Origin of the sequence: Vibrio sp. DW001 (genome assembly GCF_029016285.1) — a bacterium.
In the GTDB taxonomy this organism is placed as follows: Bacteria; Pseudomonadota; Gammaproteobacteria; order Enterobacterales; family Vibrionaceae; genus Vibrio.
Window position 1 is genome coordinate 1,441,789 of the sequence record NZ_CP091975.1, and the last position, 57,671, is coordinate 1,499,459.

Sequence of the window (57,671 nt, forward strand, 5' to 3'; positions counted from 1 at the left end):
GGGCAATGGAATAACAGGAAATAGATAACAGTAGATAATCGGGCGGTTTGTTTACTAAATAGGAAGTTAACGAGCAATTGTATAAAATAACAACATTTATTCGCGTAAATGGCAGTTTAATCCACAATTTACACCAGAGGGTCTTCCAATTCTACGCGCAAACTGTTTTACTTGCCACGCTTGATGCATTGATAGTCTATAGGTCTGACTGTTCAGATTTATTTACACAATTTCTCTGTATTTTTACAGTACTTAATTACATATTTGGTAAATACAATGGCAACGAATTCTAGAGCCCAATTTTCGTCTAAATTTGGCTTCATTATGGCCGCAGCGGGTTCTGCTGTCGGTTTAGGAAATATTTGGGGATTCCCAACACAGGCAGCGAGCAATGGTGGCGCTGTTTTTTTAATTGTCTATCTTTTGATGGTTTGCGTACTTGCATTCCCGATGTTAGTCGCAGAGTTAACCATTGGTCGGTATGGGCAATCGAACCCTGTTGGTTCAATCAAGGCGATTTGGCCAAATGGTAAAATAGGTGCTGCACTTCTAGGCCTAGCTGCAATGACGTGTGCGTCATTAATTCTTGCTTTTTACTCGATCGTTGCAGGCTGGTTGGTCGGTGGTTTTGCTGGTAGTGTGTTTGATTTGGTTGGATTGACAGCCGCGTCAGATTGGATAAATGGCTTTGGCTCAGCACGCAATCTATTACTGATGGTTGCCTTTATGGCATTAACTATGTATGTAGTAAGAAGCGGTGTGGCAGACGGTATTGAACGTTGGTCTACTCGCTTAATGCCGATGTTGTTTACTCTATTTACGGTTCTAATTATTTACATTTTGACTCAGGACGGTGCGTCTGAGGGCCTCAAAATGTACCTGATACCAGATATCTCACATTTCACACCCAAACTGCTCGTCAGCGCAATGGGTCAGGCATTCTTTTCTCTATCATTGGGAGTGGGTTCCATAATGGTTTATGGGTCATATCTTCAAAAAGATGTGAACATCCCTAAAACCGCAGCGCAAGTAGCGGCGATTGATACTGGCGTTGCCGTTGGTGCTGGTCTTCTTATTCTGCCAGCTATGTTTGTAGCAAAAGAGCACGGTGTGCAGATATTCTCTGAATCGGGTGCGTTATTAAGTTCGGATACGCTTGTATTTACTGTGCTACCCGCATTGTTCGATTCAATGGGTTCTGTTGGTCTATTGGTTAGCTTGGTGTTTTTCTTGCTGATGATTATTGCAGCGCTTACGTCGTCCATCTCTTTACTTGAGGTCCCGGTTGCCTGTGCAATTGAAGAACTAAAGCAGAAACGCTCTACTGCCGTACTTTGGATTGGTGGTTTGATCACGGCATTCTCGGCAGTTATTGTATTTAACTTCGGTGCAATGTTCGGAACGGTTATCGAAATATCGACCGTGTATGGTCAGCCAATATTGGGCCTTTGTTGGGCGTTATTAGTTGGTTGGGTTTGGAAGCGTGATAAAGTATTACAAGAGATCAAACAAGGCTTCCCAGAAGTAGAACAGGGATTGTTTTGGAAAATTTGGCCTTGGTATGTTCGTGTCGTTTGTCCCGTCTTTATGCTTTTGGTCTTCTTCGCATAAATCCGACAATCATCTAAGTTGTTCAAAGGCTCTGCAATTGCAGAGCTTTTTTGATCTAGCTACTCGCATTTTTCTATCAAAGCAGATAATCTGCGCCAACATATGGAGTAACGATTATGTTTGATATTCTTCGGCTACAAGATGATTTTATTGTAATTAACAAATTCCACAATGTTAGCGTTCATAAAGATGACGGTGACACTATGTTGCTACAGGAAGTCGCAAAGGTAACCAAAGACAACCAGTTATACCTCGTTCATCGGTTGGACAAAATGACCTCAGGTATCTTGTTGTTGGCCAGAAATAAGCAGGCGGCTCGAGAGTTGTCGGCTCTATTCGCGCAGCGAAGTATTGAAAAATATTACGTTGCGATAGGCAGTAAGAAACCAAAGAAAAAGCAAGGCTTGATTAGCGGTGATATGGAACGTTCACGTCGTTCAAGTTGGAAGCTCATCAATAACAAAAATAATCCAGCAGTAACCCAATTTTTTTCGTTGGCAGGTGAAGCGGGTGAGCGTATTTTTCTGTGTAAACCTTATACTGGCAAAACGCATCAGATACGGGTTGCCCTTAAATCAGTCGGTTCTTCTATTGTTGGTGATCGGATATATAACCCGTCTTGCATTAGTGATCGAGGTTATCTGCACGCATTTGCAATTCGGTTTAAGTTTCAAAATGAGATGGTTAGCCTAATTGCACCACCTTCTATGGGTGAGAAATGGCAGTCTACGGAAATGCTGACGGCATTGGAACAATGGGACACGCCTTGGGATCTACCATGGCCAACGATTAAATAGATTATGAATAAAGAAAATTTAGATCAGTTTTTTGCGCACATATCAGACGAAATTGTTACGGTACCGAATGAAGTTCGCCGCTTGTTTCATGGGCGGGGAAGGAAATGGCAAGGATTAGAACAACTCACTTGTGATTGGTTGCAGGGCCAACTGATCGTCAGTTTATTTAAAGAAGTCGACCAAGAGTTTTTGGATAGCTTGCGAACAGGTTTATTACTTTTTTCTCAGCAAAGTTTCTGGGAAGAAAAGAAGGGAACGGCAATTTTACTGCAACATCGATACCAAAATGGAGCCCCTGCTGAAGTGATTTTAGGTCATTTAGAGGTTCAACCCGTTGTGGTAGAAAGTGGTCTTAGCTTTAAACTCGATCTTGGTAGAAATCAAAACTCTGGCTTGTTTTTAGATATGCGATATGGTCGCAATTGGGTTCAACAACACGCGAATGAAAAACGCATCCTTAACCTCTTTGCGTACACCTGTGGCTTTTCTGTCGCAGCGATTGAAGGCGGTGCTGAAAAAGTGGTGAATGTTGATATGGCCAAAGCGTCTTTGAGTAAAGGGCGAGATAATCATAGGCTCAATAACCATGATTTGAGCAAGGTGAGTTTCATGGCTCACGATATATTCAAATCTTGGGGTAAGATCCGTAAAAATGGCCCTTATGACCTGATTGTCATTGACCCACCTTCGTTTCAAAAAGGAAGCTTTGCTCTCACCAAAGACTATAAAAAAATATTGAGAAGACTACCGGAATTGCTTGCTGATAACGGTGAAGTATTGGCTTGCGTGAACTCACCGTCTGTAACGCCGGAATTTTTGATAGAGAGCATGAATGAAGAGGCGTCTCAGTTTGAGTTTATAGAGCGCTTAGAAAACCCACCTGAATTTTCTGATGTGGATGAACTATCCAGTTTAAAAGCACTGCTATTCAAATAGAGAACAGAATCATATTGGGTTTATTAAGTTGAGAATTTTTAAAAAATAGAGAGTTAAAATGAATAAAGTACTAGATAGATTCTTGCATTATGTTGCATTTGATACCCAGTCCAATGGTGATAACAGTGCTTGTCCAAGTACCCCAGGACAATTGGTGCTAGCGGAACAGATCAAGCTAGAGATGGAGCAGATAGGTTTAGAGAGTGTCACCTTAGATAGCAACGGTTACTTAATGGCGTCATTGTCCTCTAATGTTAGCCATGATGTGGCCCCTATTGGGTTTATCGCACACATGGATACAGCGCCTGATGAATCAGGTAAAGATGTAAAACCACAACTAATTAAAAATTATCAAGGTGGTGATATAAAACTCGGAACCAGTGGTGAACAGCTTTCGCCGACACAATATCCAGACATGGAAAACCTTATTGGGCATGACTTTGTTACTACTGACGGAACGACGTTATTAGGTGCTGATAACAAAGCTGGCATAGCTGAAATTCTTACAGCGATGGAAGTATTGATAAACCATCCTGAGATCAAACATGGTGATATTAAAATTGGCTTCACCCCAGATGAAGAGATCGGTCGCGGTGCTAATCTCTTCGACGTAGAAAAATTTGGAGCCAAATGGGCTTATACCATTGACGGCGGATACATTGGCGAACTTGAGTATGAAAACTTTAACGCCAGCACTGCGAAGGTAATTTGTCACGGTGTGAGCGTTCACCCAGGGACAGCAAAAGACAAACTGGTTAACTCTATGAACATCGCGGCTCAGTTCCAAATGAGTATGCCGGCGGATGAGACACCGGAATGTACAGATGGATATGAAGGCTTCTATCATTTAGGTTCGATCAAATCTAGCATCGCATGTACCGAGTTAAAATACATCGTAAGAGATTTTGATCGAGCTGGTTTAGAGTCACGTAAAGCGTACATAAAATCTAAAGTAGAACAGATGAATGACGCCTTGCCGAAAGGTCGCATATCCCTAGAGCTAGTGGATAGTTACTTCAATATGAAGGAGATGGTAGAGCCTCATCCTCATATTATTAATATTGCCAAGCAGTCGATGATAGAGTGCGATGTTGTCCCTCATATATGCCCGATCAGAGGTGGTACCGATGGTGCTCGTCTCTCTTTTATGGGCCTGCCTTGTCCAAATGTCTTCACTGGTGGTTATAACTTCCACGGAATTCATGAATTTGTTACCGTGCAAGGCATGAACAAAGCAGTTGAAGTGATTGTTAAAATTGCAGAAAATACTGCAAAAAAATAGCGCTAAACACCTTGTAGATGTTCACGAGAGTGGAGATCTACAAGGTGGAAACAAAGGGTTGATCTAAAGTTCAGGACTCAAGACCTTCGTGTCTTTTCAGTGTGGTATATCCAGCCCAAATTCGGTTTATGGTGGTAATCCAACAGAGTGTGCCAAATACATACGCTATTTGAGCAAAGTAATCTGGGAATAGACAAAAAATCACAAAGCATGCAATGGTTTCAGTACCTTCTGTTAATCCGGCCATGTAATAAAGAGATTTATTTTTGTAAACTGGATTTTCTATATCCCTTTTTCCTGCCATTACTGCGAATGCGAGAAAACTCGACCCTGTCCCAATAAATGAAAAGATAAGAAATGCACCTGCGATTGCGTTTTGTTCTACATTAGCTAATACAAATCCAAAAGGGACAAGCGAGTAAAATAGGAAATCCAAGCTGATATCTAAGAAACCACCGGAATCACTAATGCCTTGTATTCGAGCAAGTGCACCATCTAACCCATCACAGAGCCGATTCAAAATCACGAAAACTAACGCAAGATCGTATTGCTGAAATATAAGACTAGGCAAGGTCAAACAACCTAACATAAATCCAAATAGAGTGGTTTGGTCTGCAGTAACGTTAAGCTTGTGTAGCCCTTTTGCGGTTAGCTCCAACGGCATTTTTAGAACCTTGATACTAAATCTATCTAACATGCTTATTGACTCCAGGGCCAGCGTAAACACTGACTATTTGATGGTACATCCGATTCGTCATGGGTAACGAGTAGGGCAGGTACCTTCGCACGGGCAAGCTGTTCAAACACCCAATCTCGAAACTGTTCTCTAAGTTCTTTATCCAATTTACTAAATGGTTCATCTAGTAAAACAAGCTTCGGTTTTGCAAGGAGCATGCGAACGAGACTTATCCTTGCTCTCTGCCCGCCAGATATCTGTTGTGGCATTGAGTTTGCTAGTGAAAACAATCCAACATTTTCGAGCGCGGCATAAGCTTGTTGGCGTCTATTTTCTGACTTAACTGAGTTTGGCAAAGCAAAAGCAAGGTTTTCCCAAACGGAAAGATGAGGGAATAGTAGGTCGTCTTGAAAGAGAATACCGACCTCTCTTTGGTGAGCAGGGAGGTCGCTGATACAAATGTTATTTAGCGTGAAGTTGCCATCGAAAGAAAACTCGTCGGTTAGGTGGCCAGCTATCATATTCAGTAGCGTCGACTTACCACATCCACTAGGACCCATAAGTGTTAATACTTCACCGGGTTTTACTTCTATGTTTAAGGGGGTAAATAGAGCCACCTTATTTCTGTTAGAGATGGTGAGGTTTTTTAGACAAAGGCTCATTAAATATACGTTTCCTAATTGGTGTTAGCCCTTTTCTTTGAAGGCGATTGAGGACGAATGCAAAAGTGAAAAATAGTAGTGGCAATATGGCTTGCCACAGCGCATAGATCGCCATGACTCGTCTATCTGACCCGCTTGACAAAGCAACAGCTTCCGTTGTTATCGTGATTACTCGTCCAGAACCGAGCATCAATGTCGGTAAATATTGGGCTAAACTGACACCAGCACCAACAGCCCACGCAAAACTTATTGCAGGAAATAATATGGGCATTTTAACCTTAAACCAAACCTGCCAAGGCGTCTTCCCGAGGCTCAATGCCGTTTGGCTATAGCCGTCATTATAGCTGCGCCACGGGCCATCCAATGCGAGATAAACATATGGAAAAGCGAAAAATATATGCGACCAGACCACCCACAACAGTGGCATACTCACGTTGATGTACAAGGTAGATACTTGGAGCCCAAATAGTAGCGATAGCTGAGGTACTAGCATAGGCGTTGCAATAATCAGATTGGGAATGCGTAATCGATATCTCTTTTTATATTCGTGCGCGATTAATGCAAATACCAACGCCAAAGAGGCCGATACCAACGCAATAAAAAGACTGGTATTTATTGTTGCAATCACAGTATCCCATTCTTGTTGCCAAAAACGGTGACTAAATTGAGACGGAAGTAGATCGGGAAAACGCCACCGTTGGGCAACAGACCATAGAAGCGTGATCGGTAGTATCAGAATGTTAATCAACGCCACTACTAAAAATAATGTCATACCACGCAATTGAAAACCAACCCGACCAGAAATTTGCCATGTTCGTTGTTTACGCACGATTAGATGCTCTAACCACTTAGTGAGTAGAATTAAGACGGTGCAAACAATAAACAAAATGACCGCACCTGCAGCGGCTCTAGGGAAAAGTGTCAAGTCGGGCTCTGAGAACCACTGCCAAACTAATACCGCGAACGTAGGGGGATTCGTTGGACCCAAAATTAAACTCATATCTACCACTGAGGCACTGTAGGCGATAATAGCCAGAAGAGAAAAACGAATTTTAGTTAACCATTGGGGTAATACACACTTCCACCAAAACTGGGCTTGAGAGTAGCCTAAACTGGTTGCAACCTTATAGGATTCTTCCAGCTTTAATTGCTGAGTAATTGGGATACTCATTAACAGTAAGAAAGGCAGTTCTTTTAATGCTAAAGCGAGAGTTAATCCTATACCATTCTGGTCATTAACGAGGTAAGAAAAATCGCTATCGCCCAGTATAGGTGACAGAATTCGAGCGGCTATCCCAGTTGGTGAGAATAAGAACGCAAAACCGATAGCAAAAGCAATATGAGGAACCGCAAGTAGAGGAGCCAAGCTACTCGTTACCCACTTCCAAGCGCGCGTATTCCAAGTTGTTTGCAATACGGCAAAGGTTATAAAGCAGGCTAGATAACTACTAGTTAAAGAGGTGAATACCGTGAGGTATAGGGACCGTGTTACGCCACTCCATGCGAATACGTCTGCAAACCCGTTCAATGAGACTTCAGAGAACCCGAGCGAAGGAATATAGCTAAGGGCAGACAGAACAACCCCCAACACTCCAGGTATGATGGGAGCAATACAGATAAGAATCACAAAGCTATAGAATAGGCGTAACATAATCAGTTACTGGTTTCCGTAACGCTTTAACCACTCTGTTTCAAGTGCCGCTTGCCAGCTAGGATGTGGTTCATCAATTGATTTAAAGAGCTTAGTATTTTTTGCAGAGCCTGTTAAATATTGATTGGACAGCACAGAAGGATCCCCCCAGATTTCCAAATCGCCTTTACGTGACTGAGCCTCTGGACTGAGCAAAAAGTTAATTGCAATCAGAGCTCCTTCCTTCGCGGTAGCATTCCACGGAATAGCTAGAAAGTGGATATTAGATAACGCACCAGCATCCAGTGCGTACGTTTTGGTCGTTTCGGCAAGTGTACCATTCGCTTGTGCAGAAAAAACGGCATTTGGGTTAAACGTTATCGCGAGATCTAATTGTCGATCATCGAGTAGCTGCATGGTTTCAGATGAGCCAGCAGGAAACTGTTTACCTTCCCGCCAAGCTGTTTTATGAAACTCATCAAGGTATTGCCATAGAGGTTGGGTAACGGTAGCAAAGTCGGTTTCGCTTACTGGTTGATAAAGTGATTTGTCCTTATTTGTCAGCTCGATAAGAAGTGCCTTCAGGAAGCTGGTTCCATGAAATGAAGGTGGTTTGGGATAGCTAACTCGATTAGGAAAAGCTTTGCTATAGCTAAGCAGTTCGGCAAACGAAGCGGGTGGATTGTTCAAGGTGGTACTGTCGTGAATAAAGACGAGCTGTCCGACACCCCAAGGTGCTTCTAGGCCATTGGTTGGTTCGGAGAAGTCAAAATCAATAGGTAAGGATTTATCAACGAACTCCCAACTCGGTAGTGTTTGAGTAAAGGGTCCATATAAAAGATCATTGTTCTTCATGGACTTAAAGTTTTCACCATTTATCCAAACCATATCAACACTGCCACCGCTATTCTTACCTGCGGTTTTTTCGGCTAACAAAAGAGAGGTCGTCTTTGATATATCGGTTACTTTTACGTGATTGAAATTAATACCGTAACGGCTTTTGAGTTCTTTGCCTGTCCATTTAAGATAAGCATTTATTTCTTGACTGCCACCCCAAGCATGAAAGTAGACATCTTGCCCTCTGGCTTTTGTTTCGATGTCTTGCCATGATGATGAAGCAGAATAAGCAGTTGAGCTTATTAAGGCAGTGGTAATAAAGAGAGCAGTAGTCTTCATTGGATTCCTTTCTTTGCGCGTCGGTCTAAACGTCTATTTTACTTAGTTTATTAAAATAGGCGCGTTACATTAACAATATAGCTGAGTAGACCGGAGGTTTATTACTTTTCATTCATTATGAAGTAAAAAGAATGATTTCGCTAAAGAAATAAGTGGTTAAACATGGGGTTAACTGATGGTGTTGCAAGAGGTTAAGGCAAAGCTACCCTCTCAAATTCCCTTTACATTGGGGGAGTTAGAGAGGGGTAGAAGCAAAGAGTTTGTATTACCCTTTTGTTTCTTCAGATAAGGCTGTACACGTATCGATTGAAACTATCTGCTCGATAAGAAGTTGCCCTCGTTCGCTGCGGATTTTGATATTATAAATTACGCCATGTACTAAGTTCGCTTTTACTTCACTATTTGAGCAGTAGTAGCTAACGCTCTTTTCTATAAGCTGCTGTGGTGGTATAGAGCCTTCACTGTTATAAATCATCATTAACTCAACGACGCTGCCTTTGGCTTTCGCTTGCATAACCGTGAGTGGCCCATGTTCAATTGGTAGATTGTTAGAAAGAATAGAGGCTCTATGGGCGGCAATGGCTTCCACTTGACGTTCTTTATCCGCAGTCGCACTACAGGCTGCAAGCGTCATGATAAATAAACCACTTATAACTAATTTAGAGAAATTATCTTTCATAATTAAAGTACTTTTTTGAATGGTTTGACGATGACTTTTTCATAGACACCTGCGTCGATATATGGGTCTGTATCAGCCCATTGTTGAGCGTCTTGCAATGACGGGAAGTCAGCGATAACGGTTGAACCAGTAAAACCCGCTTCTCCCGGGTTCTCAGAGTCAATGGCTGGCATTGGTCCTGCAGTTAACAAACGCCCTTCATCTCTAAGAGCTTGTAAGCGAGCCAAATGCATCTCCCTTGCTGACATACGTTTTTCTAACGAATTTTCAACATCTTGAGAAAAAATAACATACCACATATAAAACGTCTCCTTGTTGACATGAGTAAGGACCACTGTACTAAATCAATCGGGTCAGTGTGAAACTTAACGGAAAGAATGTGAATTAATATCTACTATTTGTCTATTTTCTTTACTGGTCTTGGACGGCCGTTGCTGTCGATAGCAACATAATTAAAGGTTGCTTCACAAACCTGATATCGATCACCGATACCATCGACATTGACAGGTTTTACCCAAACCTGCAGATTAATTGACATTGATGTACGGCCTATCTTAGTACACTCACCGTGGCAACAGACCACATCGCCAACCGCGACGGGGGCTTTAAATGTGATACTAGAAACAGAGACAGTAACGACACGACCAAACGAAATTTCTTTTGCTAATATGGCGCCGGCCAGATCAAGTTGGGACATAATCCAACCACCAAATATATCACCATTGGCGTTGGTATCTGCTGGCATCGCAAGGGTTCGAAGCAGCATCTGCCCTCGAGGGTTTTCATCAGTTTTGTTACTCATTTAGGACTTCCAATATAACGCCCTCGCATTTGAGATACGAGGGGATAATGATTTATTTCGACTCTTCTTTCGGAAGGTGCTTATAGATATAGATACCCGTTAAAAGGGTAAAGCCAAATGTGGCGGCAAGCAAACCAAATACTTTAAAATTCACCCAAACATCAAGGGGTAAACTGAAAGCCACATAGATATTTAACAGTGCACAAAGTGCGAAAAATACCATCCAAGCCCAGTTGATTTTTGCCCAAACGGCATCAGGTAATGATATCTCTTTGCCGAGCATTCCTTTGATTACTGGTTTTCCCATTAGGTGTGTTACGAACAATCCTAAAGAAAATAAAGAGTAAACAATGGTTACCTTCCACTTGATGAAGTTGTCGTCGTGGAAAAAGAGTGTCATACCGCCAAACACAGCCACTATTGCAAACGTAATTAATTGCATTTTTTCTACTTTTTTATAAAGAAAGTAGGTCAATACGATTTGAATCGCCGTAGCCACTATCAATGCACCTGTAGCGACATAGATGTCGTACATTTTATAGAGTGCGAAAAATATAATTAATGGAATAAAATCAATAAGTTGTTTCATTTAATACTAATATGTCACATAAAGATGACTCATAGTCTACCCAATTTATTGCCAATGCAAAATAGCAGCGTAAGATCTGGATACAAAAATGACCGCTAATGCGGCCATTTTACAGAACTAAATCAATATAACGAGCCTAACGCTTGGTAGGCATTACCGTTCATCGATCGCTTCTCATCTGAATATTTAGATGAAGGCTAACTTATTGTATTGTCGCTGCTTTCATCGGCGTAATAAACGCGGCCAGTTCAGCGAGCATTTTATCTGGGTTGTCTGCATTGGTTTCAATGATTTTCACAACAGCAGATCCAGAAATAGCACCAGCGGCACCGGCGGCAACCGCCTCTTTAACTTGCTCTGGTTGAGAGATACCAAAACCAAGTAGAGCAGGGGGGGCATCATATTGATTAAGACGTTCCATCAGATGAGAAACGGGCATGTTAGCTTTTGTTTCAGCACCTGTTACACCAGAACGAGACAGTAGATAGGTATATCCACCGCCAAGCTCTGCCACAGCTTGAAGTGTCTCGTCGCTTGCTGTCGGTGGCGCGATGAAGATAGGCTTCACGCCGTATTTTCTTGCCGCCTCGGTAAACTCGGCACTTTCATTAGTTGGCACGTCTGCAATGAGTACAGAGTCGATGCCCGCTTCCGAGCAATGCTTGTAAAAACTGTCTATACCTCGAGCGAAAACCAGGTTAGCGTACATCAGTAACCCGATAGGTAATTCAGGGTGTTTGGCGCGTATCTTGCCAATTAACTCAAAACAGATACTGGGTGTCACTCCAGATTCTAATGCGCGCATATTCGCACCCTGAATGGTTGGGCCATCCGCTAAAGGATCCGAAAAGGGAATGCCTAGTTCTAACGCATCAGCGCCTGCATCTACGAGGGTCTCCATTACCTGCAGAGACAGTTCAGGGTTTGGGTCGCCTACGGTGACGAATGGGACAAAAGCCCCCTCATTTTTATCGGCTAAACGCTGGAAAAGTAATTGATAGCGATCCATTACAGGGCTCCTTTTGATTCTAATATATCGTGAACAGTGAAGATGTCTTTGTCACCTCGACCGGACAAATTGACCACCAATAACTGTTCTTTATCTGGGTTGTTCCTCACCATTTTTAATGCGTGAGCAAGGGCGTGTGCCGATTCAAGCGCGGGGATAATACCTTCGCTTCTTGCCAGTTCTTGGAATGCTTCCAAAGCTTCGTCATCCGTAACGGAATCATATTCAGCGCGACCGGTCGCGTGGAGATGCGCGTGCTGTGGTCCTACTGATGGGAAGTCCAAGCCTGCTGAAACGGAGTAAGATTCTTCGATTTGGCCGTTTTCATCTTGCATTAATGGCGATTTCATACCGAAGTAGATACCGGTTTTTCCATGCCTCAGAGGGGCACCGTGTTGGTTTGTATCGATGCCTTTGCCTGCGGGTTCTACACCAATCAACCTTACATTCGGTTCTTCGATGAAATCTGCAAACATACCGATAGCGTTTGAGCCACCGCCAACGCATGCGATCAGAGCATCAGGTAATCGACCTTCACGGGCTAAAATTTGGTTCTTGGTCTCTTCACCGATAATGTGTTGGAATTCGCGCACAATAGTTGGAAATGGATGAGGTCCAGCAGCAGTACCTAATAGGTAGTGTGCATCTTCATAGGTTGCAGACCAGTCACGCAGCGCCTCATTACACGCGTCTTTTAATGTAGATGAACCTGAATGGACAGGAATGACGGTTGCCCCCATGAGTTTCATTCTGAACACATTAGGACTTTGACGTTCAATATCCTTTGCACCCATATAAACGCGACACTTTAGGTTAAGCAGGGCACAAGCCAGAGCTGTCGCGACGCCGTGTTGTCCCGCGCCCGTTTCTGCGATTATCTCTTTTTTACCCATACGCTTGGCAAGCAGTGCCTGACCAAGAACTTGGTTGGTTTTATGCGCGCCACCGTGCAATAAATCTTCACGTTTTAGGTAAAGTTTAGACTTAGTTCCTTTCGTCAAGTTACGTGTCAGAGTAAGTGCCGTCGGTCGGCCAGCATACTCCTGAAGTAACGTCATAAACTCCGCCTGAAACTCGGGATCATTCTGTGATTTGATAAATTCGTCTTCTAGCTGATCCAGAGCGGGTACCAAGATTTGTGGTACGTATTGCCCACCATACTCACCAAAATAGGCGTCTAATTTAGCCATGATAATTCCTCACAATCTTAATAATTTTTAATTTCTGTAAATGCTTGCTTAACGAGTTCTGGATCTTTTTTCCCGGGTGCGGATTCAACGCCAGAATTAAGGTCTAAACCAAGGCAACCTAACGCGGCCGCTTGTTTAACATTTTGCGGTGAAAGTCCACCTGCTAACATGATGTCATTGGTTGTGCTAATCAACGACCAGTCAAAGCTTTGTCCTGTACCGCCAGACTGAGTACCCACCTTGCTATCGAGTAGGTGACGTGACACGTCTGATGTTATTAGTTCTGGTATAGAGTCAGTGACACCATACGCTTTCCATATAGCACAGTCATCGGATAATTTTTCTCTAATAGTTGATATGTAGGCTTGGTTTTCGTCGCCATGTAGCTGCACGGCTGCTAACTTGAGTGTATTTGCAATATCGACAACCAAGTCTTGCGATTGGTTTTGAAAGACACCGACGTAATTGAGCGGCGCACCACTCATGACTAACCGTGCGGCCTCCAAGTCAACCTTGCGCTTCGATTTTTCGGCAAAGATAAGCCCGCCATATACTGCTCCAGCTTGATAAACGACGGCAGCATCATTGGCATGGGTTAATCCGCACACTTTATTATCTCCAAGCAACACACTGCGTACGGTAAGCTCAAGGTTATCTTCAGCCATCAGTGAACTGCCGATTAAAAATCCAGTAGCGTATTGTGTCAGCGCTCTAACTTGCTGGTTGGTATAGATACCAGACTCGGAAATAATCGTTGTTCCTTTTGGCAATAACGGCGCGAGTTCGCGAGTTCGATTTAGGTCGGTAGAGAGATCCCTTAGGTTTCGGTTATTGATACCAACTACTTTTGCTTTTAAGGCAATAGCGCGGTTTACCTCTTCCTCATTACTGGTCTCCGTTAATATTCCAAGGCCAAGAGAATGGGCGACTTCAGCTAGCTCTACATACTCTTCGTCATTAAGAACAGAAAGCATCAGCAATATGGCATCAGCATTGTAATGACGGGCGAGGTAGACCTGGTAGGTGTCTATCATAAAATCTTTACACAAGATGGGTTGTGGTGCCTGTGAACGGACCTGAGGTAGAAAATCAAAGCTTCCTTGAAAATACTTCTCATCGGTCAATACTGAAATCGCACTGGCATGCTTAGCATAGACCGAGGCAATATAGTCGAGGTCAAAGTCGTCTCTAATGAGCCCTTTTGACGGCGAAGCTTTCTTACATTCAAGAATAAATGCCGTCTTGTCCTTTGACAGCGCAGCATAAAAATCACGATCAGAAGGGATAAGCTGATCCTTGAATGTCGATAATGGTTGAGATGCTTTTCTTTCTTTAACCCACACTCGTTTATCTCGAACTATGTTGGCGAGTACTTCTGCCATTTCACGATTCTGTTTAGTGATATGTTCAGACATATTTAGCCTCTTTCTGCTAATTGTTTAACAAGTTCGTAAGCCTTTCCTGAGTTCATTGCTTCGATTGCTTTTTGTGTATTTACTTTTAAATCCTCTTGACCAAAAAGTCGGAGCAACAATGCGACATTTACCGCAACCGCAGAAACCTGTGCTTCAGTGCCTTTGCCCGTTAGTATGTCGGTAATAATGGCTCGATTCTCTTCGGGTTCGCCACCTTTGATGGCTTCGAGTGGGTGTGTATTTACACCGAAATCTGATGGTGACAACGTGTATTCAGTTATTTTTCCATCGATGATCTCTGCGACCATGGTTTCGCCATGAATGGCCACTTCGTCTAAGCCACTACCGTGCACAACTGCAGCGCGTTTTAACCCCATCTTAGCGATAGTTTCTGCGATTGGACGAACCAGCGCTGCATCGTAAACACCCATTAACTCAATGGGTGGACGGGCAGGGTTAATGAGGGGGCCAAGGATATTAAATATAGTGCGTGTTTTCATCGCTTGCCTAACTGGCATCGCATGGCGGACGCCACCGTGATACTGAGGAGCAAACAAGAAGGCAACGCCTAAATCATCCACTGCTTTAGCGGTATCTACTGCGCTCATCGCTAGGTTTATGCCAAACGAGTCAAGTAAATCTGACGAACCTGATTTACTTGAGACACCGCGGTTGCCGTGTTTTGCAACCTTTACCCCACAAGCCGCGGCGACAAACGCTGCTGTTGTTGAGATATTAATGGTATTTGAACCATCACCACCGGTACCAACGATATCAGCAAAGTCGTATTCTGGACGAGGGAATGGGCTGGCATTAGCCAATAATGCAGACGCTGCCCCAGCGATTTCGTCTGGTGTTTCCCCTTTGATTTTTAAAGCCGTCAGTACTGCGGCGAGCAACATTGGATCCATTTCACCTTTGATGATTGAATCGAACAGACTGTGGCTTTCGTTTTGAGTCAAGGAAACTTGATCGTATAGTTTGTTAATTATCGCTTGCATGGTTATTCCTTCAAAATTCGTCAATATTATTGCCGTTTCGATGCTCTATTAATCTAACGCCCATTGGATAGTGTTGTTTAACAAGGTGGCGCCGTAAGTCGTCATAATTGATTCAGGATGAAATTGATACCCACATACTCTGTCTTGTTCGTGAATCACCGACATGACCAAACCATTTACCTGTGCGGTAATCGTTAGATCTTCTGGTACGGATGTCGCAACCAAAGAGTGGTATCGAGCGACGGCAAGTGGTGATGGTATCCCCTGATAAACCTTGTGATTTTGGTGTTCCATCATTGATACTTTTCCATGGACAATCTCGCCAGCACCTTCAACGGTGCCTCCGTATGCTTCAACGATTGCTTGATGCCCTAGGCAAATTCCAATGATTGGCACCTTGCCTTTCATTAACTGAAGTAACTCGGGCATACTCCCTGCATCTGAAGGCGCACCGGGGCCGGGAGACAGAATAATCACGGGGTTGTCTAATTGAGCAACCGCAATCTCTATGGTTGTTGCCGCGATATTGTTGCGATATATCGTTACATGATGTCCAAGAGAACGAAACTGATCCACTAGGTTGTAAGTGAAAGAGTCAAAGTTATCGATGAAAACTAAATTTGCCATATCACTTACTCCGTATGTGCGTGTTGGATAGCGGAAATGACCGCTTGTGCTTTACCGCGAGTTTCATCGGCTTCAGCTTGAGGGTCTGAATCGTAGACCACGCCAGCACCCGCTTGTACTTGCGCAATACCATCTTCTACGTAAGCGGCTCGAATAACAATACAGGTGTCTAGGTCGCCTTGTCCGGTGAAATAACCGACGGCGCCTCCGTAGCTGCCACGTCTCACTTGTTCAACGTCCCGGATAAGCTGCATTGCGCGAATTTTAGGTGCGCCAGTTAACGTGCCCATGTTCATGCAGGCCTGATAAGCATGTAACGCGTCTAAGTCATCGCGAAGTTGACCAACAACGCGAGAAACCAAGTGCATGACATGGCTGTATCTATCCACTTTTAAAAGGTCTGCCACGTGGCGTGAGCCTGCAGTACTAATACGAGCCACATCATTCCTCGCTAAATCTACCAACATCATATGTTCCGCGTTCTCTTTCATATCACTACGCAGGTCGAGTTCAACACGGCCATCTAGATCTAAGTTAATGGAACCATCCGGATTTTTACCGCGACGTCGAGTCCCGGCGATGGGATATATTTCTACTTGATTGGTTTCGGAGGAATATTTTAATGCACTTTCTGGTGATGCGCCGAAAAGGGTAAATAGTTCGTCGTGCATGTAGAACATGTAAGGGCTAGGGTTGCTTTTCTTGAGCCCTTTGTAGGACCCCAAAGGTGAGGGGCAGGGCAATGTGAATCTTCTCGAAGGGACGACCTGAAAAACATCACCTTTAACAACATATTGTTTTAGATCGCGAACCGTTTGACAAAAGTCTTCGTCTAATACACTCGGGACCGCTTCGCACGCCTTTAATTTAACGGTATCTCGCAGAGGTGCGGGGTCTTCACTGTGGTCACAGATTTCAGTTAGTCGTTGTTGTATTTGGTTCATGGATACTTCTGTACCATCAAATACAGATCCTTGAACCAAACAAGTCTGCGATTGGTGGTCAATAACCATCAATGTTTCGGCTAAGTAAAAGACATAATCTGGACAACTGTTCGTTTGTTCAGCGCGGCCTAGAGGTTCGAAGTTCGCGACCAAATCGTAGGAGAAAAGCCCGCCAATAAACAATGCGAAGTTGTCCTTGTTCTCTGTATCAAAGCTGTGTTGAATAATACGCAGCGCATCGAATGAAGAGGCTTCTTTTAAACGGCTGTCTTCATCTATATCTGTGTCAGCCTGAGGAAAATTTAGTTGTAGGTTGTCACTCTCTTTGCTGATGGCAACATTTGCGGTGATATGTGAAGCAATTCGCGCTAAGGCGTTAATGCCATTTTGAGATAGTGGTTGCATCTCAACATGATGCCCATTGCAAACCACGCGCACAGCCGCATCTATCAACAACATGCTCTTTAGATCTTCTTTTGAATCGATATCCGCTGATTCTAAAAGGAGACTATTTGTTTTGTCCGCACACAGCACTTGAAAAAGGCGAGTTGGGTCTTCGGAATAAGGAACAGATAGAGAGATAACATCTAATTTGCCCTTTTGTGTAATTTGAATCGCCTTATTCATAAGACATCCTCTGATAATGCTAGATTTGGAGCGGCTGCACCCAGTTTCTCATAAACACTTACGCTACCCAATAATTAATGAAATCAAACTGTTGCTATTTTGTTCAGTTAACAAGTTATCTCTGAAAAATAGATTGTCATCAACGTTAGGTTCAAAAATGAGTAAGTGGAAGCAATAAAAAAACCCGTCATATAGACGGGTTTTAAACTAAATTCTGTATATCAAACAGTATCGTTACCCCGTCAAGTCCCTAAACCGATACGCCACCAACGAAGCTCAGACACAATGTCTGCTCTTTTATCGCTAGGCTTTTGGTTAGATTCTTGTAACATAGTGTATTATTCCTGTTTGAAAGTTGTACTAGTAAACTAGTACTAGGGGCTAAAGTCAAGTAATAAATGAAAATTGATCTACATTGCCATACAACCGCCTCTGATGGGCGATTAACTCCGACAGAAATCGTCGATAGAGCAATTGAATTTGACGTGCGCGTTTTAGCGATTACTGACCATGATACGGTAGATGGTTTAGCGCCTGCCTTTGAATATGTTGATAAGAGCAAACTGAATATTAAACTGATTCGTGGCATTGAGATTTCAACGGTCTGGCAAAATAAAGATATCCACGTAGTCGGATTAAATATAGATGAATACAACCTTGAACTACTGGCTCTTATTCAGGAGCAAAAGCAGAGAAGAGTGGAACGCTCTGAACTGATGGCACAAAGGCTTGCGAAGGTCACTAAAGAAACAGTGTTAGCTGAGGTAAAAGACATCGCTTCAGGTGCCCCCATTACACGATCTCACTTTGCCAAGTGGCTTGTGGATAATGGTTACGCAAAAACCATGCAACAGGTTTTTAAAAAATACTTAACGCGAGACAAGCCCGGTTATGTGCCGCCGAACTGGTGTTCTATAGCAGAGGCGGTTGCCGCTATTCATGCCGCTGGTGGTGATGCTGTTTTGGCGCATCCCGGACGATATCAGTTAACCGCAAAGTGGACCAAACGATTGATATCAGCCTTTGTGGAAGCAGGTGGAAACGGAATGGAAGTTGCGTTGCCTCAACAAGGTCAACAAGAAAGGCGAAACCTTGCCGATTATGCTATACAATACAACCTATTAGCGTCTCAAGGGTCCGATTTTCATTATCCATCCCCTTGGACGGAGCTGGGACGTAATCTTTGGTTACCTTCTGGTGTAGATCCAATATGGAAAGATTGGGGTATTAACCCAGCCTAAGATACCGAAACGTCGGTAGTGAGGAATTATTATGAGTCAATTTTTTTATGTACACCCAGACAATCCGCAAGCTCGGTTGATTAGCCAAGCGGTTGCGATTATTCGAACTGGTGGTGTTGTTGTTTACCCTACCGATTCTGGTTATGCACTTGGGTGTCAGCTAGAAAACAAACAAGCACTAGACACTATTTGCCGTATTCGTAAACTGGATGACAAACACAATTTTACGCTTCTCTGCCGAGATCTTTCTGAATTGTCGTTATATGCGCGCGTTGATAACACCGCATTCCGTTTGCTAAAAAATAATACACCTGGTGCCTATACTTTTATTTTTAAAGGGACCAAAGAAGTGCCACGAAGACTGATGAATGCGAAACGCAAAACCATTGGTATAAGGGTTCCGGACAACCGCATTGCTCTTGATTTATTAGAAGCCTTAGGTGAACCATTAATGTCGACTACCCTGATTTTGCCAGGAAGTGACGTCGCTGAATCAGATCCAGAAGATATCAGAGACAAACTGGAGCATACGGTTGATCTGATAATGAATGGTGGTTATCTAGGAGAGCAGCCAACAACGGTCATTGATTTTAGTGATGATGAACCTGTGGTGCTGAGATTAGGGGCAGGTGACCCGTCTCCATTCGAATAGAATCAAATAAAGGAGCTTCGGCTCCTTTTTCTTTATCGAAATCGGTCAAATCGCTATCTAATTCTTATGAAAATAATGTATAATCGCCGACCGCATTTTTATTGCATTTTTGTTTGTTCGATGCAAGTCGTGCAAGAGACATATTTTTTAAATTACTGACGTCTGTGAAGACGACAACAACAGGTATATTGATGAGCGAAAAACTACAGAAAATTTTAGCCAGAGCCGGTCACGGCTCAAGACGTGAGCTAGAAACATTAATCAAATCAGGCCGTGTAAGTGTTAACGGTAAAGTTGCGAAGCTCGGTGAGCGCCTAGAAGACGATAATTCAGTGATCCGCATGGACGGACATGTTATCTCCATTAAAGAAGATGACGATGAAGTATGTCGTGTATTAGCGTATTACAAACCTGAAGGCGAATTATGCACTCGTTCTGATCCTGAAGGTCGTAGAACTGTATTTGATCGCTTACCTAAAATTCGTGGTGCACGCTGGATCTCTGTAGGGCGTTTGGATGCTAATACATCTGGTTTACTGTTATTTACTACAGACGGTGAGTTAGCCAACCGTTTGATGCACCCTAGCCGTCAGGTTGAGCGTGAATATCTAGTCCGCGTATTTGGTGAAATAGACGAGAAAAAGGTTCGTAATGTTGTTCAAGGTGTGAAACTTGAAGATGGTATGGCACGATTCGAAGATGTTGTTTATGCTGGTGGTGAAGGTATGAACCATACTTTCTACGTGGTGATTAACGAGGGACGTAACCGTGAAGTCCGTCGCTTATGGGAGTCACAACATACAACAGTAAGCCGTTTAAAGCGTGTTCGTTATGGCGATATTTACCTAGAGAAAACACTACCACGTGGTGGTTGGATGGAACTTGAGCTGAAAGAAGTTAACTACTTGCGTGAGTTAGTTGAATTGAAACCAGAAAAGAATACAGTGATCGATCTAGATAAAAACAATACATCTCGTAAACGCGAACGTTCACGTCATCAGAAAATTCGCCGCGCAGTTAGGCGTCATGAAGAAAGAGTGACGGCCCCTAAAGGTCGTGGAAATAGAAACCGTAAAGTAAGAAAATAGCGTAAACGATAGATAATAAATGAATAATAAAAAACGGGTTATACATGGTATAACCCGTTTTTGCATTCAATTAAGTTTAATCTCTTTTCCAAAAAACATGACAGAACTTATGCTCTGGAGTACGACTAACGAGCATTCTGGCAAATACATCATCAAGTACATCGGATTCTTCATCCACTAAGCCAATGCGAACCTCAGCATAGATTTCTTTGTCTACTTCAAAGCCAACTTCTGCTGTCCAATCATCACCGGTCTCCACCAATTCTGCGGCGCCACGGTCTTCGAACTGTGCGGTGAATAGAATGACATCTGCAGGTTCTAGGTTATCAGGTGCCATTTCTAAGAAGATATCGTATGCGACGTCGATAACATCATCATATGAAATGAGTTCTTCTTGGGCGCTTTGATTACTTTCGTTGTTATCTACCATATGCGTGTTCCTAATCTGCTCTACTCGTGTATTTGCTTTCGGCGGTGTTGATTTTTACTTTGTCGCCAGACCCAATGTATTCAGGTACCTGAATAGTTAGTCCTGTCGCGAAGCGAGCAGGCTTAGAACGTGCTGAAGCAGAAGCGCCCTTGATAGATGGGTCGGTCTCTTCGATGACCATTTCAACGGAAGCGGGTAACTCAATAGCAACAGATTTGTCATTGATCAATACAACCTGTATCCCTTGTGTCTCTTCGTTGATAAATAGTAATTCTTCTTTGATGTCATCGCCGTTGAAGTTGTACTGAGTGTAATCTTCGTTATCCATAAAGACATATTCATCACCGTCAATGTAAGAGAACATGACATTGCGTTTTGTCATATCAACGGTTTCTAAAAGCTCGTCACTCTTAAACCCTTCTTCTACCTTGCCGCCTGTCATTAAATCTTTGAAGCGAAATTTATAGATTTTCGCACCGCCACGACCACCCGGTGTGGTGATGTCGAAATCTTTAACAAGTAAGATTTTACCGTTTAGGCTTACAGCAAAGCCTTTTTTTATATCACTAGCCTTTGTCATCGTTCTGACCTTTAAATGTATAAGTTGACCAATAAATTGGGGCACAAGGAATAGAATACAACCTCTGGTTTTAAATCCAATATTTACAAGGCATAATTGAGCTCAAAATAAGATTTAGATTCGGTTTTTACCATTTTAGGTTTATTTTTAATCATTAACGACCAATAGCGAGCAACTTTGTGCCATTACCAGTGATAGATCCGAGCGCCCCTTGGCAAGAAGAATATCGTAGAGTCATTCAAGAATTGATTCCAGCGCTTGAAAGCGGGTTAGGTAGTAACCTCCATAGTATCTATCTTTATGGCAGCGTGGCGAGAAAGTGTGCCGTGCCGGGTAAATCTAATCTAGATTTAGTGGTGGTGACAAGACGTCAACCGGATGCAAGGTTTCAGACGTTATTGAGCACGATAAAATGGCGATATAAAAAAGCATTCCCGTTGATCACTGACTTATCTTTTCAGTTCCCTTTGGTCAAAGATATTTTAGCGATAGAAAGTGTGATTACTTGGGGTTTCATGCTGAAACACTGTTGTGTTTGTGTTTCCGGCGATGATTTATCAACTCGTTACGGCGAATTCGAGCCGAGTTGGGAGATCGCTAAGTTTTGGAATATGGATGTCGATGAGTGGATAGCAACTTATCGACAGAGAATCGTGCAAGCATCAAACAGAGAAGAGCAAACTAAATTCCAAGTAATCATTGCTAAAAAATTACTCAGAGCAAGTTACTCCGTGATCATGAATAAAGACAAAGGATGGTATGACGATCCTACCGAATGCGGTGAGAAGTTTCTGAATTACTATCCGGACAAACATATAGATATTGAGCGGCTCAATATTCTTCTTTCAGGTAGATATATACCTAAACGCTCTACTATTGGGATCTTAGATAGTTACGGTAATTGGTTAGTCAAAGCTTATAAGAAAACAGAATTTAGGATTGGTTAGTGCTAATCCAATGAGCATTACAATGGTTCGCTGAAATCAAAATAGGCCCAATTGTGGCGCGTTTATGCTTTCAAAGTCGAGTCCGATAAAGGGCAATATAGCATCGGCAACGGGCAATAGCTGCTTATCAATGTAATGCTGGTAATCAATTGCACTCTGTCTGTATTCTTCTGGTTCCGGCCCATTTAACGTAATTATGTATTCGATACGACCCCGGTTTTGATATTGAAGAGGTCTACCTAATTTTGCGTTAATGTCATCTGCCATACGAGCCGCTTTCACTTGAGGTGGTACGTTTTTTTGATACTCGCTGAGCTTACGCCTTAACCTTTTCTGGTAGGTTAGTTTATCGTCATACTCACCATTGAGCGTTGCTTCTACATAACGGCGAATATAATCAGTGGGATCAATATCATGAAAAATCATTTCATAGAGTTCTTGTTGGAACTGTTGAGATAATACCGTCCAGTCGGTGCGCGCACTTTCTAGTCCTTTGAACACAATATGTTCTGCCTTTCCTTCGCCAATAAGTCCAGCATAGCGTTTCTTGGAACCTGTCTCTGAACCTCGAATTGTTGGCATCAAAAATTTTCGGTAATGGGTTTCATACTCAAGCTCTAAACAAGAGGAGAGACCGTATTGCTGCTGTATATGGCTGGTCCACCAATCGTTTATGTGATCGATTAATTCGTTGCCTATTTTGTCTGCTTCAGATGTTGGTAAGGCGCGGGTCAGGGAGACAAAGGTTGAGTCGGTATCACCATAAATGACAATGTACCCTTTTTGTTCGATTAATTGCCTTGTGCGCTTCATTATTTCATGACCGCGCATGGTTATAGAGGAAGCAAGGCGGACATCGAAAAAACGACAACCAGATGAGCCGAGCACGCCGTAAAAAGAGTTCATAATAATTTTTATCGCTTGCGAAAAAGCTTTTTCATTTTTTTTCTTGGCGTTATCTCTCGCTGACCATAAATCTTCTATCATTTTTGGGAGAAAGTGCTTGGTTCGGTGAAACTGCCCACCAACGAAACCTTCTACCGCTTGGTCTTGTTTATTCCCTACTGTTAGTTTGAGGCCTTCTACTAACCCTAGAGGATCAATTAAGAACGAACGGATGATAGAAGGATAAAGGCTCTTAAAATCCAATACCAAAACGGAATCGTACAATCCCGGTAGAGAATCCATCACGTAGCCACCAGGACTGGCCTGCCAGTTTTCAGTCTGAAGGCTAGGGGCGACGTAGCCAGCCCGGTGAAGCTGTGGCAAATATAGATTAGTGAATGCGGCGACAGATCCGCCCATGCGGTCCAGTTCTATACCAGTTAGTCTTGAACGTTCAATGGCAAATTCTATTAGATGGGTATGTTGGAAAATTCGATTTACCAACACACAGTCTTGCAAATTGTATTTTGCTAGTGCCGGCTTGTTATGGCGGAACATGTTGTTTATTTCCGCCATTCTGTCGTGGACGTTATGTATTGCCTTACCTTCGGAAAGCAGTTCTTGAGAAACGGACTCTAAAGACCAAGAACGGAACGAATAGGTGGCGGTTTTAAGCGTATCAATACCATCCAATACCACTCTACCAGGAATAGAAATGAACCCTTGCTGCGTTTGGTTGGATTGCCTGAAGTAAGCGTTTTGATTTCCTCTCCCAATGGTAAGTTTTAGTCCATTCCATTCAGCCCTTTTGACCAATAACCTGAAATCAAAATCTACCACCATCCAACCAAGAATGAGGTCTGGGTCATATTGTTTAAACCAGTCAATGAGTGCGATTAATAGCATCTTTTCATTTTGAACCCATTGAACCGGGGTTTCGCAAGGCTCTGGTGAGCCAATCATAATCACACGATTATCAAGAGGCGAGGCCAATCCGACGGAATATAGAATGCCATTTTCTGAACATTCAATATCCAATGAGACATAGCTTAATTTCGGATGGTAAGTACCCTTACGGCATTTCGCTTGCGTTATTTGGGTGTAGCCATTTTTTTCAGTTCTATGACCGGTAAACTCAATGCCCCCCTGAATAAATCGTTCCATTAAATATCGGTCTGCTAGGCGAACGTCGGACTCGATTGTTTCGATATCATTAGAGGTGAGCAGAGCTAAGATTTGGGTTTTTAGGTATTGGTTTTCGCTGTAGCAACCAACGACAGCATTTTGTTGAAAATCTTTTAATTCAAGCGGCCTAAATTCTAGTTTCTGTCCGTGTTCCAAGCAGAGGCTTTCGACTCTTGACAAGTCAGTGGCTTTTATGAAAAAAAGACTTTTCTCAGATTGAACCTTTAATTGAGTTGGCCCTTCGGGTGTATTTAGCCACAGCTCAATCAAAGTTGACCCTTTGATGTCTCGGGCGTGGCGTGTAAGGATAAACCCTTTTCCTAGATTCAATTTGTAACCTTAGGTACTGAACATGCTTGGATAGTAGCAATTATTGTTGGCAAATAGCCAGTTGGTAGCGTAGTGTTGTACCGAATAATTAACGATTGATATAAAAATCGACAATAAATTAATTGGTTGATAATTAGTCACCATAAAAAATAATGAAAGTTTGTGCTACGACTCATATTGTAGCTAAGCATTCTTGTCTAAAATAGGTTAAAATCGTTATAGTATTGCGTTCCATTTCTCAAATTGAGATTCGGTTGGCAGAGGTTAGTAGTGTGGAGATACAAGTTTGATAAATGTTTTCCTTGTAGATGATCACGAGCTAGTTCGCACAGGGATAAGACGTATAATTGAAGACGTCCGTGGAATGAACGTAGCAGGGGAAGCTGAAAGCGGTGAAAATTCTGTAAAATGGTGTCGCAGCAATCATGCTGACGTCATACTCATGGACATGAATATGCCGGGTATTGGCGGTTTGGAAGCGACAAAAAAAATATTACGGTTTAATCCTGATGTAAAAATCATTGTATTGACGGTACATACTGAAAATCCATTTCCGACAAAGGTGATGCAAGCAGGGGCTGCTGGTTATCTTACAAAGGGGGCTGCCCCAGACGAAATGGTGAACGCAATTCGAATGGTCCATAGCGGACAACGCTATATTTCCCCGGAAATTGCTCAACAGATGGCATTAAGTCAATTTTCTTCAGCATCTGAAAATCCATTTAAAGATCTTTCGGAGCGTGAGTTACAGATCATGCTGATGATTACGAAAGGACAAAGAGTAACGGATATTTCAGAGCAACTAAATCTGAGTCCTAAAACAGTCAACAGCTATCGCTATAGATTGTTCAGTAAATTAGATATCAATGGTGATGTGGAGTTAACTCATTTGGCCATTCGTCATGGAATGCTAGATACTGAGACATTGTAGTGTCGAGTAGTTTTGATTCATCCTCTTTTCTAAATACTGTCACAAATCAGCCCGGCGTATACAGAATGTATAACGCCGAGTCTGATATTATTTATGTGGGTAAAGCAAAAGACCTTAAAAAAAGGCTTTCTAGTTACTTCCGAAAAAATGTTGACGGTGAAAAAACGCGCGCGTTAGTTAGCCATATCGCAAAAATTGACGTTACTGTTACCCATACGGAAACAGAAGCTCTGATTCTTGAACACAACTATATTAAGCAGTATTTGCCCAAGTATAATGTGTTATTACGAGATGATAAATCCTATCCCTATATTTTCATAAGCACCCATAAACATCCCCGTTTGTCCTCTCATCGAGGCGCCAAAAAACGTAAGGGTGAGTATTTTGGTCCGTATCCCGATTCAGGTGCCGTTCGAGAAACATTACATTTGCTACAGAAAATATTCCCAGTAAGGCAGTGTGAAGATACCGTCTATGGTAACCGCACTCGGCCTTGCTTAATGTATCAAATCGGACGTTGCGCTGGGCCTTGTGTGTCTGATCTCATTAGCGATGATGAGTACTCCGAACTCGTCGGTATGGTTCGGCTGTTTTTGCAAGGCAAAGACAAACAAGTTATCTCTGAACTTGTCGACAAGATGGAGCAAGCTAGCATAGCGCTTCGATTTGAAGATGCGGCAAAACTAAGAGATCAAATCCAAGCAATAAGAAGGGTGCAAGAACAACAGTTTGTCTCTGAAGATAGTATGGATGACTTGGATATTTTAGGTTTCGCGCAAGAAAATGGGCTAGCGTGTATTCATATATTGATGGTTAGACAAGGCAAAATATTAGGCAGCCGAAGTCACTTTCCCAAGATACCTAATAACACGGAAAGAGAAGAAGTGTTTTATAGCTTTTTGAGTCAGTACTATCTTGGGCACAATGAGGCGCGTACCATACCTACTCGTATCGTGCTAAATAAAGGATTGTTTACCGAAAGTGAACCATTGCAAGAAGCGCTCACTAAGCTAGCAGGGCGGAAAGTGTCATTCCATCAAGATCCAACAGGGACCCGTGGACAGTACTTAAAACTCGCCAATACCAATGCGTTGACCGCTATTACAACCAAAATAAATCACAAGATGACGATCAGTCAGCGCGTATCGGCTCTGCAAGATGAGCTAGGCATCGAATCCATTCGTCGCATGGAGTGTTTTGATATAAGCCACACGATGGGTGAAAGTACCATCGCGTCTTGCGTAGTATTTAACCATGAAGGGCCAGTCAAGCAAGAGTATAGGCGTTACAACATAACGGGTATTACGGGTGGGGATGATTATGCGGCGATGGGGCAAGTCCTGGATAGACGCTATAGTAAACAGCTAGATGTGGAGAAAATCCCTGATATTGTTTTCGTCGACGGTGGTAAAGGCCAACTCAATCGCGCGCATCAAATTCTTTCTTCCCATTGGGAAGATTGGCCGAAACGTCCAAGGCTAATTGGTATTGCAAAAGGTGTAACGAGAAAGCCGGGTCTAGAAACATTGATCACGATTGAAGGCGATGAGTTTAACCTGCCTAGTGACGCGCCTGCACTACATTTAATTCAGCATATTAGAGATGAAAGTCATAATCATGCAATTGCGGGACATAGAGCAAAACGCGCGAAGACGAGAAGAACCAGTTCTTTAGAAGGCATTGAGGGCATCGGACCCAAAAGACGCCAATCATTGCTCAAATTTATGGGTGGGCTTCAAGAACTCAAGCGAGCAAGTGTAGAAGATATAAGCAAAATACCGGGAATTAGTCTTTCTTTGGCAGAAAAGATACATCAGTCATTGAAAGAATAGTTTTTTTCCCGCACCATTACCTCGCGGTTTACAAGAGCTAACTATAATGCGTTTTACCATACCAAATATACTTACATTATTACGACTGGCATTAATACCAGTTTTAGTCATTGTTTTTTATCTTCCCTACAGTTGGGCCCCTTTTGCTGCGGCAATGGTCTTTTGGTTTGCTGCTGTTACAGATTATTTCGATGGCATGCTTGCCCGTAAACTGGGTCAAACTTCTCGCTTCGGTGCTTTTCTTGATCCTGTTGCTGATAAGGTTATGGTCGCAACAGCCCTTATTTTAATTACAGAGCATTACGAGACTATCTGGATAACCATTCCAGCCGTCACCATGATTTCACGAGAGATCATTATATCTGCATTGCGAGAATGGATGGCAGAAATTGGCAAGCGAGCTAGTGTGGCTGTTTCATGGGTTGGGAAAGTCAAAACCGTGGCGCAGATGTTTGCATTGTGGGTGTTAATATGGCGTTATGATGATTGGATGGTTTGGGTTGGTTATGCGGCGCTTTACGTTGCAACGATACTAACTTATTGGTCTATGATTCAATACCTAGCGGCAGCGAAGGGTGACCTGTTAGATAAAAAACACCAATAAGTCTAAGAATGATCGAAAGGCGAGCAGTGGCTCGCTTTTTTTGTATCTAATGAAGGCAAGTAGGGTATTAGATACGAGAATGGTCAAGTTATCTTACGGATTTATAGCGAATTTATGCGACTAAAGTAATCAATCTTAACAGAACTGATCGCAAAGTAACCAAACGATACAAAAAAATAAAAATAGTGTTGACTCACCTCGGCGAATCCGTAAAATGCCTCCCGTACTCAAGAGGAACTGAATAAGTTTCTCTGGCAAGAAGAGATACAACGGCGCGTTGGCAGAGAGGCTATGCAGCGGATTGCAAATCCGTGGACCTCGGTTCGATTCCGGGACGCGCCTCCATTTCTTTATGGAATGAATTGCGATACTAGCTCAGTTGGTAGAGCGCAACCTTGCCAAGGTTGAGGTCATCGGTTCGAACCCGATGTATCGCTCCAATTTGTAAAAAAGCCTTAGCAGGAATGCTAGGGTTTTTTTACGTCTGGATATTGATGAAACAACACTGGTCAATATCAAACAGTAGAATCAAAAAAGGAAGCACAAGTGCTTCCTTTTGGAATAGGATTGTTTTCGTCTACTACGCAGCTTCTACTGTCGAAATTAGACTGTTGTCAGTGCCAAAGCTATTTCTTACATAGTCATCTGCAGCTTGATCGTTCTCCCAGCTTTCACCATCGATTAGATAGCGGAATTGGAACGTGTCACCTTTTGGCAAACGAAGCTTTAAAGTGAATGCTTTGTTCTTTTTGTTCAATTTCATTGGAGTCGCTTCCCAACTATTGAAATCACCTGCGATTGCGACACTGGTTTCTTCACTTTGAGGCCACTCGAATGTTACTTCTACTTCGTCTTTAGTTTTAAAAAAGCGCTTCTTCAACATTTATTTTTCCTATAGATACCAAACATAATGCCTAATTTGTAGTCGATTTTGTGACGCAGTTCAAGTCTTTTTAACATTACTGTGGTTTCTGATGTTGGCGATTATCGTAGTACATCGTATGGTTTTGGGGACGAACATATGTTAACCCTATGCTGCGTAAGGATTAATTGACAAATAAGCAATTGATATTGTGTGTAAAAATTAAAATGATATTTTTAGAAAGTATTTGTGTCAGCAGTGTGAATTGCGTTTCCTACTGGATAAATGTTATTAGAAGGCAATACGTTTAGGTCTGAATAAAGGAAGCAATTAACACAATCATTGTTTATGTGCTGTAATTGTTAATACACTCTACAGGTATGAACCTGTTATCTTTATATATCGGAAAAATAATTGCCTAAAGAAAGTACAGCCGATCGATTATTCACGAGTAAACGGTACAACGCCGAAGCCGAGAGTGTCGCTAGAAAAATAGCTGAGCAGACTTTAATACGACATGCTCAATGGCTTGTTAGTATGCGATATTTGGTGGATCAAGCCGATGTAGACACCATATTAAGCGCTCAAGGTGAGTATTGTGAATCGGTTATTTTTGAAGAAAAAGAACGTATCACGGAAAATCAAAGAGTGCTTTTGCAGTGCGAAAAATTAAAAGTAATTGAAAGGCAGGAGCGATTAGAAGAGCGGCAGTTCATTTTAGATAAAGTGGTAACACGTGTTGCAATGAAAACAGAGAGGCTGATGATAGAGAAGCTTTCTACATTATCGGTTGATAGACTTATTTGGGGCTTTCCGCAGTTTGACCATTTCAGTTCATTTGCTTATTCCACCTCATTAAATTTTTCAAAGCTAGGTTCATTAACCGCGTTAAGCCAGTCGCTTAAATCTAACGTACTTGACCTGGTTGGTAATTCAAAGTTTTGCGAGTTGCTTGGTAAATTTCCTAAACACACGAACGACCCTAACGTTGCCATTGGTTATATCGGTATCAATAACTGCCGTAGGCTATTTCCAGTATTAATGGCGAAGCCGTTGCTCAGATGGTCAGATAAAAACACCAAAATAATGTCACCCAAGTTATGGCAGCAACTGATTGTTACCGCGAACGTCACAAGATTACGCTTAGTAAAAGCAGGGTATAAGGAGCCTGACGAAGGTATTCTTCTCGGAACCATTCGTTCCTTAGCGCAAATCGCCATTTGTAATTATTTTTCGCAATTCTTTGAAGACGCGCTTGTCAGCGTAATGAAAGAGTGTAGAGAGAATGAAGATATGGAATCTTATTTTGCGTGCGCAGAAGTAAAACCAACCTTAGCCGTATTACCTAATGTTATTTATAAACTAGATAGACTATTGACCGAGAGGATAGTTCAACATATAGAATGGGACCAACGAGTCTTGCACTTACGGGGCGCTTTACTGGAAGACGTATCCGGTACACCTATATTGAAGAGAAGCTTGCATGGCGTTGCCTTAGGGCAGGCTAGGGCATTTGCTATCTACGACATGTTAGACAGAAGCTCGGCGTTTGTAGATAAACACGCACCTTACTGGTTTGCAAATGTCCAATTAGATGGTGAAGCGCTTAACGCATTAAAAAATAGTAACCCCGGTAAGTTGACGCTTTCTATGTAGTTTTAATTCTAAATGACTATTTTTTCCTCTTTGAGATTAAAAAATAGTCATACGGTTAAAAAGTTAATAATTTTTGGTTGACTCATTTTCTGAATCCAGTAAAGTACAGCCCTGTTCTGGAAGCGAAGATAAATGCTTTATAGAAACGAAATTTGTGATATTGATTCGTCAGTATCAAGATGGTGTCTAACTAAAATCAGTTAGTAGCATAGCAAGAAAGAATTGCGTGCCCTGGTGGTGGAATTGGTAGACACAAGGGATTTAAAATCCCTCGGCGTTCGCGCTGTGCCGGTTCAAGTCCGGCCCGGGGCACCATCTAATAAAGTCTGTATTCGATGAATACAGCACTGCGACACTAGCTCAGTTGGTAGAGCGCAACCTTGCCAAGGTTGAGGTCATCGGTTCGAACCCGATGTGTCGCTCCAATTTGTAAAAAAGCCTTAGCAGAAATGCTAGGGCTTTTTTACGTCTAGACTTCTATGCCAATCACGTTCGTCATTCCTAAATTAAACCGCGTGGGCTTGGGTGGCTCCGGGTGAATAGTTGAAATGGCGCTTAAACTCACGGCTAAATTGCGAAGCACTATTGTAGCCAACAATACGTGCAGCTTCAGATGCGCGGCATCCATCAAGCATGATCAAATCGCGAGCCTTGCTTAATCGGACTTTCTTCAGGTATTGAAGAGGGGACTCGGTTGTAACCTGCTTAAATACACGATGGAAGGCGGGGACACTCATAAAGGCCTCAGCAGCGAGTTCATCTATCGTGAGTGGCGACGCGTAGTCTGAATGTAGTCGGTCCAGAACTTTTGCAAGCTTTGCATAATTTCCTTCGGCATTCGCCCGTTCGTATAAAATATGTCCCATCGGACCTTTGAGCACTCGATAGGTGATTTCTTTTACGATGTCTTCTCCAAGAAATTCGGCTTCTGAATCATGTTGTAAAACCTGCATAAGCCTCAAAAAGGCATCTTCTAATGGATCAGACATTGACATGCAGTTCATACCAAGACAGCTACGGCTTAAGGGGGCAACAGTTTCGGAGTCGTATTGGTCAATATGGTTTATTATCGAATGGAGTTGTTTTGGTGCTATATCGATTTTAAGGCCCAAAATCGGTTTGTTATCTTCAGCTTCAGATTCACATTCAAGTGGCAGTGGGACACCGAACACAACAAAATCGCCTTGGCCATAGGTCATTTTGTGTTCACCGAGATAGATGTTCTTGATACCTTGACCGATAACGACTATTCCTGACTCATAGACAAGGGGTTCTCTTGGGCGTGATCTTCCTGAGCGATAAAATTTAACACCCGGTATCACAGTGCTGACCAAGCCTTCGAGCTGACCCAATTGTTTGTTATCAACGTATGAATCCATATAACGGACGAACGGTTTCATGGTGACCCCCTTTATTAATATTCATTCAAAATAGCAAAAGTGATACTTTTGGGCAACTATTTGACATAAATAGGTATTTATATACAGTATGTTTGTCAGTAATATGCAATGCAAGAGTCGAGTATTCGCTCACTGTTACCTATATAATCAGAATTAAACGATGGAGAAAGTCATGGAATTTACCTATGGGAACTCAACAACAATAATGTTTGGCCAGGGTCAGATAGCCGCAATAAAACAACAGATACCAACAGATAAAAAGGTATTGGTTATCTACGGCGGCGGCTCGATTAAGAGCAATGGCGTTTATGATCAAGTTGTGGCGGCATTGTCTGAGCACCAGTGGCAAGAGTTTTCAGGTGTTGAGCCTAACCCAACAGTAGAAACGATGGACAAAGCTGTTGCAATTATTAAAGAACAGGCAATAGATTTCGTTCTCGCTGTTGGCGGGGGCTCGGTTATTGATGGTTCTAAATACGCCGTTGCTGCGGCGAAATATGATGGTGATGGTTGGGATATCCTAATAGGTAAGCATAAAGTTACAGAAGCGGTACCTCTTGCTGCGGTATTAACCCTCCCTGCAACAGGTTCAGAATCGAACGCCGGCGCAGTATTAACTAAAGCGGCGACCAAAACGAAACTTCCGTTTGGTTCGCCAGCGGTTCAGCCTATTTTTGCGGTATTAGACCCAGATACCATGAAGTCACTCCCTGAACGCCAACTGAGAAATGGATTGGTAGACGCGTGGGTACATACGTGTGAGCTGTATGTATCGACGCAAAAAGAAGGTGCAATGGTTCAAGATGGTTACTCAGAAGTGCTTTTACGCAACCTAATGACCTTAGCGAAAGACTATGACAATCGTGACAATGATGGTTGGCGTAGTAACCTAATGTGGACAGCAAATCAGGCACTATCAGGTTTAATCGGTGCTGGTGTGGATCAGGATTGGGCAACGCATATGATTGGCCATGAACTAACCGCGTTATATGGCGTTGATCACGCTCGTTCACTTGCTATCATTCAACCTGCATTGTACCGCAATCAGATTGAAGTAAAACGAGCAAAACTGGAGCAAATGGGCACAAATGTGTTCGCTCTTGAAGCAGGCAGCGATTTAGCGGAAAGAACGATAGAAGCAATTGAAGCGTTCTATCACAGCTTAGATGTCGCGACGCAACTGTCTGAGCATGGATCAGATAAAGCAACCACTATTCAAAGTGTTCTTGCGAACCTTGAAGCGCACGGTATGGTTGCACTTGGTGAACATCGAGCAATTACGCTTGAAGAAAGTCGTACAATACTTGAAGCATCGATCGCCTAATCGTCTAGATTTCAAATAAAAAAAACCTTTTGAGAGCGTATCTCAGGAGGTTTTTTTGTTAATACTGGGAATATAAGTGGATAGGTAGGTGCAGACACGTCTTCGACATTTTTCGCAATGAACTCAAAATGAATGAATCACTCAGCCTCGGTTCAATATCAACGTGTTTTAATAACACCATCAAAACAGAAAGTGAACTGAGGAAATAAAATGAAAAAGACAATTGTAACCGTAGCGGCTTCGCTAATTCTAATGCCAGCAATCGTAATGGCAGGCAACGACCATCAAAATAAAATGATTAACTTCAATGGTCCGGTCGACCTGACATCGGTAAAATCCTTATTAAGTGATTCAAGTATGTTCACAGAAAAAGATGTCATTGTTGAAGGCTACTTGATACGACAGACGCGAAAAGATACGTATATTTTTTCAGATGGGGAAGCAGAGATAGAAGTGGAACTGGATGATGACATTAATCTAGCCGGCCCTATTACTGCGGAAACTAAATTGCGGATATATGGTGAGTTTGAAGGTGGAAGCACGCCAGAGATTGAAGCTGAACAGATTCAGATACTATAATATTCTTGTTCATGGTAACGAAATGCCTGCTGCTGGAGTGACTTTATAAAGTTTGGCACTTTATTCGCAGGCGTATTGTTATTTCCCTCTTCTAAGAGGAAGAGGTTCTTGTGGGTATTTTGTCGGTGGCTTTGACTGACTTTTTATGCGGCAAGGGCTAGCTTGAGTATGACCCTCAGCCCACCAAGATTACTTCTATCAAACGACAGATCCCCGCGGTAACTATGGACCATTTCAGAAACAATGTTGAGGCCTAAACCGGACCCTGCCGTTGATTCATCTAACCTATAACCCCTTTTTATAATGTCATTGAGTTGATCATGAGCAATGCCTATTCCGTCATCATCAATAAAAAGTGTCAGAGAGTCTTGCTCTACAACCGCGTGAACACGTATAAGCGTATTGGCCCATTTGTACGCATTCTCAACCACGTTACCTAATATTTCATCGAGATCGGTTTGTTCAATAGCCACCTCGAAGTCATGGTCTAGTTCATTCACTAGTACTAGATTACGAGACGAATATACTTTATCAAATGCGCTCGATATTGCGTCTATGCGTTCAGAAGGATTTGATTTGACTGACAAGATGTTCATCGAACCAGCCATTCGTGCCTTACTGAGATGATAATCGATCTGCGATTGAACCTGCTTTATCGAGTGCATTAAATCTTCACGTGACGGATCGGATAATTCGGCAACTTGATTATTTAATACTGATAAAGGTGTTTTGATCGAATGAGAAAGATTACCGGCATGATTTCGTGCTCTATGCAGTAATTCTTGGTAGTGAAAGAGTAGTGCATTGAGGTCAGTAATTAATGGTGAAACTTCGGCAGGATAGTCACCCGTAATGGTGTCGATCTTACCTTTTTCTAGAGACTTCAGCTCGTTATGGAGTTTGTTTAATGGTCGTAACGACCAAGAAACCTGAAGTAAAATAAAAATAAGAATGCCGAAAAAAAGAAGCAACAAAATTAACCAAAGCTGGCCGATAACCATTTCTAGCGTATCATCAAGTGGATTTTGATCTACCCCCACAATTACGTTCAATGGCTCGGTTATGTCAGGTATATAGATTGTTTTAGAAATAAAGAGTAGTTTTTCGCCTTTGGCGCCAAACAGTTCAAAAGAGTGTTGATTGTCCCTTGATTCTATATTTTTGTCCCACAGAGATCGAGAACGTAGCGTATGACTAAAACCAGTTACATTCCAATAGACGCCACTGTATGGTTGTTTAAATCTAGGGTCTGATAAACTGTCTGTAAGTGTGAGTTGGCCACTGCTGTTGACTGTCAGATTGCCGGCAATTTCGTCCATAGCCAAATCCAGCTGAGAAATCACCTCAGTACGGAGGTAATCATTAATCAATTTGGGTATTACAACACCAGCGGATACAACCATTCCACCTAGCCAAAAGCAAGCGGCTAAAACGAGCCGGCCTCGAATGCTTAAGCGTTTAAAGTTGAACAACTTACTTTGCATTGAGTTGATATCCCAACCCACGAACCGTTTTGATAATGTCTGGTGCAATCTTTTTGCGTATACGTCCGACAAACACCTCAATAGTATTGGAGTCACGGTCAAAATCTTGTTTGTAGATATGTTCAACGAGCTCGGTACGAGAGATTACTTTTTCACGGTTGTGCATAAAATAAGCAACAACCTTGTACTCAAGGGCCGTTAATTCGACAGCCTGACTGAGCCACATTACCTTTGATGACCGGGTATCGAGGCTCAGATCACCGATCTGAAGAATAGGTGAGGCTTGGCCTGAAGAGCGACGAAACTGAGCTCGAACCCTAGCCACCAGTTCAACCATCTCGAACGGCTTTGTTAAGTAGTCATCTGCGCCAGCATTAAGGCCTTCAACACGGTGCGATAAGCTGTTTCTTGCGCTGAGGATGATGATAGGGGTGTTGATATTTTCATCTCGTATCCCTTTTAAAACAGTGAGACCATCTAATTTGGGCAAACCTAGGTCAAGTACTATTGCGTCCCAAACTTCTGATGTACTTCGATACAATGCATCAATGCCATCTTGCGCCAACTCTGCTACCCATCCTGCGCATTCGAGAGTTGAAACAATTTGTTCACCTAACTGTGGGCTATCTTCGACAACTAAAATTTTCATATGATGGCTCTATTTCTTGATGACGTTCAGTAAGTTACGGCCTTTTATCTCTACTATTTCAAGCGTTGTCGCGTTGTACTCGACCTTAAAGACATTTTCTTCGTGAATTATTTTTAATTCGTAAACCCACTCATCGTCGTCTTCATCGAGTTCAACCTTTATCAATCTGCCGTTTAACTGCTGATCTACAGCGCTATATAACTCGGAAAAAGGCTTAATCAACCCTCTCTTAACCGCATCATATACCTCATCTTGATCTTCATCGAATTCGATACTGGTGCCATTACGAAATTCATCTTGAACCAACATATGGCCGTTTTCCTCTGAATCAGAAGCAGAAACAGAGCAAGAAAGTAGCGATATCAATAATAAGTTGAGTACTTTAGGTTTGGGCATAACGTCTTCGGCTCAGTAAATTTCTTTAAGTATATCTGAGACTAAATGAATAGAAAGTGAATGGAGTCATAACTAAAAAATGAGAAGAGAAATGGCACGATTGACAATGGCGGGCAAAACGGTATTTAGGATAACAAATCATGCGGAAAATTGACCAAGATTCGGGTTTAAATGGACCTCTATTCGTCTACTACCTTTGGATTATCGATGCACTTTACTAGCATATGCCAATAACAATGTTGTTATTATAAGTAGTTGTTATTAATGAATAAATAGAGAATTATTGATAGGGATCAATTTCTGAAAATGAGAATTATCTCCACAGTATGTGATCTAGTTATAAGGTTTCGCTGAACTTTTAAAAAACCATGGATAAGTTATGGACTTTAGTATTATATTAGTAATACATATATAAGCTTTAAGTGTTTTAGTTTCTTCTTATTGTTTAGTGTTCAATTTGTTTACTTTGGTCATTAGTTGATATAAACGACGGTTTCAAACCATTAACATTAGAATTACATATAACACTATATTAGTCATTAAGGATTAAAGCCCAAACTGTTCTATTAAATGGGAATATGCTGGCCAAGAGGTAACGTTTTAAATGAAAAAATTAATAATGCTAGTGGTCGTACTCTATTCTTGGGCTGGTTTATCCATGGCATCAGGGGTAACGGAGAGCACAACGCAAAAACGAGAAATAAGCTCGATAACGAGCACGGCAGATCACTCTACGTTCGACGTGCTAAAACAAGAGTTTGATTACGCTCCTGACGTGACCGAGGCGTGCTTAGAATGTCATACCGAAGCGTCTAAACAACTACACCAGACATTTCACTGGACTTGGTCCAAAGAGGTTGATGGTGTAAAAGTCGGTAAGGCTCAGAATGGCTTTAATAACTATTGTGTATCGGCAAAAGGAAACGAAAGTTGTACGCAATGTCACATCGGTTTTGGATGGCGTAATGAAGATTTTGATTTAGAAGCAGAAGAGAACGTTGATTGCCTTGTGTGCCATGATACAACCGGTACCTACAAAAAATCAGCGGCATCATCGGGTCATCCATATTATGAAGACCAAATAATTGGTGGCAAGTTGCAAAAAGCGGTAGACCTGTCTTATGTGGCGACGCATGTGGGTAATCCAGAACGAGAAAATTGCTTAGCATGTCATGCGAACGGTGGCGGTGGTAACGGCGTTAAACACGGCGATACTGATATGTCTCTCGTTCAACCTGAATTTGCATTAGATGTACATATGAGCCCAGAGAAACTCGACTTTGCATGTCAGGATTGCCATACCACAAGCGACCATAAGATTTCAGGTCGCTACAATGACCGCAAAGCCTTTGTGGATCATGACCTCAATATGGGGCGCGAAGACCGAGACGGAAACAACGTCTCTTGTGAATCATGTCATAGCGCAACGCCGCACCAAGATAGAGATATTGACAATCATACAGCGAAAGTGGCGTGTACTTCGTGTCATATACCAGAGATGGCTCGTGGAGCTTACTTAACCAAACTTTCGTGGGATTGGTCGACAGCAGGAAAAACAAAAGACGGTAAGCCCTATGTAGAAGATCAGGTTTTTGATGGCGTAGAAAACCACTCTTATATGAGTAAAAAAGGAACATTTACGTGGGGTAAAAATGTCGTTCCTGAATACCGTTGGTACAAAGGTGAGCTTAAGCAGATGACGCTACTCGATACCATCGACCCTAATAATGCGCCTATCGATATCAATCCGCCTTCTGGTAGTTATGACGATCCTGAAGCACGTATCTGGCCATTTAAGATCCACAAAGGTAATCAACCTTACGATACCGAACTGAACAGAATCTTGCCGATTAAACTTTACGGTAAAGCATCATCGGGCGCACTTTGGACGACACTGGATTGGGATAAGGCACTCGAGGCCGGCGCAAAACTGAACCATCTCGAATTCAGCGGCAATTACGACTTTGTCGAAACCAACGGATATTGGCCTATCAAACACATGGTTGCGCCAGCGGATCAAGCCGTGAAATGTTCAGCTTGCCACAGCAACGAAAGTCGACTGAATGGACTGAATGATTTTTATCTTGTCGGCCGCGACAGCAATACTCTAGTCGAATGGTTTGGAGCTATTGCAATTTGGGGTGGGCTAGCGGGTGTAATTTTACACGCGCTAGGAAGAATACTCACTATTCGTCGCCGTAAACAACAGACTAATCAGAAGTAACTATTACAGGAATTTATGATGAACAAAACAGTTGTAATATTTAAACGGTTTGAACGCTTCTGGCATTGGGGTCAAGCGGCATTAGTATTGTTGTTGATTGTGACCGGTCTAGAGCTTCACGGAACTATCGATCTATTAGGGTTTGGAAAGAGTTCACATTTTCACCACTTTGCGGGATTTATCTGGGCTGCGCTTGTCATGCTTATCTTTACTTGGGTATTTACTACTGGCGAGTGGAAGCAATTTGTACCGGATATGAAAGGAATCGACGGAGTCTTGCGATTCTACTTATATGGTGTGTTTGTTGGTGAACCACATCCTCATCATATGTCACCGGAAAATAAATTTAATCCACTACAAAGAATGGCTTATCTGGGTGTGCTATTTGTCCTGATACCGATGCAGATAGTCACGGGACTGATTTTCTTTTTCTTCCCTGAACTGCGTGCCGCAGGATTTATCGACCACATAGACACAGTGGCGGTAATCCACACGTTTTGTGCTTATTCGGTTATCGCTTTCCTCGTTGTGCATTTGTATTTGATTACACTTGGTCAAAAGCTATCAAGCCATATGAAAGCGATGTTGTCGGGAAAAGAGTAATTATAGAGTAATAAAGAATTTTAAAATAAAAAAGCAGAGGGTTTTACCATGAAAAAAATAATTTTGGGTCTGTTAGTCTCAATGATGTCATTTGGTGCATTTGCTGATGCAGCCAAGGGACAACAATATTACTTAAAATATTTGCGTCCCTATTTTAGCTATAACGGACAGGATTTTGCGGAGCAACATTTAAAAGTGGAATGGAAGCGTTATTTCAAAAAAGACGCGAAGAGGTTTATCAAGACATATAGCAAAAAACATCCAGAATCCGCTGAGTTTTTAGCCAGCGAAGATTTTCAAAAAATCGCACCGCATATTGCTGATTTTGCTATCAAATACGCGGCAGATAGTGGAGAACTCGCTAGCTGCAACTGATTAGATTTAGCAATCATAAAAAAGATAACGATATAAATTTATTCATAATGTGTCATTGAATGCGCTTTATGGTGGAGAACGGCTTAACAAAATAATCTTAGTGCATTCAGTTCCTACCAAATAAATATGAGAATAATATTATGAAACTATTACCACTTTCAGCGGCGGTGATGCTGGTTCTTGCACCCTGCGTTCAGGCTGAAGAGGATCTTCAGGTACAAATTGATGAGCTAAAAGCTCAAGTTCGAGAAATGAAAATTGAGAATGCAGGTCAAAATCTCAAGTTTGGTGTTGATTATCGCGTCACTATGGACTCAATTGAGTACAAAATGGCGGATGGTAGCACCGCAAAAAACAGCGATCTTTTAACCAACAGGTTATGGATCAACATGGGCTACCAATACAACGATAATCTGTCGTTCATTGGTCAATTATCCTATAACAAAGCGTTTGGCGAATCCTTTACGCAAAGTGGTTACGCTGATTTTGACTGGGTCGTTAATGAAAACCCGACGAATGATAACTCGTTAAATGTGCGTCAAGCTTACTTCCTCTATTTAGGTGAACAGTTTATGGGAATAGACGACATGGGATGGTCATTTAGTTTAGGGAGAAGGCCTTCAACAGATGGTTTTCTAGTGAATCGTCGTGAAGGGTTTGATGAAGCACAATCTCCATTGGGCCATTCTATAAATGTTGAATTTGATGGACTTAGTCTCAATACTAAATGGGACGAGTTAACCGGTATCCCTGGAGCGGCAATCAAGTTATGTGCAGGACGAGGATTATCGAATACCACGACACGTTTCACAATGTCTGGCACCGATTATGCTACGAGCGAAGATGCAACAGATAACATCGATTTCGTCGGTTTCATTTTCACCCCATACGATGACGGCCAATATGATCTAAAAGCGATGGTTTATACGGCGTCCAACTTGATTGGCTATGACGCACAAAAAATCGGAATGGGCGAGGCGCCAACGTTTTACGATTTTGGTAATCTAAATAACGCGACTGTTTCCTTTGAAATGAACGGCATCGGTGAATTGGTTAATGATTTCCTAGACAATACTCGTATTTTTGCTTCTTATGCGGTATCTCAGACCGATCCTTCTTCAGGCATGGCGATGTTAGGTTCCGCAGAGAAAGAGACAGGCTACTCGTATTGGTTAGGCGTTAACGTTCCCGGCTTTATGGAAGATGACTCCTTTGGAGTCGAGTTCAACCATGGGTCTGAGTACTGGCGTTCATTCACTTATGGTGAAGATACGGTTATTGGGTCAAAGCTTGCGGCAAGAGGTGATGCAATCGAGTTCTATTACAATCTGCCTATTATTGACGATGCTTGGGTAGCGCAAATCAGGTACACCAAGATCAAATATGACTACAGTGGAAGCAACGGATTTTTTGGCAGCGCGTCTGCACCATACGACATGCAGACTGCCATGTCTTACGGTATGAACCCAGTAGAAGAAGCTGAAGATATTAGGTTGTTGCTAAGATACAAATATTAAGATTAAAGGCCGTTTAGTGATAAACGGCCTTTATCTATTCGGGTAAACCACATTAAGTGTGTGTTCTATCAAAAATACAGAATTTAGCTAATAAGAACATTAGAATATAGTGATCTATTGCACACCACAGTCGCCATTTTTCTTTGATTATTATTGATAGAAGTCGAAGTTAAGAAAGACACGTCTTTTCTTTTAAACCGCTAGATTACAGATAACAATTTGGAGGAACCAAATGTTTAAACACTCCCTGATTATTACATCCTTACTGTTAGCGCCAATGTCGCTAATGGCCGAAGAAGTGGTCGGTAAAATTCAGTCCATTTCTACCAATGCAAAAGTTATTCAATACCTAAACCCTAAAACGAAAGAAGTCACAGTCATTAAATTTACCGATCAAACTAAGCTAGTAGACGCTGAATCGTTTAAAGATCTTACCAAAAACACGAAATTTAAAGCGACAGTAGACGAAAACGGTATTGCCACCAAGATTAAAAGAATACTGGTTAAGTTACCACCAGAACAGGTAATTGATACCGACACTTTATCTGAATTGCTTGACGAAGGAGCACCGGTATTTATCGGTGATGCTCGTCCACCAAATGTCTATAACGTAGGCCATCTTCCCACGTCTAAATCGACGCCCTCTAATAAGCTTAAGGAAAATCTTAATTGGCTACCTAAAAATAAAGATGCATTGATTGTGTTCTACTGTGGTGGTGTTACTTGTCCGCTAAGTCCTGCGGCTCTTAAGATAGCTATGGAAAACGGCTACACCAACGTAAAAGCCTATGTAGAAGGTTTTCCTGCATGGAAAGGTGAGGTTTATCCTTCTCACGTGAACGCTGACTGGGTTAAAAAGAACCTAAATAAGCACCATGTTATTTTGGACGTGCGCGCTAACCCCGCATCTTCGATTAAAGGGGCCGTTACGCTTCCTTCTGAAGACCTCGTTGCATTGCATGATAAAATGAACAAAGAAAAGGTGGCAACAAACAAGCGTACTATCTTTAATCTTAGGGACAAAAAAGCGCCGATCATCATAGTTGCAGATACAGCGGATGCAGATGAAGCCATTGAAGCCTATGAGATATTAACGTTTTGGAAATTTAAAAATGTCGTTATCTTAAAAGAGGGCATGGAAGGTTGGACGGCTGCGAAACTACCACAAGATAAAGCCGTGACAGAATTGGTTTATGAGAAAAAACTTGCTAAAGGTGCAATAGAAGAAACGGCATTTGTGAAGGCGGCCAAAGAAGGTACAGCCATGATTATTGATGTCCGCGATGCTGGTGAAGTTAGTCACGGTGCTGTGAAAGGTTCTATTAATATTCCATTGGGTGAACTTGATCAAAACTTAATGAAGATACCGAAAGACAAGTTGGTTATTCTACATTGTGTTGGTGGAGCACGTGCGTCACTTGGTTACACATTGTTAACGAAAAAAGGCTATACAAACGTCAAGTTTCTGAATGACACCTTTGCTGATGTTGCGAAAGACAATGGCATCGAATTGATATAATACCAATGTCATTTTGGTCCCAAAATTAATGTGATTGGTAACGTAGGGCATAAAACTGATCGATTAATCTAATAAAGCCCACTAGAAAGTGGGCTTTATACTATAATTTTTATCATGTGAGGAAGTAGTGTAAGAGGTCGCGAAGAGAATCTAAAACACATGGATAATTGAGTGATATTTATCTCTAATGTGCTCGATGAGTAATTGTATTTTTTTGGGTACTTGTTTGGTGTAAGGATATACGGCATAGATGCCTAGTCTTTTTGCAACTAAGTCAGGAAAGATATCGACCAGTTTTCCAGCAACGATGTCGTCATAGACTAGTACCGATGGCATGTAAGCAATACCACGCCCGCCTAGAGTAGCTCTGCGGAGTGCTGAAGCATCATCGGTTGAAAAGTTACCGGTAATGGTAACAATATAATCGCCATCTTTGTCTTTGAATTCCCACTCGGTCGCACCACTTGTTTGATAGGTATATTTAAGGCAATTATGCTTAACAAGATCATTCGGAATAAAAGGACGGCCTTTAGCTTGAATGTATTCAGGAGAGGCACAAACGACCCATTGCGAGTCAGTAATGTGCCGTGCTATTAAGCTCGAGTCTTCCAAATGGCCAGTACGTATGACCAAATCGTAGCCTTCTCCAACAAGGTCAACAAATCGGTTGTTGAGGTTCATCTCTATGTTAATGCCGGGATAAAGATTACAAAATTCTGCGATGGTGTCGGCTAAAACAAGTTGACCGGAAATAGTAGGAACAGACATTTTTATATTGCCGCTGATTTTTTCGCCATAACCTGAAAGCGCATCTTGTCCGTCGAACACCGCCTGTTTCACAGTTTGCGCATGTTCTAACAAGGTTGAACCCGCCTCAGTGAGAGTCAGTTTCCTAGTGGTACGGTATAATAAAGCGACGCCAAGTTCTTTCTCTAATCGGGTGATTCTTTTACTAACTACTGAGTTTGTAAGGTTATTTTTCTCTGCGGCTTTGCTAAAACTGTTGAGTTCAACGACTTGGGCAAAGAGTAATAAATCATCTGCATTCATACATTATGTTTAATTTGGAAATAATTATTTTCATTATTTCTCTATATCGTAAAAAAGGAAAGCGTTATCGTAGAAAAAGTGAACATAACAATAATTAATTCAAGACAAATGCAATGAGGTATTAGTACATGCGTATTTACCCGATGAAGCCAAATAAAGTCTATTTTTATGCCACTTGTCTAGTGGACATGTTTGACCCAGATGCAGGATTAGATGCGATAAGCCTCATGGAAAAAGAGGGGTTAGAGGTTATCTTTGTTGAAAAGCAGACGTGTTGCGGACAGCCAGCTTATACCTCTGGCTATGATGAAGAAGCGAAGCGTGTTGCGTTGAGTCAAATAGCGTTGTTTCCAGAGCAATATCCAGTCGTGGTTTTGTCCGGTTCTTGTGGTGGAATGATGCATCATCACTATAGCCGCCTGTTTAAGGGTGATGAACAAGAACAAAAGGTAAACCAGTTTTGCGAACGAGTATTTGAACTGACAGAGTTCCTCGTCAATGTATGCAGGACAAAGTTGATTGATCAAGGAGAACCAAGCAGCGTTGTGATGCACACCTCTTGTGCGGCAAGACGGGAAATGAACGTGCATGTCACATCGACCCAACTATTAGATCAGTTAAAGAATGTTGAGCTGAAGATGCAAGATTATGAAGAGGAATGTTGTGGATTTGGTGGCACCTTTTCAGTTAGGCATCCAGATATAAGTCAGTCCATGGTTGAGGATAAAACCAAGCATATAGAAGCGACGAACTCAGATAGATTGGTGAGTGCTGATTGGGGTTGTTTGCTCAATATTAATGGAGCGTATGAATACCAAGGAAAAGCGATTCGTGGACAACACATCGCGAGTTTCTTGATCGAAAGAATAGGGGGGGCGAATTAATGTCACAAACTCCACAGAATTTTCATCAGCAAGCACACGCTGCACTTCAAGATAAACAACTACGTGCCAACTTTCGTGGCGCGATGGATTACCTGCGAGACAAGCGAAAAACGGCCTTTTCGGATTTAGATGAAGAGAAAGCGATTCGTGATCTTTCAGAAGCGATAAGGCAGCGCTGTTTAAGTAAATTGCCGACATTGCTTGAACAATTGGAGCGAAATTGTATCAACAATGGCATACAAGTTCATTGGGCAGAAGACGCAGAGCAAGCCAACGATATTATTGCAGACATTGCCAATAGTGTGCAGGGAAAATTCATCATCAAGGGTAAGTCGATGGTGAGTGAAGAGATAGAACTCAATCATGAGATGGCAAAGTTAGGTATAGAGTGTTTAGAAAGTGATATGGGAGAGTATATCGTACAACTTGATGGTGATAAGCCTTCTCATATCATCATGCCAGCGATCCACAAAAATAAGCAGGAAGTCAGCGATACCTTCGAACAAAACTTAGATAATTTTACACCTACTGTTGATGTTGACGAACTGATTCAAACGGGGCGTACTCGATTACGCCGTAAATTTCATGATGCGGATATTGGACTTTCAGGTGTTAATTTCGCGGTGGCAGAAACGGGAACCTTGTGCTTGGTTGAGAATGAAGGTAACGGACGGATGACGACGACGGTGCCTAATGTCCATATCGCTATTACAGGCATAGAAAAGGTCGTTGAGTTTTTATCTGATGTGCCTCCGCTTTATAGTGCGTTAACTCGCTCGGCTACTGGGCAGGCTATTAGCACCTATTTTAATATGATCACGTCTCCGAGAAAGCAAGGTGAAAAAGATGGCCCAGAACAGGTTCATCTTGTTCTGTTAGACAACGGGAGAACTCAGGCTTATCGAGACGAAGAGTTAAGAAAAACGCTTCAATGTATTCGTTGTGGCGCCTGTATGAATCATTGTCCTGTCTACACAAAAATAGGCGGCCACGCTTATGGTACCGTTTATCCGGGGCCGATCGGAAAAATTATTTCGCCACATCTATTAGGTTTAGATAAAACCAAGGACCTTGTGACCGCGTCTAGTCTATGTGGAGCGTGTGGTGAGGTGTGTCCTGTCCGCATTCCCATTCCTGAGATGCTACAACGCTTAAGGCGAGAAGCAAAGAATCCGGAACAAGAAGGGACGTTTCCACTTAAAGGACAACAATCGGCTAAAAGCAAAACAGAAGCACTTGCCATAAAAAGCTTTGCTTATGCGGCAACGCATCCAACCATGTATCATTTTGGCACCCGTTCGGCGACGACATTTCGCTTTCTGATGCCGAAGAAATTGGGTCCTTGGACGCAATGTAGAACGGCACCTAAACCGGCTGAAAAAACATTACATCAAAGAATGAAAGAGCATAAAAGGGACCAAAAATGAACAGTGATAACGTGAAAATGAGCTCTCAGTCGGCGAGAAACAGGATCTTGGAAAAGCTAAATCAGGCACAGGTAACACCAATGGTTAAAGAATCGTTGGAATATCAGCCTTGGGGTCATGTGGAATCACCTACTCAGGTTGAAAAAACAGAACGTTTTATTGCTTGCATGGAAGCAAATCATACAGAGATCAAGCGAATTCTAAAAAGTGAACTAGACGTTACAATTCAAGGTATCGTTGCGGATAAGGCGTTTAAAACGGCCGCTATCGGTACCGCGGGTGAATATCATCAGAGTTTTGTTCGTGGTCTAGATAAATTAGAGACAACACTGTTCGATAAGGCTATCGAACAGTGGAAGACCGAGTTATTTGAAAATGTGGATGTAGGTGTAACGCACGTTTTAGCCGGAATTGCGGATACAGGTGCATTGGTATTGTGGCCAAGCATTGAAGAACCAAGGACTTTGTCTCTTGTGCCACCATGTCATATCGCGGTGATTGAAGAGTCGATGATCATGAGCAACTTCTCTGAAGTGATGGCCACGCAGAACTGGACGAATTTAATACCAACCAACGCACTATTGATCTCTGGTCCTTCGAAAACGGCAGACATTCAACAAACTCTCGCCTATGGCGCTCATGGGCCAAGTGAGCTTGTGGTGTTAATTATAAAAAACGTGTTGTAATGACAAAATAGTGTGAAAATGAAGCGAACGAGTCAATTTTTGTTCGGTTGAACACTTAATCAAAGAATTATACTTGACGTAATTCTAAAAGTGGGTAAATTAGCCGCCACACGAGAGAACAATCTCGTATAGAAATAAGTTTTAGTTATTGAATTTGCTTCAATAACATAGATGGTGTCAACTCAATACAGTTAGACGCATCGCAATCCAGAATTGCGTGCCCTGGTGGTGGAATTGGTAGACACAAGGGATTTAAAATCCCTCGGCGTTCGCGCTGTGCCGGTTCAAGTCCGGCCCGGGGCACCATCTTTTAAAGCCTCCGCAGAAATGCGGGGGCTTTTTTACGAATAGAAACGAATGATTTTATTGACGTATGCTTGACCATGTCTTTATTGATGGGTAGCGAGTTTCCTCGTTCGGCAGTCATTCAGTCTTACTTTTCCTCAGGCTTCCATTCCTGTAATGCTATCTGATATTCTTTCATCATTTGATCGCAAGGCTTCTCAGAAAGATCCAACGAATCGATGATGTCTTGGTCCAAATTTTGTCGGACATCAATCGTCGCTTGATAGCTTTCGCGACGATAACTGTTATTGAGTATTAACCCTTTAAACTGCGTGAGTTCGTCTTCGCTAAAACCACTATCGTACCAACATTGAATAGCATGATTTTCTTCGTGAAAGATAGAATATTGTCTTGAAACCCTTCCTCTCCCTCTTTCTTTCGCTATTTTGTCTACAATGCTCACCATCTGTATGTAGACCGCTCTCTTTTTCGGTTGGTAAGGAAACTTGTAGCCAATATAGACTTCAAGGTCATCGCGTATTCCATTACCGTTACTGTCCACTTCAGCAGGGTCTTTGGGTAGAGCCTGAATAAAAGGAGGCAAAATAGTAATCTGTTCAGGGGTTAATGCCGCTTTAATTTCATCTGGTTTGATCGTCTCTAATGCCATTGCTTGTGGTTCGGTCGGTTCTGCAACGATGCTCGCATTTGAAGTGGAAGTTTTAACTTTGGGTTGCGAATCTGGTCTTAATGCCTGAGATTGTTCTGGTTGAATGATCAACACAATCAGGCTTACCACGATAATGGCGATAAATGCGTAGATTATATATTTAAATAGCTTCATATTTTACAGCCTGAATACTTATTATCTAATTCTTCTAGTTTGATTTTATAGTACGCAGGAGAATTTTTCTAGTTGATAAAATTATAGGTATTAACATAAATGTGACGAAACCTTAAGTCTGCATAAAGATAATTTTAAATAGATAATTTTCTAATTTATTCATCTTCAGATGGTGGAGTGAAAGCTGATCAATAAACAGATAAGAACAAAATAAAAAGCTGCTAAAAGTAGCAGCTTTCTTGAATGCAAGCTTAGTCATTAATGATAGGCGAAGGCTGCTATTTACCTAACCAAGTTACCATGCCTTGTCTTAGTTCGTCTGACGCTTTACCAAAAATAGCCTGTACATTTTTGTCCAGTACAACGACGCCTTTAGCACCTAAGTCTTTAAGTTTTTTCTGATCAACAGCAGAAAGCGTATTCACTGAAACTCTTAGGCGAGTTAAGCAGGCATCGATGTCAGTTATGTTCTCTTTGCCTCCAAATGCCGAAACAAGTTCACTAGAAATACCTTCTTCTGGATGCTCGTCAATCCATGTTTGCATATCAACTTTATATTTGTCTGCGTTCTTACCAAAGATAGCTTGCGCCACTCGACCAACCGTCACGACTCCCATCGCACCAAGCTCTTTGAGTTTCGCTTGGTCAACCGCAGAGAATGCTTTAACGGTAATGCGTAATCTAGTAAGGCAGGCGTCCAACTTAACGATGTTTTGTTTGCCACCATAGGCGGCAACAAGGGCCCTTGCCATCTCTGAGTCTGAATAATTAGTCGACATAAAATACTCCTGATACCTAAAAAATAGTGTTCAAATATTACTCAATACTGCATAGTATATAATGAAACTATGGAAACGTTTACAATAATATTAAGTTTTATCTATATTAACCTCAATGAGTCGATATCAACAATTTAACGGAGGATTTATGATTTTAATAACCGGCGCGAGTAGTGGTCTAGGGGCCGCTCTGGCCAAGTTGCATAGTGTTGAAGACGAATCGTTGACTATCATTGGTCGCGACAAGGCAAAGCTTGCCAATGTATGTCAAGGTCTACCTTCCCGTGTAAAAGCCTTATCCGTGGATCTCGCTGATGCGGCTCAAGTCTCATCGCTGTTTGATTCTATTCAGCGGCCTAATATGGTTATCCACTGCGCTGGTAGCGGTTATTTCGGGGCAATTGAACGTCAAGAGCCCAATCAAATACGCCATTTAATAGACAATAATTTGTTAACTACTATCCATCTGCTTCAGGAATTGGTAAAGCGTTACAAAGATGAAAGCGTTCGAGTGGTCATTATTATGTCTACTGCTGCGCAAGCCGCCAAAGCAGGGGAGTCAACTTACTGTGCAGTGAAATGGGGAGTGAAAGGTTTGGTTGAATCTGTCCGACTGGAATTGAAAGGTAAGAAGATGAAGTTGATTGGTGTTTATCCAGGGGGAATGGCGACGGAATTTTGGCAAACAAGTGGAAAAAAACTCGATACTTCTTCATTTATGTCGGCTGATGAAGCGGCGAGTATGATCAAAGATGCCCTGCAATGTACAACGAACGGTTACATTTCGGACATTACGGTTAACCGAACATAATGGCAATCGATTACCTTTGGTAATAAGTCTTAGTTTTGCGAAAACAGATCGGGTTATCGGCTAAAATTATCCGTTATCTGATATTGAGTCTTATGTTTATTGTTAAAACTGTTAACATGCCACAATCGTTAAATATGATTTTAGTAATATTGTTTAGAGTTGTATAAGTTCTCTAATCATAATTGGGTTAATAATTTAAAATGCCGCACCACGAAAATAGCCGCTTCATCAGCATGTTTGACTCTGCTGTTGAAGGTCTTTGGATTATGGCCACAGATGGAAACGTCTCTTTTTACAACCACACCTTTTACCAGCAATTTGAGCTTAATCTAGATGATACTCATCTAGACGACTGGTTTGCGTTGATCCACCCTATGGATAAAAAACAGTTCTCTAGTCGTGTAGACCACCATGTTGAAGATGAGTCGTCCAATGAACGAGTCAAAACCCAATATCGAGTTCGTAAAAAAGACGGCAGTTACTGCTGGATTGAAGCGACAGGTGTGATGAAACAAGATGATTCGGGTAGCTATATGGTGGGGAACCATAGAGATATTTCGGAACAAAAATTATTAGAATCCTATATTCGTCAACTGGCATATTTTGACAAAATGTCAGGCCTACCTAATAGCGATAAGCTAAAACAGGATATCTCAGAAATACCCCATAATTATATATTGGTTCATATCCATTTGGATAAGATTAAATCCTATATCAATCAGTATGGCGAAGAGCTAATAGTGGAAATGCTGGAGAGAGTCATCTCTTGTATGAACTCGTTTAAGAGGCAGCGTTGTGAATTCTACCGAAATTCTCTCGATACATTTTCAGTCTTGATACACAGCGCCATTATGGAAAAAGATTTGGCTAAAATGTGTCAGCAGTTCGTCACTGATTTTCGTAATATGTCGAGGGCTGACGGTAAGCTATTTGCGGGAGAGGTTTTTGTTGGTGCTTATCCATGTATCGATAAGAGCAAACCTGCAGAAGAGGTGATTAGCTGGGCAGCACAAACCTGTGAGTATGCGCAGAGACACGAGCCTGCTCATTGGGCTATCTGTAATCCACAGGTACAGAAAAAAGTGGAGCGTTTCTTCTATATTGAAAGCCAGATAAAAAGTGTAATAGAAAATGGTGATATATCCATCCGTTTGCAACCCATTGTCAGTGCGAAAACCTATCAACCAATCAGTTTCGAGGCGTTAGCTAGATGGGAAAATGGGGAGAAAGGCGAGATATACCCCGGCGAGTTTATACCTGTTGCCGAACGCAAAGGCTTCATAGAAACGCTGGGTGAAGCGGTATTAGAACAAGCTTGCATGTTTATAAATAGCTATAATGTGAAATGGAATAGCAACCTAACTATCAATGTAAACGTGTCGGTATTGCAGCTTTTAGATGGGAACTTCCCTCAGCGGGCATCGGAGATTGCGCTTCGTTGTGGCGTAAATGCGTCCAATGTCATGCTCGAACTTACAGAGTCAGTGCTGCTGGATGACAAGTATCAGGCGATGGGTCAAATCAGGCAGTTAAAGGCGTTCGGTTTCAATCTTGCGATGGATGATTTTGGTTCGGGCCATAGCTCTTTAACGGGCTTTTTCCGTCTTCCTTTTAAACAGTTAAAGATCGATAGAGAGTTTGCACTTGAAGCAACCAAATCTGAGGAACCTTTCTCTTATCTCAAATTTTTAAATGAGATGAATCAAGAACGAGGCGTCGCGGTGACCGTTGAAGGTATAGAGTCGCAAGAAATGCTGACGATATTTGAGTCGGCAAATGTGAGCTCTTATCAAGGCTATCTTTTTGCAAGGCCAATGAAGCCGAACGATGCTTTGATGATGGATGATAAATGGAACCTGCTTAGGTTTGAATAAATGTACCCATCCCCACTGTCGTGGGGATGGGTACATTTACCCTAACACTGTCATCTTACTATTAACGAAGCTTAAATTTGCTCACTATACCCACTAACTGTTGATTTGAATCGGTAAGTTGATGGGTACTGTTTGCGGTTTCGCTTCCGTTGCTGTTTAGTGTTTCTATCATTTGTTGAATCGCAACCATGTTGCGGTTTATCTCTTCGGTTACGGAGCTCTGTTCTTCGGCAGAGGTTGCTATCTGCGCAGCGAGATCGTTTATTTCGACCACGGAATCGGTCATTAGGTCAAGAGAAGTCATTACCTGAGAAGTCGTATCAGCGGTTTGTTGACAGCTTTCTTTGGTTGAGTTCATACTCGAAACAACGGCGGAAGAGCCACTACTGAGTTTATCAAGCATTTCATTTATTTCGGTCGTACTTTGTCGAGTTCTGGCGGCTAATGCTCGCACTTCGTCAGCGACGACAGCAAATCCACGGCCATGCTCTCCAGCTCGCGCGGCTTCAATGGCAGCGTTAAGTGCTAACAGGTTAGTCTGTTCCGCGATTTCACCAATCACATTCAACACCTGGCCAATCTGAGCGGTATCTTCATTCATCAATATAATTGTCTGAGAGGTATGTTCAACTTCATCAACTAACGCAGTAACGCTATTGACGGCTTGTTGAACGATAACCTTAGATTGCTCAGCTTCTTTGTTGGTTGACTCTGTCTGTTTGGCTGCTGTCGCGGCGCTTTCTGCAACGGCGTCTGCGGTTGAACTCATCTCGTTAATCGAAGTGACCGCCATTTCCATTTCCGCAGTATGCGCTTTGAGTAGATTTTGATTGGAATCGGCCTGTCCTTCTAAGAGTTCGATTTCATCGTTAATCTTTTCACTTGAAGAGGAAACATCTATCATCATTCGTTGCAGGTTTTCAATGAACTTATTGATACCATCCGCAATCTTGCCGAGGTCGTCTTTGGTGTAAACTTGTAACCTGTGGGTTAAGTCGCCACTACCATTTGCCAAATCTGTAATAACATCTCTGAGCGCAACAATCGGTTTGAAGGCAATATTAAGGGCTACAATACTCAAAGGAATAATGATGGCTGCCGCGATGAGTAGCGCAATAGTAATGGAACCATTTAAGCTGTCGGTATTGGTTTGTATAAACCCTTTGTCTATATAGCCCGTGAGTGTCCAATTCTTGCCGCCCACATCAAAGATATTTTCTACAGGAATTAAATCACCATCCACTTTGTTTGAGAACAAAATGTTACCAACAGAATCTTTTAATTCAACGTAGCTACCTTTGACTGAAGAAGAAGCAAGTAACTCTTGGATACTGGTGAGATCGATGATGAATAAGTCGCGCCCTTCACCACCGCGTGGGACTAAGATGGAAAGGTGAGGGACGGTGTTCTCAAAGTAGATATCACTAATAACAGCTTCATCGCCTGTTGTCGTCATCTGGCTCTTGTATTTTTCAACCAATTCCGGTGCGTCAATGCTACCGCTTTTATTAAACATCAAGTCATAAGATAATTTGATGATGTCTTTGAAACCTGTCGCGTCCAAAGTACTTGAAATTTCCATAATGCTGAAATTAGAACTTTTCGCTAATTTCACATCGTTCGCTATATCGCCGACTAACTTGTCCTTTACTAAAACTAGTTGTGTTTGGATATTCTTCGTATCAGATTGAGCGATATATTGGCTAATATAGTAATTCGCACTTAGGAAAGAAGTTAGAACCGATATTGAAATTATCGAAATGAGCAAAGCGAGTACTTTTGCTTTAAAGGATAGATTTTTCATAATAATTTTTTTCGTCTTCTTAGTTGGCAACAATTCTAGATAGAGTTTATTGATATTATGATTATAGGTCGGAAAATATCTTGAAAACTTGAGTGCAATGTTAGCTTACCGCTTGTTTATACGTAATAAAGTGTGTTTGTTCGATCACGCTCACACTATTATGATAACTGATTGATATATTGCATTGTGAGTCAGCTTGATATTTCTCGTGATTATTTTAAATAAACGCTTGTCTGGTTTGCATGAGTTGGGTAGACTCGCGCGCAATCTCGGTAGTACCTTACTGGGGGATACTCGAAACATCCTCTTAAATTGGTGATGTTTTGTAGGGTAGGTATTAGTTAGCCATAGCTAATAGACGGGATACTGTAGAAAGGAAACCCAACAATGTTATCTAATTCAAATCAGTTCAAATTCAGCCTAGTTCTACCAAACTGCAGTGTAATAACTGAACCTTGATCCGCTCGAAAACAATATTTCCTATCGGCTAATTTGCCGAGTTTGTTGCTACACGCAAAGTCGTGTAGTGGATAGTGATCCATAAGGTATTTGGTAATGAGCACAGTTATAAATTTAGATTCGTATCAATCTAACTCCCCATTTGGAATTGAAATACCAGAGGTCTCTGGTATTTATAGTTTAGCGTTAGATCAACTGCTGATCGATCAACAAGAGAACGAATCCGATGTTCGCTCTTATCCACGACGTTTACCTTTAGCAATCAAGCGCGCCTATGGCGTACTGGTTGAAGACACACGCGGACAAATTTTCTTAGATTGTCTTGCGGGAGCAGGAACGCTAGCGCTTGGCTACAATCATGCAGAAATCAATCAATCTCTAAAGGACCAGCTCGATTCTGGTTTACCCTATCAAACGCTTGATATTACCACTGAAGTTAAAGATAACTTTATTAAACAGGTCAAAAGTTTTCTACCAGATTACTTTTCGAAGGACTCAGTAATACAGTTTTGTGGCCCGTCAGGTGCGGATGCAGTAGAGGCCGCTATTAAGCTTGTTAAGCAGACGACAGGTAGAAATACCATGTTTGCTTTCCGAGGTGCTTACCATGGTATGACGAATGGGACGATGGGTTTGATGGGCAATTTAGGTACAAAAGCACGACGTACAGGATTGATGTCGGATGTTCACTTTATGCCATTCCCATACAGCTTGCGCTGTCCGTTTGGTCTCGGAGGTGACGTGGGTGCAAAACAGAGCATTCGATATATAGAGCGTCTACTTAATGATGATGAAGCTGGTATACAAAAACCTGCTGCGATTATTGTCGAACCAGTACAAGGCGAAGGTGGCGTTATCCCCGCGCCAGTTGAGTGGCTAAAAGAGTTACGCCGTATCACCACAGAACACGGGATTTTACTTATTTTAGACGAGATCCAGTGTGGGGTAGGGAAGACGGGCTATCGATTTGCGTTTGAAGAATCGGGGATCACCCCAGATATCCTGTGTCTGTCTAAAGCGATTGGAGGTGGACTACCGATGTCTATTCTCGTCTTCAATAAGCAGATCGATACCTGGAAAGCCGGTGAACATACCGGCACATTCCGTGGGAACCAACTCGCGATGGTATCTGGTGCCAAGACGATGGAAATTATCGAGCGCGATAATCTCGTCGAGCACGCCAGTATTGCAGGTAATTATTTTCGACTTGGACTTGAAGAAATTCAGACGCGTGTCGATTGTATTGCAGAGGTTCGTGGTAAAGGTTTGATGCTTGGTATAGAAATAGTGACACCGAGTGGCAGCATAAATAAATTTGATGAGCGTGAAGCGGACTCCGAGCTAACGTTATCTATTCAAAGGGCATCCTTAGAGCGTGGATTGATTGTGGAAAAAGGAGGACGCGATGGTTCAGTTATTCGTTTCCTACCACCTTTAATCATCACATTAGAACAGATTGACTTCGCCCTAAGGACTTTAGAAGCGGCAATTATTGCCTCTGATGGTCAGTTGACTAAAAAGGAGGTGAGTTAATGTCATTAAATTCGTCTCAAGTGAGCTGGAAGAAGCACTTTGTTCATACCGGAGAGAAGGGTGCGCAAGAATTTTCCCTCGTCCTCTCGAATACCAATAAACATCTGAAAACCATGTTCGAGACCGCGAGCAAACCATACTCGGGGCTCTCGCCTGATCTATTATTAGAGCAGATTAATCGAGTTGACCTTACCAATGGTGGAACGGATCTATCGGATATTGTAGCGAAATCTGTGGAGTTGATTGGTAAGAACTCAATCTTGGTTCAGCACCCTAATTGTATCGCCCATTTGCATACCCCCCCATTGATCTCATCTATCGCAGCGGAGTCGATTATTGCAGCGTTAAATCAGTCGATGGATTCGTGGGATCAGGCTTCTGCAGCCACATTTGTTGAGCAAAAAGTCGTTGATTGGTTGTGTGGTATCTACCAACTTGGTCACGAATCTGATGGTGTATTCACCAGTGGTGGAACTCAATCTAACCAGATGGGATTGTTACTTGCGCGCGATTGGATTGCAGAAAAGATAAGCAATCACTCAATTCAGAAGATGGGTCTGCCAGATTACTGGAATAAGTTACGCATCATCTGTTCTAAGAATACGCACTTTACTATTCAAAAATCGGCTTCAATGATGGGATTGGGTGAGCAAGCGGTTATTGCTGTCGATACGAATAGTGCTGGTGAGTTAGATATTGCCGCATTGCAAATCGTGATTAAGGAATTAAAGCAAGCTGGTTTGATTCCTTTCGCTGTTGTCGCAACAGCGGGTACTACGGATCACGGTGCTATTGATGACATCGAAGCCATTTCTTCCATTACCCAAAACGAATCGCTTTGGCTTCATGTCGATGGTGCCTATGGTGGTGCTCTGATTTTAAGTGGTCATAAAGAAAGACTGAATGGCATAGAAAAAGCCGACTCAGTCAGCGTAGATTTCCACAAGCTTTTCTACCAAACCATTAGTTGCGGTGCAATTTTATTAAAGGACCGTCGCCACTTTAAGTACCTACTTCATCACGCCGACTATCTGAATCGTGAACACGATGAACTGCCAAATTTAGTGGATAAAACTATTGCAACCACCAAACGTTTTGACGCGTTAAAAGTGTTTGTTTCCATGCAGAGCGTTGGTGCGAAGACCTTAGGTCAGATGGTCGATCATCTATTAGTCCAGACGCAACAAGTGGCCGATAAAGTCGCGCAAACAACAAACCTGCAATTACTGGCGACGCCGTCTTTATCTACAGTGCTATTCAGGCTGAACCATCAAGGGGTGGAGAACCTAGATGCATTGAATCAAAAGGTACGTATCGAAGCATTAACAAGAGGCGTTGCCGTATTAGGTGAGACGACCATTGACGGTCAATCCGCACTGAAGTTCACGATACTGAATCCGTGTCTGTCGATGTCAGATTTCGACAACTTATTAAATCAAATTGACCAATTAGCTCAAGAGCTGATTGATACCAGTTTACTGGTATAAGAAGGAAAGAATATGTCTATATTACAAATTGGTGCGGGTGGCGTGGGTTGGGTAATTGCACACAAAGCGGCGCAAAATAATGACGTGTTAGGTGATATTACCTTAGCATCGAGAACCATTGCAAAATGCGACAAAATTATTGACTCTATCAAGGGTAAAAATAATCTAAAGGATGAGACGAGAAAACTAGAATCCAAAGCGGTCGATGCAGACGATGTAGACGCTCTTGTTGCGTTAATCAATGAAGTAAAACCAACGCTGGTGATTAACGCGGGTCCTCCATGGATAAATATTGCCATTATGGAAGCCTGCCTACAAACCAAGGTCTCTTATTTAGACACCTCCGTTGCTGTTGATCTCTGTTCTGAAGGACAACAAGTTCCTCAAGCCTATGACGGGCAATGGGCGTTCAGGGACAAATTCAAACAAGCCGGTATCACTGGTATATTGGGCGCGGGCTTTGATCCTGGTGTGGTCAGTGTCTTTGCTGCCTACGCCGTTAAGCATCTATTTGATGACATCGACACCATTGATGTTATGGACGTGAACGATGGCGATCATGGCAAAAAGTTTGCAACTAACTTTGATCCAGAAACCAATATGTTAGAGATTCAAGGCGACTCATTTTATTGGGAAGAAGGTAATTGGAAGCAGGTACCTTGTCACACGCGTATGTTTGAGTTTGAATTTCCGCTAGTAGGTAAACATAAAGTTTATTCAATGGCTCACGATGAAGTGCGTTCTATGCAAGAATTTATCCCGGCAAAACGAATAGAATTCTGGATGGGTTTTGGAGACGCCT

The 57,671-nt window shown here is 42.2% G+C and carries 50 protein-coding genes, 5 tRNA genes, 3 pseudogenes and 1 other annotated feature (1 of these 59 running past the window's edge); of the genes and pseudogenes, 31 read left to right on the forward strand and 27 right to left on the reverse strand.

All coding sequences use genetic code 11. The annotated features are described in order from the left end of the window. Positions 1-324: 324 nt before the first annotated feature. The 4 genes from L3V77_RS06815 (at position 325) to pepT (ending at position 4,626) form a co-directional block, all read left to right on the forward strand. Positions 325-1,611, forward strand: a complete 1,287-nt coding sequence (locus tag L3V77_RS06815) for a sodium-dependent transporter (RefSeq protein WP_275136710.1) — start codon at positions 325-327, stop codon at positions 1,609-1,611. A gap of 116 nt (positions 1,612-1,727) precedes the next feature. Beyond that, positions 1,728-2,408: a TIGR01621 family pseudouridine synthase gene (locus L3V77_RS06820; RefSeq protein ID WP_275136329.1), complete on the forward strand. Its 681-nt coding sequence runs from the start codon at positions 1,728-1,730 to the stop codon at positions 2,406-2,408. 3 nt (positions 2,409-2,411) lie between these two features. Further along, positions 2,412-3,344: a class I SAM-dependent methyltransferase gene (locus L3V77_RS06825; protein WP_275136330.1), complete on the forward strand. Its 933-nt coding sequence runs from the start codon at positions 2,412-2,414 to the stop codon at positions 3,342-3,344. Positions 3,345-3,402: 58 nt separating this feature from the next. Beyond that, a complete protein-coding gene (gene pepT / locus L3V77_RS06830; protein ID WP_275136331.1) occupies positions 3,403-4,626 on the forward strand; it encodes a peptidase T in 1,224 nt (407 codons plus the stop codon). A 70-nt stretch (positions 4,627-4,696) separates the two neighbouring features. On the opposite strand, the gene L3V77_RS06835 is transcribed toward pepT, so the two are convergent. The 14 genes from L3V77_RS06835 to L3V77_RS06900 all read right to left on the reverse strand — a co-directional run bounded on the left by L3V77_RS06835 (position 4,697) and on the right by L3V77_RS06900 (position 17,653). Continuing rightward, positions 4,697-5,323 (reverse strand): CDP-alcohol phosphatidyltransferase family protein, encoded by a 627-nt coding sequence (locus tag L3V77_RS06835; RefSeq protein ID WP_275136332.1) that lies wholly within the window; start codon positions 5,321-5,323, stop codon positions 4,697-4,699. 2 nt (positions 5,324-5,325) lie between these two features. Next, positions 5,326-5,964, reverse strand: a complete 639-nt coding sequence (locus tag L3V77_RS06840) for an ATP-binding cassette domain-containing protein (protein WP_275136333.1) — start codon at positions 5,962-5,964, stop codon at positions 5,326-5,328. After that, positions 5,930-7,615, reverse strand: coding sequence for a thiamine ABC transporter permease (locus tag L3V77_RS06845; protein ID WP_275136334.1), 1,686 nt, complete (start codon positions 7,613-7,615; stop codon positions 5,930-5,932). Before L3V77_RS06845 ends, L3V77_RS06840 begins: the two co-directional genes overlap by 35 nt. Before the next feature lie 6 nt (positions 7,616-7,621). Next, positions 7,622-8,770: an ABC transporter substrate-binding protein gene (locus L3V77_RS06850; protein WP_275136335.1), complete on the reverse strand. Its 1,149-nt coding sequence runs from the start codon at positions 8,768-8,770 to the stop codon at positions 7,622-7,624. A gap of 265 nt (positions 8,771-9,035) precedes the next feature. Continuing rightward, entirely contained in the window at positions 9,036-9,449 is a 414-nt protein-coding gene (locus L3V77_RS06855; protein WP_275136336.1) for a GspS/AspS pilotin family protein, read from the reverse strand. Between the two features lie 2 nt (positions 9,450-9,451). Further along, positions 9,452-9,748, reverse strand: a complete 297-nt coding sequence (locus tag L3V77_RS06860) for a YciI family protein (RefSeq protein ID WP_275136337.1) — start codon at positions 9,746-9,748, stop codon at positions 9,452-9,454. 95 nt (positions 9,749-9,843) lie between these two features. Continuing rightward, on the reverse strand, positions 9,844-10,251 hold the full coding sequence (gene yciA / locus L3V77_RS06865) for an acyl-CoA thioester hydrolase YciA (protein WP_195702999.1): 408 nt from the start codon (positions 10,249-10,251) through the stop codon (positions 9,844-9,846). Positions 10,252-10,303: 52 nt separating this feature from the next. Continuing rightward, on the reverse strand, positions 10,304-10,840 hold the full coding sequence (locus L3V77_RS06870; RefSeq protein ID WP_275136338.1) for a septation protein A: 537 nt from the start codon (positions 10,838-10,840) through the stop codon (positions 10,304-10,306). Positions 10,841-11,042: 202 nt separating this feature from the next. Then, on the reverse strand, positions 11,043-11,849 hold the full coding sequence (gene trpA / locus L3V77_RS06875; protein ID WP_275136339.1) for a tryptophan synthase subunit alpha: 807 nt from the start codon (positions 11,847-11,849) through the stop codon (positions 11,043-11,045). Then, on the reverse strand, positions 11,849-13,039 hold the full coding sequence (gene trpB, locus L3V77_RS06880; RefSeq protein ID WP_275136340.1) for a tryptophan synthase subunit beta: 1,191 nt from the start codon (positions 13,037-13,039) through the stop codon (positions 11,849-11,851). Before trpB ends, trpA begins: the two co-directional genes overlap by 1 nt. A gap of 17 nt (positions 13,040-13,056) precedes the next feature. Further along, the gene (trpCF, locus tag L3V77_RS06885) at positions 13,057-14,454 is read right to left on the reverse strand and encodes a bifunctional indole-3-glycerol-phosphate synthase TrpC/phosphoribosylanthranilate isomerase TrpF (RefSeq protein WP_275136341.1); all 1,398 of its coding nucleotides are present in this window, start codon (positions 14,452-14,454) and stop codon (positions 13,057-13,059) included. Positions 14,455-14,456: 2 nt separating this feature from the next. Then, positions 14,457-15,455 carry an anthranilate phosphoribosyltransferase gene (gene trpD / locus L3V77_RS06890; RefSeq protein ID WP_275136342.1) on the reverse strand — a complete coding sequence of 333 codons (999 nt, stop codon included), beginning with the start codon at positions 15,453-15,455 and terminating at the stop codon, positions 14,457-14,459. A gap of 48 nt (positions 15,456-15,503) precedes the next feature. Beyond that, on the reverse strand, positions 15,504-16,082 hold the full coding sequence (locus tag L3V77_RS06895; RefSeq protein ID WP_275136343.1) for an aminodeoxychorismate/anthranilate synthase component II: 579 nt from the start codon (positions 16,080-16,082) through the stop codon (positions 15,504-15,506). A 5-nt stretch (positions 16,083-16,087) separates the two neighbouring features. Then, the gene (locus L3V77_RS06900) at positions 16,088-17,653 is read right to left on the reverse strand and encodes an anthranilate synthase component 1 (protein ID WP_275136344.1); all 1,566 of its coding nucleotides are present in this window, start codon (positions 17,651-17,653) and stop codon (positions 16,088-16,090) included. Positions 17,654-17,827: 174 nt separating this feature from the next. Further along, positions 17,828-17,928 (reverse strand) — a sequence feature (Trp leader region). Between the two features lie 123 nt (positions 17,929-18,051). On the opposite strand from L3V77_RS06900, the gene L3V77_RS06905 reads away from it, so the two are divergent. From L3V77_RS06905 to rluB, 3 genes are all read left to right on the forward strand, one after another. Continuing rightward, the gene (locus L3V77_RS06905) at positions 18,052-18,894 is read left to right on the forward strand and encodes a PHP domain-containing protein (protein WP_275136345.1); all 843 of its coding nucleotides are present in this window, start codon (positions 18,052-18,054) and stop codon (positions 18,892-18,894) included. Between the two features lie 31 nt (positions 18,895-18,925). Next, positions 18,926-19,546, forward strand: coding sequence for an L-threonylcarbamoyladenylate synthase (locus tag L3V77_RS06910; RefSeq protein ID WP_275136346.1), 621 nt, complete (start codon positions 18,926-18,928; stop codon positions 19,544-19,546). Positions 19,547-19,737: 191 nt separating this feature from the next. Beyond that, positions 19,738-20,634, forward strand: a complete 897-nt coding sequence (rluB, locus tag L3V77_RS06915) for a 23S rRNA pseudouridine(2605) synthase RluB (protein ID WP_275136347.1) — start codon at positions 19,738-19,740, stop codon at positions 20,632-20,634. Positions 20,635-20,710: 76 nt separating this feature from the next. Here the strand turns inward: rluB and L3V77_RS06920 are convergent, their stop codons facing one another. Both L3V77_RS06920 and yeiP read right to left on the reverse strand, forming a co-directional pair. Continuing rightward, positions 20,711-21,064, reverse strand: a complete 354-nt coding sequence (locus L3V77_RS06920; RefSeq protein ID WP_275136348.1) for an HI1450 family dsDNA-mimic protein — start codon at positions 21,062-21,064, stop codon at positions 20,711-20,713. Positions 21,065-21,074: 10 nt separating this feature from the next. After that, positions 21,075-21,644: an elongation factor P-like protein YeiP gene (gene yeiP / locus L3V77_RS06925; RefSeq protein ID WP_195703011.1), complete on the reverse strand. Its 570-nt coding sequence runs from the start codon at positions 21,642-21,644 to the stop codon at positions 21,075-21,077. A gap of 179 nt (positions 21,645-21,823) precedes the next feature. Here yeiP and L3V77_RS06930 point away from each other — a divergent pair, with 179 nt between their 5' ends. Continuing rightward, complete coding sequence (locus L3V77_RS06930) at positions 21,824-22,591, forward strand: nucleotidyltransferase domain-containing protein (RefSeq protein WP_275136349.1); 768 nt, start codon at positions 21,824-21,826, stop codon at positions 22,589-22,591. Between the two features lie 36 nt (positions 22,592-22,627). Here the strand turns inward: L3V77_RS06930 and L3V77_RS06935 are convergent, their stop codons facing one another. Beyond that, positions 22,628-24,991 (reverse strand): DNA polymerase II, encoded by a 2,364-nt coding sequence (locus tag L3V77_RS06935; protein ID WP_275136350.1) that lies wholly within the window; start codon positions 24,989-24,991, stop codon positions 22,628-22,630. A 286-nt stretch (positions 24,992-25,277) separates the two neighbouring features. Between L3V77_RS06935 and uvrY the strand changes: the two genes are divergently transcribed. From uvrY to L3V77_RS06960, 5 genes are all read left to right on the forward strand, one after another. Further along, positions 25,278-25,922 carry a UvrY/SirA/GacA family response regulator transcription factor gene (gene uvrY / locus L3V77_RS06940; protein ID WP_275136351.1) on the forward strand — a complete coding sequence of 215 codons (645 nt, stop codon included), beginning with the start codon at positions 25,278-25,280 and terminating at the stop codon, positions 25,920-25,922. Beyond that, entirely contained in the window at positions 25,922-27,754 is a 1,833-nt protein-coding gene (gene uvrC, locus L3V77_RS06945; protein ID WP_275136352.1) for an excinuclease ABC subunit UvrC, read from the forward strand. Before uvrY ends, uvrC begins: the two co-directional genes overlap by 1 nt. 46 nt (positions 27,755-27,800) lie before the next feature. After that, positions 27,801-28,358, forward strand: a complete 558-nt coding sequence (gene pgsA, locus L3V77_RS06950) for a CDP-diacylglycerol--glycerol-3-phosphate 3-phosphatidyltransferase (protein WP_275136353.1) — start codon at positions 27,801-27,803, stop codon at positions 28,356-28,358. A gap of 271 nt (positions 28,359-28,629) precedes the next feature. Continuing rightward, positions 28,630-28,703: transfer RNA gene (locus L3V77_RS06955), tRNA-Cys, on the forward strand. Positions 28,704-28,722: 19 nt separating this feature from the next. Then, a tRNA-Gly gene (locus L3V77_RS06960) sits at positions 28,723-28,798 on the forward strand. A 140-nt stretch (positions 28,799-28,938) separates the two neighbouring features. Here the strand turns inward: L3V77_RS06960 and L3V77_RS06965 are convergent. Then, the gene (locus L3V77_RS06965) at positions 28,939-29,241 is read right to left on the reverse strand and encodes an isoamylase early set domain-containing protein (RefSeq protein WP_195703017.1); all 303 of its coding nucleotides are present in this window, start codon (positions 29,239-29,241) and stop codon (positions 28,939-28,941) included. Positions 29,242-29,634: 393 nt separating this feature from the next. Between L3V77_RS06965 and L3V77_RS06970 the strand changes: the two genes are divergently transcribed. The 3 genes from L3V77_RS06970 (at position 29,635) to L3V77_RS06980 (ending at position 31,301) form a co-directional block, all read left to right on the forward strand. Further along, positions 29,635-30,876 (forward strand): HDOD domain-containing protein, encoded by a 1,242-nt coding sequence (locus L3V77_RS06970; RefSeq protein WP_275136354.1) that lies wholly within the window; start codon positions 29,635-29,637, stop codon positions 30,874-30,876. A 228-nt stretch (positions 30,877-31,104) separates the two neighbouring features. After that, a tRNA-Leu gene (locus L3V77_RS06975) sits at positions 31,105-31,191 on the forward strand. A gap of 34 nt (positions 31,192-31,225) precedes the next feature. Then, positions 31,226-31,301, forward strand: a tRNA-Gly gene (locus L3V77_RS06980). Positions 31,302-31,382: 81 nt separating this feature from the next. On the opposite strand, the gene L3V77_RS06985 is transcribed toward L3V77_RS06980, so the two are convergent. Continuing rightward, positions 31,383-32,276, reverse strand: coding sequence for an AraC family transcriptional regulator (locus tag L3V77_RS06985; protein WP_275136355.1), 894 nt, complete (start codon positions 32,274-32,276; stop codon positions 31,383-31,385). 172 nt (positions 32,277-32,448) lie between these two features. Here L3V77_RS06985 and L3V77_RS06990 point away from each other — a divergent pair, with 172 nt between their 5' ends. Both L3V77_RS06990 and L3V77_RS06995 read left to right on the forward strand, forming a co-directional pair. Next, the gene (locus L3V77_RS06990) at positions 32,449-33,600 is read left to right on the forward strand and encodes an iron-containing alcohol dehydrogenase (protein WP_275136356.1); all 1,152 of its coding nucleotides are present in this window, start codon (positions 32,449-32,451) and stop codon (positions 33,598-33,600) included. Positions 33,601-33,810: 210 nt separating this feature from the next. Beyond that, positions 33,811-34,179, forward strand: a complete 369-nt coding sequence (locus L3V77_RS06995) for a NirD/YgiW/YdeI family stress tolerance protein (protein WP_275136357.1) — start codon at positions 33,811-33,813, stop codon at positions 34,177-34,179. 143 nt (positions 34,180-34,322) lie between these two features. Here the strand turns inward: L3V77_RS06995 and L3V77_RS07000 are convergent, their stop codons facing one another. Genes L3V77_RS07000 through L3V77_RS07010 form a run of 3 tightly spaced genes read right to left on the reverse strand, consistent with a single transcriptional unit; the run spans position 34,323 to position 36,708 of the window. After that, positions 34,323-35,663 carry an ATP-binding protein gene (locus L3V77_RS07000; protein ID WP_275136358.1) on the reverse strand — a complete coding sequence of 447 codons (1,341 nt, stop codon included), beginning with the start codon at positions 35,661-35,663 and terminating at the stop codon, positions 34,323-34,325. Continuing rightward, a complete protein-coding gene (locus L3V77_RS07005; RefSeq protein ID WP_275136359.1) occupies positions 35,653-36,312 on the reverse strand; it encodes a response regulator transcription factor in 660 nt (219 codons plus the stop codon). Before L3V77_RS07005 ends, L3V77_RS07000 begins: the two co-directional genes overlap by 11 nt. A gap of 9 nt (positions 36,313-36,321) precedes the next feature. After that, positions 36,322-36,708, reverse strand: coding sequence for a PepSY domain-containing protein (locus L3V77_RS07010; RefSeq protein ID WP_275136360.1), 387 nt, complete (start codon positions 36,706-36,708; stop codon positions 36,322-36,324). 604 nt (positions 36,709-37,312) lie between these two features. Between L3V77_RS07010 and L3V77_RS07015 the strand changes: the two genes are divergently transcribed. From L3V77_RS07015 to L3V77_RS07035, 5 genes are all read left to right on the forward strand, one after another. Beyond that, positions 37,313-38,932, forward strand: a complete 1,620-nt coding sequence (locus tag L3V77_RS07015; RefSeq protein WP_275136361.1) for a tetrathionate reductase family octaheme c-type cytochrome — start codon at positions 37,313-37,315, stop codon at positions 38,930-38,932. A gap of 15 nt (positions 38,933-38,947) precedes the next feature. Next, the gene (locus L3V77_RS07020; RefSeq protein ID WP_275136362.1) at positions 38,948-39,535 is read left to right on the forward strand and encodes a cytochrome b/b6 domain-containing protein; all 588 of its coding nucleotides are present in this window, start codon (positions 38,948-38,950) and stop codon (positions 39,533-39,535) included. Positions 39,536-39,583: 48 nt separating this feature from the next. Continuing rightward, entirely contained in the window at positions 39,584-39,910 is a 327-nt protein-coding gene (locus L3V77_RS07025) for a hypothetical protein (RefSeq protein WP_195703026.1), read from the forward strand. 140 nt (positions 39,911-40,050) lie between these two features. After that, a complete protein-coding gene (locus L3V77_RS07030) occupies positions 40,051-41,427 on the forward strand; it encodes a DUF3373 family protein (RefSeq protein WP_275136363.1) in 1,377 nt (458 codons plus the stop codon). Between the two features lie 232 nt (positions 41,428-41,659). After that, the gene (locus tag L3V77_RS07035; protein ID WP_275136364.1) at positions 41,660-42,946 is read left to right on the forward strand and encodes a rhodanese-like domain-containing protein; all 1,287 of its coding nucleotides are present in this window, start codon (positions 41,660-41,662) and stop codon (positions 42,944-42,946) included. Positions 42,947-43,096: 150 nt separating this feature from the next. On the opposite strand, the gene L3V77_RS07040 is transcribed toward L3V77_RS07035, so the two are convergent. Beyond that, positions 43,097-43,996 (reverse strand): LysR family transcriptional regulator, encoded by a 900-nt coding sequence (locus L3V77_RS07040; RefSeq protein ID WP_275136365.1) that lies wholly within the window; start codon positions 43,994-43,996, stop codon positions 43,097-43,099. 128 nt (positions 43,997-44,124) lie between these two features. Here L3V77_RS07040 and L3V77_RS07045 point away from each other — a divergent pair, with 128 nt between their 5' ends. The 4 genes from L3V77_RS07045 (at position 44,125) to L3V77_RS07060 (ending at position 47,299) form a co-directional block, all read left to right on the forward strand. After that, positions 44,125-44,880: a (Fe-S)-binding protein gene (locus L3V77_RS07045; RefSeq protein ID WP_275136366.1), complete on the forward strand. Its 756-nt coding sequence runs from the start codon at positions 44,125-44,127 to the stop codon at positions 44,878-44,880. Then, entirely contained in the window at positions 44,880-46,307 is a 1,428-nt protein-coding gene (locus L3V77_RS07050; protein WP_275136367.1) for a LutB/LldF family L-lactate oxidation iron-sulfur protein, read from the forward strand. The genes L3V77_RS07045 and L3V77_RS07050 overlap by 1 nt, the downstream gene beginning before the upstream one ends. After that, complete coding sequence (locus tag L3V77_RS07055; protein WP_275136368.1) at positions 46,304-46,993, forward strand: lactate utilization protein C; 690 nt, start codon at positions 46,304-46,306, stop codon at positions 46,991-46,993. Before L3V77_RS07050 ends, L3V77_RS07055 begins: the two co-directional genes overlap by 4 nt. A 219-nt stretch (positions 46,994-47,212) precedes the next feature. Next, positions 47,213-47,299 (forward strand) — tRNA-Leu (locus L3V77_RS07060). Positions 47,300-47,426: 127 nt separating this feature from the next. Here the strand turns inward: L3V77_RS07060 and L3V77_RS07065 are convergent. From L3V77_RS07065 to L3V77_RS07075, 3 genes and pseudogenes are all read right to left on the reverse strand, one after another. Further along, a complete protein-coding gene (locus tag L3V77_RS07065) occupies positions 47,427-48,122 on the reverse strand; it encodes a hypothetical protein (protein ID WP_275136369.1) in 696 nt (231 codons plus the stop codon). A gap of 278 nt (positions 48,123-48,400) precedes the next feature. Continuing rightward, positions 48,401-48,631, reverse strand: a pseudogene (locus L3V77_RS07070) (glucose PTS transporter subunit EIIB); the annotation flags it as partial. Between the two features lie 123 nt (positions 48,632-48,754). Then, a pseudogene (locus L3V77_RS07075) lies at positions 48,755-48,901 on the reverse strand (PTS transporter subunit EIIB); the annotation flags it as partial. Positions 48,902-49,049: 148 nt separating this feature from the next. Here L3V77_RS07075 and L3V77_RS07080 point away from each other — a divergent pair. Continuing rightward, positions 49,050-49,712 (forward strand): SDR family NAD(P)-dependent oxidoreductase, encoded by a 663-nt coding sequence (locus tag L3V77_RS07080; protein WP_275136370.1) that lies wholly within the window; start codon positions 49,050-49,052, stop codon positions 49,710-49,712. A 200-nt stretch (positions 49,713-49,912) separates the two neighbouring features. Further along, positions 49,913-51,586 carry an EAL domain-containing protein gene (locus tag L3V77_RS07085; RefSeq protein WP_275136371.1) on the forward strand — a complete coding sequence of 558 codons (1,674 nt, stop codon included), beginning with the start codon at positions 49,913-49,915 and terminating at the stop codon, positions 51,584-51,586. 61 nt (positions 51,587-51,647) lie between these two features. Here the strand turns inward: L3V77_RS07085 and L3V77_RS07090 are convergent, their stop codons facing one another. Further along, positions 51,648-53,390, reverse strand: a complete 1,743-nt coding sequence (locus tag L3V77_RS07090; RefSeq protein WP_275136372.1) for a methyl-accepting chemotaxis protein — start codon at positions 53,388-53,390, stop codon at positions 51,648-51,650. 555 nt (positions 53,391-53,945) lie between these two features. On the opposite strand from L3V77_RS07090, the pseudogene L3V77_RS07095 reads away from it, so the two are divergent. After that, positions 53,946-56,869 (forward strand): annotated as a pseudogene (locus L3V77_RS07095) (pyridoxal phosphate-dependent class III aminotransferase). 12 nt (positions 56,870-56,881) lie between these two features. Then, positions 56,882-57,671, forward strand: the 5' portion of a protein-coding gene (locus L3V77_RS07100) for a carboxynorspermidine synthase (protein ID WP_275136373.1). 455 nt of this gene lie beyond the right edge of the window; only the first 790 of its 1,245 coding nucleotides appear in the window; its start codon is at positions 56,882-56,884; the stop codon falls past the right edge of the window.

Bases quoted from the DNA above. Each gene is read 5' to 3' on its own strand.
- L3V77_RS06815 (WP_275136710.1), top strand. From the start codon at position 325: ATGGCCGCAGCGGGTTCTGCTGTCGGTTTAGGAAATATTTGGGGATTC.
- L3V77_RS06820 (WP_275136329.1), top strand. From the start codon at position 1,728: ATGTTTGATATTCTTCGGCTACAAGATGATTTTATTGTAATTAACAAA.
- L3V77_RS06825 (WP_275136330.1), top strand. From the start codon at position 2,412: ATGAATAAAGAAAATTTAGATCAGTTTTTTGCGCACATATCAGACGAA.
- pepT (WP_275136331.1), top strand. From the start codon at position 3,403: ATGAATAAAGTACTAGATAGATTCTTGCATTATGTTGCATTTGATACC.
- L3V77_RS06835 (WP_275136332.1), bottom strand. From the start codon at position 5,323: ATGTTAGATAGATTTAGTATCAAGGTTCTAAAAATGCCGTTGGAGCTA.
- L3V77_RS06840 (WP_275136333.1), bottom strand. From the start codon at position 5,964: ATGAGCCTTTGTCTAAAAAACCTCACCATCTCTAACAGAAATAAGGTG.
- L3V77_RS06845 (WP_275136334.1), bottom strand. From the start codon at position 7,615: ATGTTACGCCTATTCTATAGCTTTGTGATTCTTATCTGTATTGCTCCC.
- L3V77_RS06850 (WP_275136335.1), bottom strand. From the start codon at position 8,770: ATGAAGACTACTGCTCTCTTTATTACCACTGCCTTAATAAGCTCAACT.
- L3V77_RS06855 (WP_275136336.1), bottom strand. From the start codon at position 9,449: ATGAAAGATAATTTCTCTAAATTAGTTATAAGTGGTTTATTTATCATG.
- L3V77_RS06860 (WP_275136337.1), bottom strand. From the start codon at position 9,748: ATGTGGTATGTTATTTTTTCTCAAGATGTTGAAAATTCGTTAGAAAAA.
- yciA (WP_195702999.1), bottom strand. From the start codon at position 10,251: ATGAGTAACAAAACTGATGAAAACCCTCGAGGGCAGATGCTGCTTCGA.
- L3V77_RS06870 (WP_275136338.1), bottom strand. From the start codon at position 10,840: ATGAAACAACTTATTGATTTTATTCCATTAATTATATTTTTCGCACTC.
- trpA (WP_275136339.1), bottom strand. From the start codon at position 11,849: ATGGATCGCTATCAATTACTTTTCCAGCGTTTAGCCGATAAAAATGAG.
- trpB (WP_275136340.1), bottom strand. From the start codon at position 13,039: ATGGCTAAATTAGACGCCTATTTTGGTGAGTATGGTGGGCAATACGTA.
- trpCF (WP_275136341.1), bottom strand. From the start codon at position 14,454: ATGTCTGAACATATCACTAAACAGAATCGTGAAATGGCAGAAGTACTC.
- trpD (WP_275136342.1), bottom strand. From the start codon at position 15,455: ATGCAAGCGATAATTAACAAACTATACGATCAAGTTTCCTTGACTCAA.
- L3V77_RS06895 (WP_275136343.1), bottom strand. From the start codon at position 16,082: ATGGCAAATTTAGTTTTCATCGATAACTTTGACTCTTTCACTTACAAC.
- L3V77_RS06900 (WP_275136344.1), bottom strand. From the start codon at position 17,653: ATGAATAAGGCGATTCAAATTACACAAAAGGGCAAATTAGATGTTATC.
- L3V77_RS06905 (WP_275136345.1), top strand. From the start codon at position 18,052: ATGAAAATTGATCTACATTGCCATACAACCGCCTCTGATGGGCGATTA.
- L3V77_RS06910 (WP_275136346.1), top strand. From the start codon at position 18,926: ATGAGTCAATTTTTTTATGTACACCCAGACAATCCGCAAGCTCGGTTG.
- rluB (WP_275136347.1), top strand. From the start codon at position 19,738: ATGAGCGAAAAACTACAGAAAATTTTAGCCAGAGCCGGTCACGGCTCA.
- L3V77_RS06920 (WP_275136348.1), bottom strand. From the start codon at position 21,064: ATGGTAGATAACAACGAAAGTAATCAAAGCGCCCAAGAAGAACTCATT.
- yeiP (WP_195703011.1), bottom strand. From the start codon at position 21,644: ATGACAAAGGCTAGTGATATAAAAAAAGGCTTTGCTGTAAGCCTAAAC.
- pgsA (WP_275136353.1), top strand. From the start codon at position 27,801: ATGCGTTTTACCATACCAAATATACTTACATTATTACGACTGGCATTA.
- L3V77_RS06965 (WP_195703017.1), bottom strand. From the start codon at position 29,241: ATGTTGAAGAAGCGCTTTTTTAAAACTAAAGACGAAGTAGAAGTAACA.
- L3V77_RS06985 (WP_275136355.1), bottom strand. From the start codon at position 32,276: ATGAAACCGTTCGTCCGTTATATGGATTCATACGTTGATAACAAACAA.
- L3V77_RS06990 (WP_275136356.1), top strand. From the start codon at position 32,449: ATGGAATTTACCTATGGGAACTCAACAACAATAATGTTTGGCCAGGGT.
- L3V77_RS06995 (WP_275136357.1), top strand. From the start codon at position 33,811: ATGAAAAAGACAATTGTAACCGTAGCGGCTTCGCTAATTCTAATGCCA.
- L3V77_RS07000 (WP_275136358.1), bottom strand. From the start codon at position 35,663: ATGCAAAGTAAGTTGTTCAACTTTAAACGCTTAAGCATTCGAGGCCGG.
- L3V77_RS07005 (WP_275136359.1), bottom strand. From the start codon at position 36,312: ATGAAAATTTTAGTTGTCGAAGATAGCCCACAGTTAGGTGAACAAATT.
- L3V77_RS07010 (WP_275136360.1), bottom strand. From the start codon at position 36,708: ATGCCCAAACCTAAAGTACTCAACTTATTATTGATATCGCTACTTTCT.
- L3V77_RS07015 (WP_275136361.1), top strand. From the start codon at position 37,313: ATGAAAAAATTAATAATGCTAGTGGTCGTACTCTATTCTTGGGCTGGT.
- L3V77_RS07020 (WP_275136362.1), top strand. From the start codon at position 38,948: ATGATGAACAAAACAGTTGTAATATTTAAACGGTTTGAACGCTTCTGG.
- L3V77_RS07025 (WP_195703026.1), top strand. From the start codon at position 39,584: ATGAAAAAAATAATTTTGGGTCTGTTAGTCTCAATGATGTCATTTGGT.
- L3V77_RS07030 (WP_275136363.1), top strand. From the start codon at position 40,051: ATGAAACTATTACCACTTTCAGCGGCGGTGATGCTGGTTCTTGCACCC.
- L3V77_RS07035 (WP_275136364.1), top strand. From the start codon at position 41,660: ATGTTTAAACACTCCCTGATTATTACATCCTTACTGTTAGCGCCAATG.
- L3V77_RS07040 (WP_275136365.1), bottom strand. From the start codon at position 43,996: ATGAATGCAGATGATTTATTACTCTTTGCCCAAGTCGTTGAACTCAAC.
- L3V77_RS07045 (WP_275136366.1), top strand. From the start codon at position 44,125: ATGCGTATTTACCCGATGAAGCCAAATAAAGTCTATTTTTATGCCACT.
- L3V77_RS07050 (WP_275136367.1), top strand. From the start codon at position 44,880: ATGTCACAAACTCCACAGAATTTTCATCAGCAAGCACACGCTGCACTT.
- L3V77_RS07055 (WP_275136368.1), top strand. From the start codon at position 46,304: ATGAACAGTGATAACGTGAAAATGAGCTCTCAGTCGGCGAGAAACAGG.
- L3V77_RS07065 (WP_275136369.1), bottom strand. From the start codon at position 48,122: ATGAAGCTATTTAAATATATAATCTACGCATTTATCGCCATTATCGTG.
- L3V77_RS07080 (WP_275136370.1), top strand. From the start codon at position 49,050: ATGATTTTAATAACCGGCGCGAGTAGTGGTCTAGGGGCCGCTCTGGCC.
- L3V77_RS07085 (WP_275136371.1), top strand. From the start codon at position 49,913: ATGCCGCACCACGAAAATAGCCGCTTCATCAGCATGTTTGACTCTGCT.
- L3V77_RS07090 (WP_275136372.1), bottom strand. From the start codon at position 53,390: ATGAAAAATCTATCCTTTAAAGCAAAAGTACTCGCTTTGCTCATTTCG.